Origin of the sequence: Comamonas trifloxystrobinivorans (assembly GCF_043359985.1) — a bacterium.
Classification (GTDB): Bacteria; Pseudomonadota; Gammaproteobacteria; order Burkholderiales; family Burkholderiaceae_C; genus Comamonas; species Comamonas trifloxystrobinivorans.
Genome location: NZ_JBHZGV010000002.1, coordinates 279,956 through 335,677, shown reverse-complemented (window position 1 = coordinate 335,677; position 55,722 = coordinate 279,956). Strand labels below are relative to the sequence as shown.

General features: G+C 62.6%; 51 protein-coding genes (2 of these 51 only partly in view). 28 read left to right on the top strand and 23 right to left on the bottom strand.

What is annotated here, in order from left to right; genetic code table 11:
• The 6 genes from ACFIQF_RS03220 to ACFIQF_RS03195 form a co-directional block, all read left to right on the top strand.
• Positions 1–236 carry the 3' end of a Bug family tripartite tricarboxylate transporter substrate binding protein gene (locus ACFIQF_RS03220; protein ID WP_393940024.1) on the top strand. The gene continues 745 nt to the left of window position 1, outside the view, so the window shows 236 of its 981 coding nt (coding positions 746–981); the start codon falls outside the window, past its left edge; it ends in the stop codon at positions 234–236.
• A gap of 487 nt (positions 237–723) precedes the next feature.
• Positions 724–1,443: a metallophosphoesterase family protein gene (locus ACFIQF_RS03215; protein WP_393939977.1), complete on the top strand. Its 720-nt coding sequence runs from the start codon at positions 724–726 to the stop codon at positions 1,441–1,443.
• A gap of 75 nt (positions 1,444–1,518) precedes the next feature.
• Entirely contained in the window at positions 1,519–2,319 is an 801-nt protein-coding gene (locus ACFIQF_RS03210) for a metallophosphoesterase (RefSeq protein WP_393939975.1), read from the top strand.
• Between the two features lie 83 nt (positions 2,320–2,402).
• Complete coding sequence (gene dusA / locus ACFIQF_RS03205) at positions 2,403–3,422, top strand: tRNA dihydrouridine(20/20a) synthase DusA (protein ID WP_393939974.1); 1,020 nt, start codon at positions 2,403–2,405, stop codon at positions 3,420–3,422.
• Positions 3,423–3,844: 422 nt separating this feature from the next.
• Positions 3,845–5,428 (top strand): NINE protein, encoded by a 1,584-nt coding sequence (locus ACFIQF_RS03200; RefSeq protein WP_393939972.1) that lies wholly within the window; start codon positions 3,845–3,847, stop codon positions 5,426–5,428.
• Positions 5,425–5,889 carry a hypothetical protein gene (locus ACFIQF_RS03195; protein ID WP_393939971.1) on the top strand — a complete coding sequence of 155 codons (465 nt, stop codon included), beginning with the start codon at positions 5,425–5,427 and terminating at the stop codon, positions 5,887–5,889. The genes ACFIQF_RS03200 and ACFIQF_RS03195 overlap by 4 nt, the downstream gene beginning before the upstream one ends.
• 31 nt (positions 5,890–5,920) lie before the next feature.
• Here the strand turns inward: ACFIQF_RS03195 and ACFIQF_RS03190 are convergent, their stop codons facing one another.
• From ACFIQF_RS03190 to ACFIQF_RS03175, 4 genes are all read right to left on the bottom strand, one after another.
• Positions 5,921–6,829 (bottom strand): thiamine phosphate synthase, encoded by a 909-nt coding sequence (locus ACFIQF_RS03190; protein ID WP_393939970.1) that lies wholly within the window; start codon positions 6,827–6,829, stop codon positions 5,921–5,923.
• Between the two features lie 58 nt (positions 6,830–6,887).
• On the bottom strand, positions 6,888–7,694 hold the full coding sequence (locus tag ACFIQF_RS03185; protein ID WP_393939968.1) for a thiazole synthase: 807 nt from the start codon (positions 7,692–7,694) through the stop codon (positions 6,888–6,890).
• A 71-nt stretch (positions 7,695–7,765) separates the two neighbouring features.
• Complete coding sequence (gene thiS / locus ACFIQF_RS03180) at positions 7,766–7,963, bottom strand: sulfur carrier protein ThiS (protein ID WP_393940022.1); 198 nt, start codon at positions 7,961–7,963, stop codon at positions 7,766–7,768.
• A 46-nt stretch (positions 7,964–8,009) separates the two neighbouring features.
• Positions 8,010–9,113, bottom strand: a complete 1,104-nt coding sequence (locus ACFIQF_RS03175; RefSeq protein WP_393939966.1) for an FAD-dependent oxidoreductase — start codon at positions 9,111–9,113, stop codon at positions 8,010–8,012.
• Between the two features lie 297 nt (positions 9,114–9,410).
• On the opposite strand from ACFIQF_RS03175, the gene thiD reads away from it, so the two are divergent.
• On the top strand, positions 9,411–10,271 hold the full coding sequence (gene thiD / locus ACFIQF_RS03170) for a bifunctional hydroxymethylpyrimidine kinase/phosphomethylpyrimidine kinase (protein WP_393939964.1): 861 nt from the start codon (positions 9,411–9,413) through the stop codon (positions 10,269–10,271).
• Between the two features lie 657 nt (positions 10,272–10,928).
• Here the strand turns inward: thiD and ACFIQF_RS03165 are convergent.
• Positions 10,929–11,471: a hypothetical protein gene (locus ACFIQF_RS03165; protein WP_393939962.1), complete on the bottom strand. Its 543-nt coding sequence runs from the start codon at positions 11,469–11,471 to the stop codon at positions 10,929–10,931.
• A 236-nt stretch (positions 11,472–11,707) separates the two neighbouring features.
• On the bottom strand, positions 11,708–12,307 hold the full coding sequence (locus ACFIQF_RS03160) for a gamma-glutamylcyclotransferase (protein ID WP_393939960.1): 600 nt from the start codon (positions 12,305–12,307) through the stop codon (positions 11,708–11,710).
• A 440-nt stretch (positions 12,308–12,747) separates the two neighbouring features.
• Here ACFIQF_RS03160 and ACFIQF_RS03155 point away from each other — a divergent pair, with 440 nt between their 5' ends.
• Together ACFIQF_RS03155 and ACFIQF_RS03150 are read left to right on the top strand one after the other, a co-directional pair.
• Positions 12,748–13,755 carry a D-2-hydroxyacid dehydrogenase family protein gene (locus tag ACFIQF_RS03155; RefSeq protein WP_393939958.1) on the top strand — a complete coding sequence of 336 codons (1,008 nt, stop codon included), beginning with the start codon at positions 12,748–12,750 and terminating at the stop codon, positions 13,753–13,755.
• 180 nt (positions 13,756–13,935) lie between these two features.
• Positions 13,936–15,009 (top strand): tyrosine-type recombinase/integrase, encoded by a 1,074-nt coding sequence (locus ACFIQF_RS03150; RefSeq protein ID WP_393939956.1) that lies wholly within the window; start codon positions 13,936–13,938, stop codon positions 15,007–15,009.
• A 50-nt stretch (positions 15,010–15,059) separates the two neighbouring features.
• Here ACFIQF_RS03150 and ACFIQF_RS03145 read toward each other — a convergent pair whose 3' ends face one another.
• Entirely contained in the window at positions 15,060–15,707 is a 648-nt protein-coding gene (locus tag ACFIQF_RS03145) for a DsbA family protein (protein WP_393939955.1), read from the bottom strand.
• A gap of 89 nt (positions 15,708–15,796) precedes the next feature.
• A complete protein-coding gene (locus ACFIQF_RS03140) occupies positions 15,797–16,786 on the bottom strand; it encodes a Bug family tripartite tricarboxylate transporter substrate binding protein (protein ID WP_393939953.1) in 990 nt (329 codons plus the stop codon).
• Between the two features lie 213 nt (positions 16,787–16,999).
• Here ACFIQF_RS03140 and ACFIQF_RS03135 point away from each other — a divergent pair, with 213 nt between their 5' ends.
• The gene (locus ACFIQF_RS03135; RefSeq protein ID WP_393939951.1) at positions 17,000–17,719 is read left to right on the top strand and encodes a retropepsin-like aspartic protease family protein; all 720 of its coding nucleotides are present in this window, start codon (positions 17,000–17,002) and stop codon (positions 17,717–17,719) included.
• Positions 17,720–17,842: 123 nt separating this feature from the next.
• Here the strand turns inward: ACFIQF_RS03135 and upp are convergent, their stop codons facing one another.
• The 3 genes from upp to ACFIQF_RS03120 all read right to left on the bottom strand — a co-directional run bounded on the left by upp (position 17,843) and on the right by ACFIQF_RS03120 (position 21,272).
• The gene (upp, locus tag ACFIQF_RS03130) at positions 17,843–18,475 is read right to left on the bottom strand and encodes a uracil phosphoribosyltransferase (RefSeq protein WP_393939950.1); all 633 of its coding nucleotides are present in this window, start codon (positions 18,473–18,475) and stop codon (positions 17,843–17,845) included.
• Between the two features lie 121 nt (positions 18,476–18,596).
• Positions 18,597–19,580, bottom strand: a complete 984-nt coding sequence (locus ACFIQF_RS03125) for a threo-3-hydroxy-L-aspartate ammonia-lyase (RefSeq protein ID WP_393939948.1) — start codon at positions 19,578–19,580, stop codon at positions 18,597–18,599.
• Between the two features lie 171 nt (positions 19,581–19,751).
• The gene (locus ACFIQF_RS03120; RefSeq protein ID WP_393939946.1) at positions 19,752–21,272 is read right to left on the bottom strand and encodes a helicase HerA-like C-terminal domain-containing protein; all 1,521 of its coding nucleotides are present in this window, start codon (positions 21,270–21,272) and stop codon (positions 19,752–19,754) included.
• A gap of 76 nt (positions 21,273–21,348) precedes the next feature.
• Between ACFIQF_RS03120 and ACFIQF_RS03115 the strand changes: the two genes are divergently transcribed.
• The 7 genes from ACFIQF_RS03115 to rng all read left to right on the top strand — a co-directional run bounded on the left by ACFIQF_RS03115 (position 21,349) and on the right by rng (position 28,158).
• On the top strand, positions 21,349–22,068 hold the full coding sequence (locus ACFIQF_RS03115) for a YebC/PmpR family DNA-binding transcriptional regulator (protein ID WP_393939944.1): 720 nt from the start codon (positions 21,349–21,351) through the stop codon (positions 22,066–22,068).
• The gene (gene purD, locus ACFIQF_RS03110) at positions 22,065–23,342 is read left to right on the top strand and encodes a phosphoribosylamine--glycine ligase (protein WP_393939942.1); all 1,278 of its coding nucleotides are present in this window, start codon (positions 22,065–22,067) and stop codon (positions 23,340–23,342) included. The genes ACFIQF_RS03115 and purD overlap by 4 nt, the downstream gene beginning before the upstream one ends.
• 139 nt (positions 23,343–23,481) lie before the next feature.
• Positions 23,482–24,429: an oxygen-dependent coproporphyrinogen oxidase gene (gene hemF, locus ACFIQF_RS03105; RefSeq protein WP_393939941.1), complete on the top strand. Its 948-nt coding sequence runs from the start codon at positions 23,482–23,484 to the stop codon at positions 24,427–24,429.
• A gap of 192 nt (positions 24,430–24,621) precedes the next feature.
• The gene (rsfS, locus tag ACFIQF_RS03100) at positions 24,622–25,359 is read left to right on the top strand and encodes a ribosome silencing factor (RefSeq protein ID WP_393939939.1); all 738 of its coding nucleotides are present in this window, start codon (positions 24,622–24,624) and stop codon (positions 25,357–25,359) included.
• A 71-nt stretch (positions 25,360–25,430) separates the two neighbouring features.
• On the top strand, positions 25,431–25,898 hold the full coding sequence (gene rlmH, locus ACFIQF_RS03095; RefSeq protein WP_393939937.1) for a 23S rRNA (pseudouridine(1915)-N(3))-methyltransferase RlmH: 468 nt from the start codon (positions 25,431–25,433) through the stop codon (positions 25,896–25,898).
• A gap of 138 nt (positions 25,899–26,036) precedes the next feature.
• The gene (locus ACFIQF_RS03090) at positions 26,037–26,651 is read left to right on the top strand and encodes a Maf family protein (RefSeq protein ID WP_393939936.1); all 615 of its coding nucleotides are present in this window, start codon (positions 26,037–26,039) and stop codon (positions 26,649–26,651) included.
• A 19-nt stretch (positions 26,652–26,670) separates the two neighbouring features.
• Entirely contained in the window at positions 26,671–28,158 is a 1,488-nt protein-coding gene (gene rng / locus ACFIQF_RS03085; protein ID WP_393939934.1) for a ribonuclease G, read from the top strand.
• Between the two features lie 35 nt (positions 28,159–28,193).
• Here rng and ACFIQF_RS03080 read toward each other — a convergent pair whose 3' ends face one another.
• Positions 28,194–28,985 carry an SIR2 family NAD-dependent protein deacylase gene (locus tag ACFIQF_RS03080; protein ID WP_393939932.1) on the bottom strand — a complete coding sequence of 264 codons (792 nt, stop codon included), beginning with the start codon at positions 28,983–28,985 and terminating at the stop codon, positions 28,194–28,196.
• Between the two features lie 279 nt (positions 28,986–29,264).
• On the opposite strand from ACFIQF_RS03080, the gene ACFIQF_RS03075 reads away from it, so the two are divergent.
• A complete protein-coding gene (locus ACFIQF_RS03075) occupies positions 29,265–30,356 on the top strand; it encodes a porin (RefSeq protein WP_393939930.1) in 1,092 nt (363 codons plus the stop codon).
• 157 nt (positions 30,357–30,513) lie between these two features.
• Here the strand turns inward: ACFIQF_RS03075 and ACFIQF_RS03070 are convergent, their stop codons facing one another.
• The 3 genes from ACFIQF_RS03070 to ACFIQF_RS03060 all read right to left on the bottom strand — a co-directional run bounded on the left by ACFIQF_RS03070 (position 30,514) and on the right by ACFIQF_RS03060 (position 33,719).
• Entirely contained in the window at positions 30,514–31,626 is a 1,113-nt protein-coding gene (locus tag ACFIQF_RS03070) for a porin (protein ID WP_393939929.1), read from the bottom strand.
• A gap of 200 nt (positions 31,627–31,826) precedes the next feature.
• Entirely contained in the window at positions 31,827–32,828 is a 1,002-nt protein-coding gene (locus ACFIQF_RS03065) for a Bug family tripartite tricarboxylate transporter substrate binding protein (RefSeq protein ID WP_393939927.1), read from the bottom strand.
• Positions 32,829–32,867: 39 nt separating this feature from the next.
• Complete coding sequence (locus ACFIQF_RS03060; protein ID WP_393940020.1) at positions 32,868–33,719, bottom strand: TauD/TfdA dioxygenase family protein; 852 nt, start codon at positions 33,717–33,719, stop codon at positions 32,868–32,870.
• A gap of 171 nt (positions 33,720–33,890) precedes the next feature.
• Between ACFIQF_RS03060 and ACFIQF_RS03055 the strand changes: the two genes are divergently transcribed.
• On the top strand, positions 33,891–34,907 hold the full coding sequence (locus ACFIQF_RS03055; RefSeq protein WP_393939925.1) for an AraC family transcriptional regulator: 1,017 nt from the start codon (positions 33,891–33,893) through the stop codon (positions 34,905–34,907).
• A gap of 162 nt (positions 34,908–35,069) precedes the next feature.
• Here ACFIQF_RS03055 and ACFIQF_RS03050 read toward each other — a convergent pair whose 3' ends face one another.
• Together ACFIQF_RS03050 and ACFIQF_RS03045 are read right to left on the bottom strand one after the other, a co-directional pair.
• Positions 35,070–36,074, bottom strand: coding sequence for a Bug family tripartite tricarboxylate transporter substrate binding protein (locus tag ACFIQF_RS03050; protein WP_393939924.1), 1,005 nt, complete (start codon positions 36,072–36,074; stop codon positions 35,070–35,072).
• A gap of 27 nt (positions 36,075–36,101) precedes the next feature.
• Positions 36,102–37,082 carry a quinone oxidoreductase family protein gene (locus ACFIQF_RS03045; protein WP_393939922.1) on the bottom strand — a complete coding sequence of 327 codons (981 nt, stop codon included), beginning with the start codon at positions 37,080–37,082 and terminating at the stop codon, positions 36,102–36,104.
• Between the two features lie 335 nt (positions 37,083–37,417).
• Between ACFIQF_RS03045 and ACFIQF_RS03040 the strand changes: the two genes are divergently transcribed.
• The gene (locus ACFIQF_RS03040; RefSeq protein ID WP_393939920.1) at positions 37,418–38,482 is read left to right on the top strand and encodes a beta-keto acid cleavage family enzyme; all 1,065 of its coding nucleotides are present in this window, start codon (positions 37,418–37,420) and stop codon (positions 38,480–38,482) included.
• Between the two features lie 158 nt (positions 38,483–38,640).
• Here ACFIQF_RS03040 and ACFIQF_RS03035 read toward each other — a convergent pair whose 3' ends face one another.
• From ACFIQF_RS03035 to ACFIQF_RS03025, 3 genes are all read right to left on the bottom strand, one after another.
• On the bottom strand, positions 38,641–39,804 hold the full coding sequence (locus ACFIQF_RS03035) for a pyridoxal phosphate-dependent aminotransferase (protein WP_393939918.1): 1,164 nt from the start codon (positions 39,802–39,804) through the stop codon (positions 38,641–38,643).
• A gap of 105 nt (positions 39,805–39,909) precedes the next feature.
• Positions 39,910–40,851, bottom strand: coding sequence for a CysB family HTH-type transcriptional regulator (locus tag ACFIQF_RS03030; protein ID WP_393939916.1), 942 nt, complete (start codon positions 40,849–40,851; stop codon positions 39,910–39,912).
• A 138-nt stretch (positions 40,852–40,989) separates the two neighbouring features.
• Complete coding sequence (locus ACFIQF_RS03025) at positions 40,990–41,382, bottom strand: sirohydrochlorin chelatase (protein WP_393939914.1); 393 nt, start codon at positions 41,380–41,382, stop codon at positions 40,990–40,992.
• A 378-nt stretch (positions 41,383–41,760) separates the two neighbouring features.
• On the opposite strand from ACFIQF_RS03025, the gene ACFIQF_RS03020 reads away from it, so the two are divergent.
• The 8 genes from ACFIQF_RS03020 (at position 41,761) to ACFIQF_RS02985 (ending at position 54,369) form a co-directional block, all read left to right on the top strand.
• Positions 41,761–43,011: an efflux RND transporter periplasmic adaptor subunit gene (locus ACFIQF_RS03020; RefSeq protein ID WP_393940019.1), complete on the top strand. Its 1,251-nt coding sequence runs from the start codon at positions 41,761–41,763 to the stop codon at positions 43,009–43,011.
• 30 nt (positions 43,012–43,041) lie between these two features.
• On the top strand, positions 43,042–46,215 hold the full coding sequence (locus ACFIQF_RS03015; RefSeq protein ID WP_393939912.1) for an efflux RND transporter permease subunit: 3,174 nt from the start codon (positions 43,042–43,044) through the stop codon (positions 46,213–46,215).
• Positions 46,212–47,786, top strand: coding sequence for an efflux transporter outer membrane subunit (locus tag ACFIQF_RS03010; protein ID WP_393939911.1), 1,575 nt, complete (start codon positions 46,212–46,214; stop codon positions 47,784–47,786). Before ACFIQF_RS03015 ends, ACFIQF_RS03010 begins: the two co-directional genes overlap by 4 nt.
• A 162-nt stretch (positions 47,787–47,948) precedes the next feature.
• Complete coding sequence (locus tag ACFIQF_RS03005; RefSeq protein ID WP_393939909.1) at positions 47,949–49,082, top strand: NAD(P)/FAD-dependent oxidoreductase; 1,134 nt, start codon at positions 47,949–47,951, stop codon at positions 49,080–49,082.
• A gap of 15 nt (positions 49,083–49,097) precedes the next feature.
• On the top strand, positions 49,098–49,535 hold the full coding sequence (locus ACFIQF_RS03000) for a hypothetical protein (RefSeq protein ID WP_393939907.1): 438 nt from the start codon (positions 49,098–49,100) through the stop codon (positions 49,533–49,535).
• 297 nt (positions 49,536–49,832) lie between these two features.
• A complete protein-coding gene (gene kaiC, locus ACFIQF_RS02995) occupies positions 49,833–51,557 on the top strand; it encodes a circadian clock protein KaiC (RefSeq protein ID WP_393939905.1) in 1,725 nt (574 codons plus the stop codon).
• A gap of 119 nt (positions 51,558–51,676) precedes the next feature.
• Positions 51,677–52,027, top strand: a complete 351-nt coding sequence (locus ACFIQF_RS02990; RefSeq protein ID WP_393939904.1) for a circadian clock KaiB family protein — start codon at positions 51,677–51,679, stop codon at positions 52,025–52,027.
• Positions 52,024–54,369 carry an ATP-binding protein gene (locus tag ACFIQF_RS02985; protein ID WP_393939902.1) on the top strand — a complete coding sequence of 782 codons (2,346 nt, stop codon included), beginning with the start codon at positions 52,024–52,026 and terminating at the stop codon, positions 54,367–54,369. Before ACFIQF_RS02990 ends, ACFIQF_RS02985 begins: the two co-directional genes overlap by 4 nt.
• 18 nt (positions 54,370–54,387) lie before the next feature.
• Here ACFIQF_RS02985 and ACFIQF_RS02980 read toward each other — a convergent pair whose 3' ends face one another.
• The 3 genes from ACFIQF_RS02980 to ACFIQF_RS02970 all read right to left on the bottom strand — a co-directional run.
• Positions 54,388–54,723, bottom strand: a complete 336-nt coding sequence (locus ACFIQF_RS02980; RefSeq protein ID WP_393939901.1) for an antibiotic biosynthesis monooxygenase family protein — start codon at positions 54,721–54,723, stop codon at positions 54,388–54,390.
• A gap of 123 nt (positions 54,724–54,846) precedes the next feature.
• Positions 54,847–55,179 (bottom strand): ferredoxin FdxA, encoded by a 333-nt coding sequence (gene fdxA / locus ACFIQF_RS02975; protein WP_393939899.1) that lies wholly within the window; start codon positions 55,177–55,179, stop codon positions 54,847–54,849.
• A gap of 113 nt (positions 55,180–55,292) precedes the next feature.
• On the bottom strand, positions 55,293–55,722 hold the end of the coding sequence (locus ACFIQF_RS02970) for a sulfate adenylyltransferase subunit 1 (protein WP_393939897.1). It continues 950 nt past the right edge of the window; only the last 430 of its 1,380 coding nucleotides appear in the window; the start codon falls outside the window, past its right edge — the gene reads right to left on this strand; it ends in the stop codon at positions 55,293–55,295.

Here is a 55,722-nt window from a genome sequence, read left to right as displayed (position 1 = left end):
GCGGCGAGCTCTGGTGGGGTGTTGTGGGGCCCGCCAAAATACCACCGGCTACCGTCAAAAAACTCAATACTGCGCTGCGCGAGGCTCTTGCCACTGAAGACGTTCAGGCGCAGCTGAAAAACCAGTACGTCGAGATTTGGGAAAGCACGCCTGAAGAGTTCGCTCAGGTGGTGCAAACCAGCTACCGGAAATGGAATCAGCTGGTGCGCGAGGCCCATATTGAAACCACGGAGTGATGCAGGGTGCCCGCTGGGACTGTAAGCAACGCATGAACTGCGGGCGCCACCTGTCTGGCAAATTTACTTCCATTGCGCTGGCTCGCTAAAAGACATAAACATCTGGAAGACCGGCACTACAGCCATGGCGGCCACGCCCGGCAAGCCACCGGCGAAGCTGGCGCCATTCCCAGCGGTCACCGGCTTGAAACGCTTTCTGGCCGGGGCGATCGGCACTTTGGGCCAGAGCCAGCGGAGGCAGGGCGCTGAGGGCCAGGATGATGGCGGCGGCTAGATGTCGCATGGTGCTTCCTGAAAGAGTGCTTGGGCAGTGGAAACCCATTGTGCTCAGCCGGCTTGGCGCTGCCTATCCCGCAAATGGGGGATGGCTGAGACTGGCGAGTTTGCGCCAAACTGGCCCTCGTTCCAATCGCAGGGCCCCAAACAGCTTTCTCCCTACTCGGCTGGCGCCCGCTTTGTGCTAGTGTCTGGCGAAAAAGGGTGGAAGATGATTTTGTTTCTGGGCGATACGCACGGCCGGTTTGCGCATGTGCTGGAGGTGGTGCAGCAAGCGCAGCCTGCAGCCATTGTGTTTTTGGGTGATCTGCAGGCGCAGCGGCCGCTGCACGAAGAGTTGGCGGGTATTGTGGGCAGCACGGCCATCTGGTTCATCCATGGCAACCACGACACCGATTCCAATGCCGATTACGACCATTTGTTCGGCTCCGAGCTGGCCGAGCGCAACCTGCATGGGCGTGTGGTAGAGATCGACGGCCAGCGCATTGCCGGGCTGGGCGGCGTGTTTCGCGGCCAGGTCTGGATGCCGCCTGGCCCTTGGGCTTATGAGAGCCCAAGCGATTTTGCCGAGCACTGCGGCAAGGGCAATCTGTGGCGCGGCGGTGTGCCGCGCCGGCACCGCAGCTCGATCTTCCCGTCGGATTTCCAGGCGTTTGCTGGCCTGCAAGCCGATATTCTGGTGAGCCACGAGGCGCCCAGCGCGCACCCCAACGGCTTTGCCGCTATTGACGAGCTGGCGCGCAGCCTGCGGGTGAGCAAGGCTTTCCACGGCCACCACCATGACCGGCTGGATTACAGCGACCATACAGATCGTCTTGGCTTCGCTGCCCATGGCGTAGGCTTTTGTGGTGTGAGCGATGCCGATGGCCGCGTGCTGCGCGCTGGCGATTTTGATTGGCGTGTGCCAGGCGATCCTTGGGAGCAGAAGTGAGGCAAGCCGCTGTTCAGCGTGGCAGCATGGCCGAGTGCGGTGCCACCATCAGCGCCGAGATATGAGGTTGAAAACATGGGGATGAAACTGCTGGTGCTGTCTGACCTGCATGTGGAGTTTGCGCCGTTCGTGCCCGCGCCCGAGGTGGTAGCGGCTGCCGATGTGGTGGTGCTGGCCGGGGACATCCATGCCGGTGCCCAAGTGGCAGCCTGGGCGCGCCAAAGTTTTGCTGACAAACCGGTGGTGCTGATCTCGGGCAACCATGAGCTGTACGACGGCCACTGGGTACGCACTTTGGACGAGATGCGCGAAGCCGCGCTGCGCCACGAAGTGCATTTTCTGGAGAACGACAGCCTGAACTTCGGCGGGCTGGAGTTTTTCGGCACCACCTTGTGGACGGATTTTGCCTACTTCGGCATTTACCAAATGCGTCAGGCCATGAATGAGGCGCGGCGCTATATGGCCGATTACCGGGCCATTCAGGGCTGCAACCCGGAGGAGACTTTTGACCGCCACCGCAAAAGCCTGGCCTGGCTGGAGCAGGCTTTGGCGCGCCCCGGCGCTGCCAGCCAGCGTGTGGTGGTGACGCACCATTACCCGCACAAGCTATCGACAGCCAAAGAATATTTGTCAGACCTGTGCACCGCCGCCTTTGGCTCGCAGTTGCCCGAGCCCCTGTTCGAGCAAATGGGCCTGTGGATTCATGGCCACACGCATAGCTCTTGCGCCTATACCGTGCGCCAGTGCCAGGTGGTTTGCAACCCGCGCGGCTACCCCATGGGCAAACTTCGCGACCGCTTCGAGAACCCGCAGTTCAACCCGCATCTGCTGCTGGAGCAGGGCGCCGATGGCAGCTGGCAGCCGCTGGTCTTGTGAGGGCTTGCGCAGCCGCCAAGGCCTGCGGAGCGCTTGCCCTTTAAAATAACGCCCCGTCGTATCCCCAGATTGCATTCCCACCCATGAAGGAAACCCTCCCGTTCAGTCCCTGGCGCATGAGCGTCGCGCCGATGATGGATTGGACTGATAAACATTGCCGCTACCTGCACCGCCTGCTCACGCGCCACACCTTGCTCTATACCGAGATGGTGACCACCGGCGCTTTGCTGCACGGCGATGTGGCGCGGCACCTGCGCTTCAATGCCGAAGAGCACCCGCTGGCTTTGCAGCTGGGCGGCAGCGAGCCGGCAGATTTGGCCGCTTGCGCCAAGCTGGCGCAGCAATGGGGTTACGACGAGGTCAACCTGAACTGCGGCTGCCCGAGCGAGCGCGTGCAGCGCGGTGCGTTTGGCGCATGCCTGATGAACGAGAAAGACCTGGTGGCCGATTGCGTGAAGGCGATGCGCGATGTGGTGGACATGCCCGTCACCGTCAAGCACCGCATCGGGATCGACAAGGTCGAGAGCTACGATTTTGTGCGTGATTTTGTCGGCACCGTGCACGAAGCGGGTTGTGATGTGTTCATCGTCCATGCGCGCAATGCCTGGCTCAAGGGCTTGTCTCCCAAGGAGAATCGCGAGATTCCGCCGCTGCGCTACGACGTGGTGGCCCAGCTCAAGCGCGATTTTCCGCAGCTCACCATTGCCATCAACGGTGGCATTGCCGACGACGCCACCGTGGCCGCGCAACTGGAGCAGGTGGACGGCGTGATGGTGGGGCGCGAGGCCTACCACAACCCTTGGTGGCTGGCCCGCTGGGACGAGCTGTACTACGGCGCCGAGCCCAGTACCAGCACCCGCGAATCGGTGGAAGAAGACATGGTGCGCTACATGGAGCGCGAGGCCGCCGAGCACGGCACGCACTGGTACAGCATTGCGCGCCACATGCTGGGCCTGCGCCAAGGCATGCCGGGCGCCCGCCGCTGGCGCCAGGTGTGGAGCGACCACCGCCTCAAAACGCTGCCGCCGCACGAGGTGATGCAGCTGGCCCGCACCAAGCCCAGCCGGCCTGCGCAAGAGATGGCGCTTGCCAGCGCCGAGTAGACCGTAGGCAATCTCCAGCAGGCAAAGGTCGGTTTTTCTCACAGGCACTGCGACGGTGCCTGTTTTTGTTGCTGCCTACACCAGCGCGGGCTGGTCGCTGCGGGCGTTCTTGCAACGCTTGGAAAGCAATTGTCAGCCACTGCGGCGTTTTCTGCTGCTCGCGCTGCGCTCAGACCCTGGGCGTGCGCCGGCCAAGGGCATCGCAAGCGCTGGCCTAGCGCGGCTTGGCGGGGTTTTCAAGCCGGAATGGTCGGTGTGGCAGGCGGTGCACAGTTGCGCTGGCGGCCAGCGTTGTGGCAGCCACAATCGCTATACTTCCTGCAGATTGGAGCGCCCGCCACAGGGCGCTGGCGGCAGGTGCCGGCCGCCACAGAACAACAAATACCAGCTGCGCCTGGCGCGGTGACGAGAGGACTTCCGGGATGGGGGAAAAGAATCCGCGTCTGGCTTATCGCTTGCTGATAGCGGCAGGCTGGCTGGGCGCGCACCGTTTTTATCTGCACCGTTACGCCAGCGCTGTGGCGCAGTTGTTGCTGACGGCGTTGATGGTGGCGCTGTGGATCTGGGGTGGCCCCTTTGCGCGCTGGGCGCCGTACCTGATCGGGCCGATCTTGCTGTGGCTGATTCGTGATGGCTTCTGGCTGTTCGACTACTTCCGCGTGGAAGAAGAGATGGACACCAGCCTGGCCGCGTTTGTTGATTCCGATTCACCCGCACCCAAATCTGCTGGCACGGCTGCAAGCAAGGCCGCAGATGCCCAGGCGCGCAGCCTGGTGGAGGAAGCCGCATCCGCCGATGATGCCGAAGCGCGCAAGAAAACCCGCGCCATCAAGCTTGCCAAGCAGCAAATTGCCTTGGGCCTGCAAGAGAACCACCCGCAAGCGGCGTTGACAGCGATTGAGCGCCTGGTCAAATACCTGCAGCAGCGCAGCCGCCGCCCGCAGCACGATGCCCATTTGGCCGAGGCCTATTTGCTGCACGGCATGGTGCTGTACCAAACGCAGTACCTCGACGCGGCGCGCAAAAAACTGCAAATGGGCGTGCACCTGGCGTCGTCGTTTGCGCACTTGTCGGTGCAAACCGAGCAGGCCAAAAACTGGCTGGAAAAACTGCGCAACCCGCAGCTCAAGGCCGCGCCTGGCAGCCCGGCTCCGCAGGTGCAGCCGGCGCAGTACGAAGCACTGATGAAAGCTGGTGAATGGGCGCAGGCCAGCACCTTGTGCGCTCAGACGATAGCGCTGCGCCAATCTGCCAAAACGGTGGATGTACCCGATTTGGCCGCGCACCTGCTTAACGCCATGGAGATTGCGCAGCGCCTGGGCCAGCCCGAGCAGGTGCACACGCATGGCATGCAGTTGCTGCAGTTGGCCCAGCAAGGCGCACCCGGCCAAAACGCCGTGCCCGGCCCGGTGCAGCGCCAAGCGCTGGAGCGCTTGGGCGACTGGGCCTACAGCGCTGGCGACCACCGCCAGGCCAACCAGTATTACCGCCAAGCACTGGCACTGGCTGCAGCCCAGCAAGCCAGCGCTGCGCAACTGTGCGGGCTGCTGCAGCGCCTGGCGCTGAACTACGAGCGCGCGGGCGACATTCCGCAAGCCTTGGAATGCTGGAACAGCGCGGCCGCGCACATTGCCAAGCTGGGCGAAGTGGTGGAAGACAGCGAAGCCGTCTCCGATGTGCTCACGCGCTATGCCTCATTCTCGGTGCGCCACCAGCCCGCGCAGGTGAAGCCGCTGATCGAGCAATCGCTGCGCATTCAGCAACGCGCCTACCGCGGTTACTCACTGGCGGCTGCGCGGGCTTACGAGGTGTTTGCTGGCTTCATGGTCGATGTGAACCAGCCTGCTGCCCGCGTGGCGCACCTGCAAAAAGCCTTGATGCTGTACCAGGTGTGCGACCCGGACAACCTGGCGCATATCGCCGAGCTGAAAAAATCCATCGCCGTGGCCCAGGCCATGGCCGAGCAACACGCGGCCAGCACGGCGCAAAACGGAGGCCCAGCATGACGACCGAAGGCCTGCTGTATGCGCTCAGCCGCTATGACTTGCGCGGATTTTTGATCGAGCCCGCGAGCGTCGACCCGTATTTGCAGCGCGAGGCCATCCGTGGCGGCCCGAACGCGGTGCAAAGCCTGGGCCCGCTGTGGCAGCAGCTGATGCAGGTGCTGCCCGAATGGGCGGATGGCATTGCGCTGGAAGGCACACCGGCTTTGCACTGCTGGCTGTGGCCGGCCGATCGCGTGGTTGATGGCGCAGCGCGGCTGGAGGCGATCAGCGCCAGTGCTTTCTCGCAGCGCGTACAAGCTTGTCAGCCGCAATGGGCGGAACAAGCGGTTGCAGAGGGCGGCGAGGCAGCTTTGGGCGCTTTGGAAACCCTGCGCCAGCTGGTGCGCTTGCAAGCCGAGCTGCGCAGTTTTTTACAAGCTGCAGCGGCGCGGCGCGATGCAGCACTGCTGTATGTGATTTGAAGGGCGTCGCTCGACTTGGCTTGTTTGGCTTTTACGCCAGCAAAGCCATCAGCTCGGCGGCTGCTTGCTCTGGGTTGGTGGCGTTAACGATGGCGCGCACTACGGCGATCGAGCCCACGCCGCTTTCCAGCACTTGCGCAAACTGCGGCGCACCAATGCCGCCAATGGCCACCTGCGGGTAGCTGCGCGTCAGCCCGGCATAGTGCATGAGGCGCGCCACGCCTTGTGGCACGGTGGCCATTTTCTTCAGAGTGGTGGGGAAAATGGCGCCCATGGCGATGTAGCTGGGCTGCGCCTGGCTGGCGCGTACCATTTCGGCGTAACCGTGGGTGCTGACGCCCAGGCGCACGCCGCTGGCGCGCAGCTCGGCCAGCTCGGCAGCGCTGAGCGCATCCAGATCTTCTTGCCCCAGGTGCACGCCGTAGCTGCCAGCTGCAATGGCTTGGCGCCAGTGGTCGTTGATGAAAAGCAGTGCCTGGGTACCTTGCACGGCAGCCACCGCCGCTTTTACCTCGCGCTCAATGGCGGCGGGGTCTTCAGATTTGAAGCGCAATTGCACCGTGGGCACGCCGGCGCGGGCCATGCGGCCCACCCATTCGGCCGTAGGCAGCACCGCGTACAGACCGAGCTTTTGCGGGCAAGCGGCAAAGGCGTTGGCACCACCGGCGGGCAGCAAGCCAAAATCTGCTGCCGCGCTCGGCCAAGCGCTAGCGTCAAACTGACCGGTGCGCTGGCTTTGTGCAGCCCAGGCATTGGCAATGCAATCCGCATCAATAGCGATAAAGCCAAGCTGGCTGCAAGCGGCCAGCGCACCCGCGTAAACCGGGTTTTGTTGTTGCTCGCTCGTCAATGCGGGCGCGGGCTGGGGCGGAAACTCAGCAAATGCTGCCTGGTGCGCGGCAATGATGGCTTGTTCGACGGTGGTGGCGCTGGTGCTCATAGGTTTTCCCGGCGCAGCGCTTGCGAGGCAGGCGCTGCTCTCTCTCGATACTCTGGGTTCAGGACTGGTGCCAGAAAGGCGTGCCCAACACCGGTGTGCTGGGCTGGGCCGTGTCTTGCGCTTGCATGGCGCCGGCGCGGAAGGCCGCATGGCCAGCGGCAGTAGCGTCGGCAAAGGCGCCGGCCATGGCCACCGGGTCTTGCGACAGTGCTACCGCGGTGTTCAAAAGCACGCCGTCAAAACCCCATTCCATCACCTGGCAGGCGTGGCTGGGCAGGCCCAGGCCGGCATCGCAGATCAGCGGCACATCGAGGCGCTCGCGCAAGGTTTGCATGGCGTAGGGGTTGACGGGGCCACGGCCGGTGCCAATGGGCGCAGCCCAGGGCATTACCGCCTGGCAACCCACATCCACCAGGCGCTGGCACAGCACCAGGTCTTCGGTGCAATAGGGCAGCACTTGGAAACCGTCTTTGATGAGGATGGACGCAGCCTCCACCAGGTTCAAGGTGTCGGGCTGCAAGGTGTAATCGTCCCCAATCAGCTCCAGCTTGATCCACGGTGTTTCAAACACCTCACGAGCCATTTGCGCGGTAGTGATGGCCTCTTGCACGCGCATGCAGCCAGCGGTGTTGGGCAACACGGGCACGTTCAGGCGCTTGAGCAAAGCCCAGAAATCGCTGCCGGTTTCGGCCGCGTTGCTGCCTTGGCGGCGCAGGGATGCGGTCACCATGGCCGGTTTGGCGCGGGCCACGGCCGCTTCAAGCACGGCGGGCGAAGGGTAGCGCGAAGTGCCCAGCAACAAGCGGCTTTGGAAACGTTCGCCGTACAGCACCAGGGCGTCGTCAGGGGTAGAGATGGCAGTCATGCGAATGGAATGTCTTGCTATGGGCTGCTTGGCCGGCAAAGAGAAAGGCACTGGCAGCCGTCAAAAATAAATCAGCCGCCGGTCACGGGCGAGATCACCTCAAGCTTGTCGCCAGCCTGCAGCACCTGGCTGTCGTAGCGCGACTTGGGCACGAACTCGGTGTTCAGCGCCACGGCAAAAGGCGGGCGCGGCTGCAACTGCGCCAGCGCCTGGGCCACGGTAGCGTTGGCGGGCAGCTCGGTGGTCTGGTTGTTCAAAAGGATTTGCATCGTCATATCAGGTGCCAATCATAGGGGCTGTGCGGGGGCGCGCAGGTCAGAGCAGGCTGACGGCCATGTCGAACTGCGCCGCCAAAGGTGCTGCACCGGTCTGGATGAGCTGCACCGTGCTGTCGAGCACGGCGGGCGAGATCATGAAACCGTGGCGGTACAGACCGTTCACCTCCAGCACGCGCGGCTGCGTTTGGCGGATGGCGGGCAGGTTGTCCGGCAAGGTGGGGCGGCACTGGGTGTTGATCTCCAGAATGCGCGCCTCGGCAAAGCCGCTGTGCACGGTGTAGGCGGCGCTCAGCAGCTCCATGGTGGAGCGCACGCTGGCGGGCGACATGTCGTCCGATTCGATCTCGGTGGCGCCAATCACAAAATAGTGGTTCTGCTTGGGCGCTATATAAATAGGGTAGCGCGGGTGCATCAGGCGGGTAGGGCGGCTCAAATCCACCTCGGGTGCATGCACGCGCACCACCTCGCCACGCACGCCGCGCAAGGCTGGCCATTGCGGCTTGGCGCCAAGGCCACGCGCGTCAATCAGCCAATCAGGCTGGCCTGGTTGGCCGAGGGCAAAATCGGCCACTTCACGCGCTTCGTGCCAGTGCAGCCGTACGCCACGCGCCGCCAATGTGGGCACCAGGGCGGCGAGCAGTTGGCGGTTGTCGAGCTGGCCTTCACCAGGTAGATACAGGCCTTGCTGAAAATGCGTAGCCAAACCGGGCTCCAGTGCGTTGATGGCGGCGCGGTCTACGCTTTGCAAGGGCGTCAGCTCGGGGATAGTGTTTTGCGTGCGCTCCAAAATGCCGCGAAAACGCTGGGCTTCGGCCGCGTCCTGGCGGTGCCACACCACCATGGTGCCCGCTTGCTGAATAAAAACCGGCTCGGCCAGCTGCGCAATCAGCTCGGGCCAGCGCGTCAGGCCATAGTGGCCCATGCGCACCACGCCAGGCTCGGTCACCGCCGATTCGGCCAGCGGGGCCAGCATGGCTGCAGCCACGCGGGCGGCGGCGTGCTCGGCCTCGGGGCCGCCACGGTCGTACAGATCAATCGAATAGCCCTGGGCAGAAAGCTCGAGCGCCAGCAGACGCCCCAGCAGGCCGCCACCAAGAATGGCGAGCCGGGCAGGGGCAGGAATCAAAGCTTGAGAAGTCATGGTTGCCTATCGGCGGCTGGCGCAAACGACGGCCAGCGCGCAACAGACAAAACAGCGGATGCGGTTTTCGAAAACTCCCCACGCCAGCATGGTCTGGATCGGGTGAAAGGGTTTGATCTCAGCCGCGCTGCGCTGGCCCGGCGGGCCAGACGCAGGGACACCCCTGTTTCGTCTCAACTCGGCATTAGAGCACAGCGCGGCGGGGGCTCCGCCTGTGCTGCGTCAAGCCGCAGCTGCAATCGTGGATAATTTTGCCGCGCCAGGCCTGTGTTGCCTGCTCATTTTTTGGATGCTTTCATGACCAGTTCGACCCCCACCCCTGCCGCCCAGCTGCCACGCTATGCTCGCGTGCTGTCGATTGCGGGCTCGGACAGCGGTGGTGGCGCCGGCATCCAAGCCGATTTGAAGACCATGAGCGCGCTCGGCTGCTATGGCATGACGGCCATCACCGCGCTCACCGCGCAAAACACCCAGGGCGTGCGCGGCATCCACGGCGTGCCTGCCCAGTTTCTGCAAGACCAGCTCGATGCCGTGCTGCAAGACATTGGCACCGATGCCGTCAAAATTGGCATGCTGCACGCGCCCGAAGTGGTGGCTGTGGTGGCCAGCACCATCGACCGCTACCAGCTCGGCAAAGTGGTGCTCGACCCGGTAATGGTGGCCACCAGTGGCGACCGCCTGATTGCCGAAGCCACCGTGGGCGAGCTGGTGCGCGAGCTCTTTCCTCGCTCGGCACTGATCACGCCCAACCTCGACGAAGCCAGTTTGCTGCTGGGCCGCCGCATTGGCGGTGCGCACGAGCTGGAGCAGGCCGCGCAAGATCTGCTGGCCATGGGCGCGCCAGCCGTGCTGGTAAAAGGCGGGCACTTGCCAGGCGACGAAGTGGTTGACCTGCTGGCCCTGGCCGACGGCACGCGCCTGCGCCTGGCATCGCCCCGCATCCGTACCCACAACGGCCACGGCACGGGCTGCACGCTCTCGTCAGCCATTGCCTGCCAGCTGGCGCTGGGCCATGCCTTGCCCGAAGCCGTACAGCTGGCGCGCCAATACATTCTGGGCGCCATCGCCTCGGGCGCCGACGTGCACACCGGCCAAGGCCAAGGGCCGCTCAACCATGGCTGGCAGGTGCAGCCGCAAGTGGTGATTCGTGCTTCATAAGTGCTACTGAATTTCGTCAAATTGACATCATGAATCACCATAAAAACCAAAATTAACCACATCTATCTATAAAAATGACAAAAAAATCGTCAATAAGCTGGCGAATTGTTGTAATTGACGCGGCTCAAACAGTGATTTCGATATATTAAGTTACTTTCTTTGATTGTTGTTCAATCTATTGATATATAAAGAAATTATTGAAAAATTGACCTGTTCATCTCGCGTTCAGAAGGCCTGTTTTCATTAATTAAATACTGGTAAAAGTGCTTTGTGTAAACATTTGGTAAACAGTTCATTTTTTTACAGGAGCTGTCAACGCGCTTTCGAGGCCGCTCGTTGTAGTCTCATCTTTAGGAGATTTTTCATGACTGCAAGCACTGTTTTCAGCATCTGGCCAGAAGACGAACGTGATCGCAAGCGCGCACCCGCAGCGCTGTAAACCGCACACCCCGGCAACGCCAGCCCGGCGGTGCCCCCAGCAAACGGCTCCTACAGGGAGCCGTTGCTCACGTCAGAGGCCATGCTTTAGCCTCTGCACCCGAGACACCTAACCCCGACCACCCTGTGGTCTGATGCCTTATTCAATGAGGTTTCAGACGCAGGGTGTTTGTATTTGCGTGGCGCAAGCAGGGTGCGGTGATGCTTCCTGCGACTTGCCTATTCGGCCTTGATAGCGCGCACCAAAAGCCAAGCAACAGCCAGCAAACAAACCGCGACACCCAGCAAACCAAAGAAGCCGCCAATTCGTACATCGCTGGCCAGCAGGTTCCAGCGGCTGAAAATCTCGGTCCAGTCGTGGTCGCCGCCTACCAGGGGCAGTTGCTGGGCGCGGGCGTCTTTCATGTAACGGGCTACATTCAGCAGGTTTTCGCCAAACCACAGCCAACTGGCAGCAAACCCCAGGCTTTGGCGTTGTCGCCAAAAGTGGTGCACAAACAGGAGCGGAAACAGCAATTGGAAGAGGGTGCCGCCATAGACCGACAGGTGCTGCGAGAAGATTCCGACGAGTGGGTGGCCGGCTTCGTGGATGGCCAGGTTGGCATGGTCCAGCAAAAATACCCAGTGCTCTTCGGTGCCCAGGTGTTGCCACAACACGTAGGCCGCCACCGCAGCCAGCACCCAGGCCGCTGTTTTGTTGGCGGGCTCCCAGTCTTGCTCAGTGGTTTGCTCCCAATAGTCGCGCAAGGCCTGCAGTGCCATGGCTTCCCCCTCTGTTTTTTGCGAATACTCCGGCCCAAGCGGTGTAGCACTGGGCTGTTTGCTGCATGGTAGCCAATGGCTTGGGGCTGGGTTTGCGATGTTGCCGTAGCTTGTTACAGCGCAATCTCAGGGCTCGGCAACTGTGTTGCATCCGCAAAGGCGTGCAGTCAGTACTGGAGCCGGGCACAAAAAAGCCCGCCAAGCAGGCGGGCAGCGGCGCAAGGCGTGTGTGGCCCTCAGGCGCTGTGTGCAGACAGGCGCAGCAGGCGCTCCAGGGCGTGGTCCTGAATGCCTTGTTGTTGCAGCGCGGTGTAGGTGGATTGGGCGTAATCCAGCGTGGTGCCGTAGATGCCGCAAGATTGGGCGAAGATGCGGCGGTAGTCTTCTTCGCTCAGCGTGCCGGTGCAGCGTGGGCTGCTTTTGGACAGGGTAAAGGCCAGGGCTTTGACGTTGCCGTCTTCGGTCTGGCAGTCGAGCCACTTGGGGTCGTAGGCGTCGGTGGCCATTTCGCGTTTCCACAGGCGGGGCATCATCTCGGGCACATGCTGGCGGGCAATGCGGAAAGCCATGCCGCGGCAGCTGCCGCCGGAGAACATGCCAAACACCAAGCCGGGGCATTCGGGGGTGCCGCGGTTCACATGGCTCCACATTTTGAGCGCGCGGTGCCAGCCAAAGACGCGAGCGTGGCGGCATTCCAGAAACTCGAACTCCGGGCGCCAGATGAGCGAGCCATAGGCAAACACCCACAGATCCTGCTCGCCGCCCCATTCGTCCATGGTTCTTTCGAGCATGTGCTTGGAGCAGCAGTTGCGGGAGCGGGCGGCCGTTTTCGTCATGGGTTTGTCAACCAGCAAAACAAGGTGGAATGAGCAATAGTTATAGCAATCAGCGTTGATCTGCGCTAGGTTTGTGCCTGTCAAACTGCGCAGTTTTGCTGCGAAAGCAACAGCGCTCGCTGGCTATAGCCACCCTGATCAACGCAGATTTGCTGCGCCGCGATGACGAAATGGGCTGCAGTTGCGCTTGCTTACAATTGCCGTGCGCGCTGGGCTGGCGGCCTGCTTGTTGGTAAATCGCATGTGCTGGCGTAGGCGTTGGCAGCTTTTGACTATTCGATGCTATGATGTTCATAGCTTATGCGGTTGCCCATGCTGCTCCGAAACGGGTTTCTACGATCAAATCCCAGCGAGTTTTGTGTGTTGACGATAGCCCGCATGGCCAGGGGCGCGCACGGTGCGCTGCCACGACGGTCTGGCCCATAAGGATTGGTCATCGTATGAATATTGTGATCTTGGACGATTATCAGGATGCGGTACGCAAGCTGCAGTGCGCGGCGCGTTTGGACGCTTATTCGGCCAAGGTCTATACCAATACCGTCAAAGGGCTGGGCCAGCTGTCGGTGCGTTTGCGCGATGCCGACATCATCGTGCTGATCCGCGAGCGCACCCATATCAATCGCCTTTTGCTCGAGAAGCTGCCGCGCCTGAAGATGATTGCCCAGACCGGGCGCGTGGGCGGCCATATCGATTTGACAGCCTGCACCGAGCGCGGTGTGGCGGTGGCAGAGGGCGTGGGTTCGCCCATTGCGCCGGCCGAGCTCACCTGGGCGCTCATCATGGCCGCGGCGCGCCGCCTGCCGCAGTACATTGCCAATCTCAAACATGGTGCCTGGCAGCAGTCGGGCTTCAAGGCGGCCAATATGCCGCCCAATTTTGGCTTGGGTACGGTGCTGCGCGGCCGTACTTTAGGCATTTGGGGCTACGGCAAGATCGGCCAATTGGTGGCCGGTTATGGCAAGGCCTTTGGCATGGAAGTGCTGGTGTGGGGCTCAGACAATTCACGCGCCAAGGCGCTGTCGGACGGGCACAAAGTGGCTCCCAGCAAGCAGGCATTTTTTGAGAGTAGCGATGTGCTGTCGGTGCATTTGCGTCTGAGCGACGAAACCCGGGGCTGCATCAGCTTTGACGATTTGTCGCTGATGAAGCCGACCGCCACCTTCGTCAACACCTCGCGTGCCGAGCTGGTGCAGACCGATGCCCTGATTGCTGGCCTCAACCGCGGCCGCCCCGGTATTGCGGCGGTAGATGTGTTTGAGAGCGAACCCATTTTGCAAGGCCACGCTTTGCTGCGCTTGGAAAACTGCATTTGCACGCCCCACATCGGCTATGTGGAGCTGGACAGCTACGAGCTGTACTTTGGCGCCGCTTTTGACAACGTGATCAACTTCATCAAAGGCCGGCCAACGAATATCGTCAACCCTGGTGCTTTGCAGGTGCGGCGCTGAGCTGCTGGTTGAGCGCAGCGATGGCTGCTCGACGCGATTTGGCAAGTGGGACTGCACAAGCAGCTTGCACGAGTATGGCGCCCAACCCCATCAACGCTTCGCGGCTCATTGAGCGGCCGTGCTGGCAACGGCAAGACGGAGGCGAAAGCCTCTTTTTAAAGAGGTATAAATTCGGATTACATGACCTGCAGAAACACCGAAAAAAGTATCGCGCTAACCAAGAAGCAGCGAACCCAAGAGCTTGCGTGCGGGGAATTGGAGATTCCAAGCGTCGCTATGCCAGAGGCTCCGCCTTCCTCGGTATTAATAGACCTGTGGCTGGATTCCAGTACGGCGGCAAGCCGCTCCAGCATAGGCATATCGAACGAAGATTCGTACCGCTATTTTTGGAATACCTGGATCAAATTTCTGGCGTCGCTCCAGCCAGGTACGATCGATGAAAAGCTGCTGTGGCAAACGGCCACGCCAGAGCTTGTGCTGTGGTTCCTCCAATCTGGAACCAAGCCCAGAAAGAAGGAAGAGGGTGTGAGCGCCATTACCCGAAGGCGGTATTGGCGGCTGCTGGAGCGAATCTACGATTTTGCGCTGGGCAAGCACTGGATAGCGTCCAACCCCGCATTGGGTCTGCGCCACTGGGAAAAGCCCGCACAAGAAAAGCCCAAGGGTGCGATCCTGAGCGCCAAACAATGGCAAAGCGGCTTGGCTTTGCTCGGCGCAGCTTCGGGCAGTGAGCCCATCCCGGTTCGCAACCGGGCCATCTTGTTGTGCTTGTACGAAACCGGAATCACCCCCGAAGAAATTCGCGCGCTGACACTGGAATCATGCAAGGCGGATACCAGCAACGGCAAACTATTTGTGCTGCAAATCGACGGCTCTGGCGTCAACCAGCGTCGTCAGTTCCATCTCAGTGAAGCATTGTCGATGGCCATGGGCGATTGGCTGGCATGCCGGGAGCAACTGCCGAACGCTCACAAAACGCAGCATTTGTTCTGTTCCACGCATGGGCGGATGATGGGCGCGGACAATCTGCACCTGCTCGTGCGTGAACATCTGCTGCAGGCGAATTCAGCAACCGATACAGCTCCTGCCAAGCGCCTGGGCCCCCAGGTGATTCGAAACACCTGCATTGTGAACTGGGTGAACCAGGGGACGCCCAAGGCGCAGGTGGTGGTTTGGGCAGGGCTGAAGAATGAGAAGGGATTGCTGCACCTGGCCGATCATTTCAACCCGCAGATTGAGACGCAAGTCCGCTAGGATTCGGCCGGCCGCCGCAGTTGTAGAAGGGCTCAGTTTTGAATCTGGCTTCAGCCCTGCAAATACGCTTGCAGCGCCTCGGCAAACGGCCCGGGCTGACCCAGCCAATCAGACAGATCAATGCGCTCTAGCGCCGCATCAGCGTTGCGCTGCACCAGCACGGTAGGGAAGCCATGGCCGCCAGCGGCTTGCAGCATGCGGCGGCTTTGGTCAATGTGCTGCTGGGTGGCAAAGCCCAGCAAAGAGGTGTAGGCCGCCTCAAACGCTGCGGCGTCCAAGTTCAGCGCGCTGGCCAATTGGCTGAGCACGGGCAGCTCGGCAATGTGCAGGCCGCGCACATAGTGGGCTTTCTGAATTTGCTCCAGCATGGCCAAGCCATCCGCGCCCAATTGCTGGGCCGCCAAAATGGCCGTGGTTGGTGGCGCAGAGTCAAGCCAGACGCCGGTTTCGTTGAGCAAACCATCGCGGTAGCCGGCGCCAAATTCCTGGCCGGTCATTTGCTCGATGCGGCTGTCATGAGGCAGCACATAGCTGCGCCATTCGGGCGTGATCTGGCGGCGGCGTGCATCGGTCATCATGCCGCCTCCATGCAGCGCCACTTGCAAGCCGGGCAGCTGTGCGGCCGCATGGAGCAAGGGCGCAGCGGCATAGCACCAGCCACACAGCGGGTCAAAAATATAGTGCAGGGTGGCAGACATGGGCGTGCTTTCTCTGGAATGAATCTGGGCGCCAGATGCTAACGCATGGGCGCCCGGGCAGGTTTGATCTTGCTTGCTTCAGCGTGTGTTTATTCGAGCTGCAGCTTTTTGCGTGCAATCAGCTCGTTGTACATCTTGCGGTCGGCGGCAATGCGTTGTTGCAGCTTGGCGGGCGACGGGTCGTCCAGCGTCCAGGCCTGGCGCAGCAATTGCTCTTTGATGTCAGCACCCGACAAGATTTTGACCAGCGCTTCGCTCAGTTGCTTTTGCACTTGAGCGTGCATTCCGGCTGGGGCCATGAGCGCGTTCCAAACTTCGATGTTCACGTCTTTGGCGCCGATTTCGCGCATGGAAGGCGTGTCGGGCATCAGGCTGGTGCGCTGTGCCGAGGTCACGGCCACCGCCGCCAGTTTGCCGCTTTGCACCAAGGGTAAGACGGAGGAGATGGGCAGCAGCGCGCAATCGAGCTGGCCGCCCAGCAGTGCTGTGGTTACGCCTGGTGCGCCGGTAAAGGGCACATGCAGCGCTTCAAAATGCAGTGCGTCTTTGAGCAGTTCCATGCCCAGGTGGCCGCCCGAGCCCAGGCCGGTAGAGCCATAGCTGGCCGCCTTGCCTTTTTTGCGCAGCTCGGCCAAAGCCTTGTCGGCGCTGGCTCCCGTGCTGGCAGGCACGACCCAGGCCAGCGGGGAGACGCCTACCAGGGCCAGCGGCGCAAAATCCTTGCTCGGGTCGTAAGGCAGTTTGGAATACAGCGCTTGCGACGAGGTGAGCGGCCCGTTGCCGATGATGCCAAAACTGTGGTCGTCGGTTGCGCGTGCCACCTGGTCGGCGCCAATATTGCCGCTGGCACCGGGCTTGTTGTCTACCACCACCGGCTGGCCCTGCAGTTGCGAGAGTGGCGTGGCGATCATGCGCGCCTGCATGTCGGGCGACGAGCCGGCCGGGTAGCCCACTACAAAGCGCAGCGGCTTGCTGGGCCAGGCGGCATCGGCAGCGCGGGCAGTCAAAGAAAAGGGCAGGGCAGCGGCGGCGCTGCAGCCAGCAAGGGCTTGCAGCAGGTGGCGGCGGGACAGAGACATGGTGTCAGGTTAGCGCATAGTTGTAATTGGCGGCCATCCTACCGCAGCCCGCCGTGCTTGCGCAGCAAGCGTTTGCGCGTAGAAACGGCGCAGATGCTGCGCGTTGTCGTGTTGCGCACACATGGACGGCGCAATTTTGGGGTTAACCAGTATGATTTGTGCTTTGCCACCCGCTGGCGCACAGTTTGCTTGCGTGCCCTTAAAACCAGATTCATGAGCCGTTTACGCACCCAAAACCCGGATTCGCCTGAGCAGGCAGCGCCAGCGCCTGTCGCAGCGCCAACGCCAGCCCCCGTTTCTGCACAAGCGCCTGCTCCCGAGTCCGCGCCTGCTCCAGCGCCCTGGCAAGCACCGGCACCGCAGTTTCCGCCAAGCCCACCGCCTGCCTGGCCGCCAGCCTCAGCGCGCAAATCAGCGCCACGTTCTGGCCCAGATACGGGCAGCAAGCGCACCACCTGGATCTTGCTGGCCAGCTGGATCGCGGTGATGGTGGTGATTTACCTGGCGACCGAGGTTTACCGCAAGCCGCCCGAGGGCAAGGTGATGGCCCATGGCGTGCTGGAGATCCCGCGCGACCGCGACGGCCACTTTCGCGTGAATGGTGCCGTCAATGGCGTGCCGGTGCAGTTTATGGTGGACACCGGGGCCAGCATCATCAGCATCACCGACAAGGTGGCCGAGCGCGCCCAGTTGCCCGAAGGCGTGCCCATGCAGTTCCAAACTGCCAACGGCGTGCGCGAAGGCACAATGCGCCGCGCTGAGCGGATTGAAGTGGGGCCGCTCACCGTCAACAATCTGCGCGTAGGCACCGGCTACACGGCCGAGAGCGAGAAAGATGCGCTGCTGGGCCAGAACTTTTTGCGCTACTTTGATGTGAGCATGGCAGGCAATACCATGCGCCTCAAAGCCCGCGAAAGCAACGAGAACGATTGAGCGCTGCGCACGAGCGACGCCGCCTTGCGCCCACAAAAAAACGCCTGGTTAGATACCAGGCGTTTTTACTCGAGTGCCAAGCCCGAGCGTTTGTTGCCCGGCGCTTGGAGGGCTCGGCGCTGTTTATTTGGTGCCGAAAATACGGTCGCCCGCATCGCCCAGGCCAGGCAGGATGTAGCCGTGCTCGTTGAGCTGGCGGTCTACGGCTGCCGTGTAGATGTCCACGTCGGGGTGGGCGGCTTGCATGGTTTTCACGCCTTCGGGCGCGGCCAGCAGGCACATGAACTTGATCGACTTGGGCTGGCACTTGTCCTTGAGCTGTTGCACCGCGGCCGAGGCCGAGTTGCCGGTGGCCAGCATCGGATCGACCACGATCACGTCGCGCTCGCCCATGTTGTCGGGCATCTTGAAGTAGTACTCAACAGGCTTGAGCGTCTCGGGGTCGCGGTACAGGCCGATGTGGCCAATGCGAGCGCCGGGCACCACGTTGAGCATGCCGTCCAGAAAGCCGTTGCCGGCGCGCAGGATCGAGACCAGGGCGAGCTTTTTGCCATCGATGACCTTGCCGACCATCTTTTCCATCGGGGTTTCGATTTCCAGGTCTTGCAGCGGGAAGTCGCGGGTGATCTCGTAAGCCATCAGGGTGGACAGCTCGCCGAGCATGCGGCGGAAGCTGTTGGTCGACGCCTCTTTGCGGCGCATCAGCGTCAGCTTGTGTTGAATCAGCGGGTGGTCGATCAGGTGCAGGGTGCTCATGGTAATTGCGGGTGTAACTTTTGCTTGCAATGGTAGCGAGCTGGCCCGCAGTGCGTGCGAAGCGCTCGCTAATTTTTACCGAACGGTGAGGTTTTTATGACCAGCAGGCTGGCAGTTGTCCTCAGGCCTGTGCTAGCAACTGCGCGTAGCGGCCCAAGTCTACATTGCCGCCGCTGATCAGCACACCCACGCGGGCGCCGCGAATGTCCACGCCGCCAAAGCGTGCGCCTGCCAGGCTGAGCGCACCGGTGGGCTCCACCACCATCTTCATGCGTTCGGCATAAAAGCGCATGCAATCCACCAGCTGCGCATCGCTCGCGGTGACGATGTCGGTCACATCGCGGCGGATGATGGCAAAGGTCAGATCGCCAATAGCCTGGGTTTGTGCGCCGTCGGCCAGGGTTTGCGGCGTGGGGATTTTCACGATCTCGCCTTTGCGCAGTGATTGCTGGGCATCGTTGCCAGCTTCAGGTTCTACGCCGTACACCTTGCATTGCGGCGCCATGGCCTTGGCCGCCAGCAGGCAACCCGAGAGCAGGCCGCCGCCGCCGAGGCAGACGAACAGGTAGTCGAGATTGGGCACGTCGCTGAGCAGCTCCATCGCGCTGGTGCCTTGGCCGGCGATCACGTCGCGGTGGTTGTAGGGCGGCACCAGGGTCATGCCGCGCTCTTGCGCAATGCGCTGGCTGATGGCTTCGCGGTCTTCGGTGAAGCGGTTGAAGGTGATCACTTCGGCGCCATAGCCGCGCGTCGCATCCAGCTTGGCGGCGGGTGCGTCTTCGGGCATCACGATGACGGCCGGCATGCCCAGAATGCGCGCCGACAAAGCCACCGCCTGCGCGTGGTTGCCCGAAGAGAAAGCCAGCGCGCCGCGCTTGGCCTGCTCGGGCGTGAACTGGGCCAGCGCGTTATAGCCGCCACGGAACTTGAAGGCGCCCATGCGCTGGAAGTTCTCGCACTTGAAGAAAACCTCTGCTCCCAGTTGCTTGTTCAAGGTGCTGGAATGCAACACCGGCGTGCGGTGCGCCACGCCTTGCAGGCGTTGGGCGGCGGCTTGCACATCGGCAAAAGTGGGCAGCGAAGCGGGTGTCGTGGGTTCAGTCATGGTGGGCAATACAGGCGGCATTTATAGGCTTGCCATATTAGTGGCAAATGCTGGCTGGACCGCAATAAATGGCGACTCGGTTGGGTGTTGCAGGCCCGCAAAAAAGGCCGGCGCTGGGCCGGCCTGGTGGTTGCAGTTGCTCAGCTTTGTGCCAAGCATTGCCTGAGCACCTTACTTTTTGCCGCCCATGATGGAGCCGAGCACGCCGCGCAGAATCTGGTTGCCCAGCTTGGTGCCAAAGGAGCGGGCGGTAGATTTGGCCATGGCTTGCACGATGCCGTCTTTTTTGCCGCCACGCGGGCCGGTGGTGCCAAACAGAATGTCGTTCAAACTGCCCATCAGGCCGCCGTCATTGCTGGCAGCGGCGGCGCCACCCGATCCAGCTGTGGACTTGCCGCCTTCGGCAGCCGTCGTCTCACCGGCACGGGCCTTCAAAATTTCGTAGGCCGATTCGCGGTCCACGGCGGTGTCGTAAACGCCGGCCACCAGCGAGCCTTGCAGCAAGGCCTTGCGCTGCTCGGGCGTGATGGGGCCGAGCTGGCTGCCGGGCGGCACGATGTAGGCGCGCTCGGTGATGCTGGGGCGGCCTTTTTCGTCGAGCATGCTGACCAGCGCTTCACCCACGGCCAGTTCGGTGATGGCGGCTTCGATGTCGAGCTGGGGGTTGGCGCGCATGGTGGTGGCCGTGGCCTTGACGGCCTTCTGGTCGCGCGGCGTGAAGGCGCGCAGCGCGTGCTGCACACGGTTGCCGAGCTGGGCGAGCACGCTGTCGGGCACGTCTAGCGGGTTTTGCGTGGCAAAGTACACGCCCACGCCTTTGGAGCGCACCAGGCGCACGATCAGCTCAATGCGCTCAAGCAGCACCTTGGGCGCGTCGTTAAACAGCAAGTGCGCCTCGTCGAAGAAAAACACCAGCTTGGGTTTTTCCGGGTCGCCGATTTCGGGCAGCTTCTCGTACAGATCGCTCAGCATCCACAGCAAAAAGGTGGAGTACAGGCGTGGCGACTGCATCAGCTTGTCAGCCGCCAGAATGTTGACCACGCCCTTGTTGCCCACGGTCTGCATCATGTCGTCGATGTTGAGCATGGGCTCGCCAAAGAACTGGTCGCCGCCTTGCTGCTCGATCTGCAGCAGCCCGCGCTGGATGGCGCCCACGCTGGCCGAGCTGATATTGCCGTACTCGGTGGTGAACTGCTTGGCGTTGTCGCCCACATAGGTGAGCATGGTGCGCAGGTCTTTCAGGTCGAGCAATAGCAAACCATTGTCATCGGCGATTTTGAAGACCAGGTTGAGCACGCCCATTTGCGTGTCGTTGAGGTCGAGCATGCGGCCAAGCAGCAGCGGGCCCATGTCCGAGACGGTGGCGCGCACCGGGTGGCCTTGCTCGCCAAACACGTCCCACAAGGTGGTGGGGCAGGCGGTGGGCGCGGGTGCGTCAATGCCGCGCTCTTTGAGCGAGGCGGCCATTTTGTCGCTGAGCTTGCCCGCCTGGCTGATGCCGGTCAGGTCGCCCTTGATGTCGGCCATGAAGACCGGCACGCCAATGCCAGAGAAACCCTCAGCCAATGTCTGAAGGGTTACAGTCTTGCCTGTGCCGGTTGCGCCGGTAATCAAACCGTGCCGGTTGGCCAGCGCCGGCAGCAAAAAGCACTCTGTAGATCCATGTTTGGCAACCAGTAGGGGTTCAGCCATAGGTTTTCCTCGAAAGCGTCAAAGTCAAAAGTAAAATCGCAGTCTAGCTAGATTAAACGATAGCAAAGGAAATTCTGTGGCAGGACACAGCAAATGGGCCAATATTCAACACCGCAAAGGTCGTCAGGACGAAAAACGCGGCAAGATCTGGACCCGTATCATTCGTGAAATCATGGTCGCGGCGCGCCAAGGCGGCGGCGATCTCAACGCCAACCCACGCCTGCGTCTGGCCGTGGACAAGGCCAAGGCCGCCAACATGCCGGCCGACAACATCAAGCGCAATATCGACAAGGCCACCGGCAACCTCGAAGGCGTGACCTACGAGGAAATTCGCTACGAGGGCTACGGCATCGGTGGCGCGGCCATCATCGTCGACACCATGACGGACAACCGCGTCCGCACGGTGGCTGAAGTGCGCCACGCCTTCAGCAAGCACGGTGGCAACATGGGCACCGAAGGTTCGGTGGCCTTCCAGTTCAAAAACCTGGGCCAGCTGATTTTTGCGCCTGGGGCCGATGAAGAAAAGATCATGGAACTGGCGCTGGAAGCGGGCGCCGAAGACGTGATCACCGACGAAGAGGGCGCAGTCGAAGTGTTGACCGCGCCCGCTGATTTTGAAGCGGTGCGCAACGCCCTCGAAGCCGCAGGCCTTAAGCCTGAAGTGGCCGAGGTGACGATGCGCCCGGAAAACACCATCGATCTCGATGAAGAAAGCGCCGCCAAGATGCAAAAGCTGCTGGATGTGCTGGAAGATCTGGACGATGTACAAGAGGTTTACCACAACGCTGCGCTATGAAGGTTCTTGTGATTGGTGGCGGCGGCCGTGAACACGCAATGGCTTGGAAGTTGGCGCAGTCGCCCAAGGTCTCCAAAGTCTATGTAGCCCCCGGTAACGCCGGCACCGCGCGCGACAAGCGCCTGGAAAACGTGCCCGTGACCGATGTGGTGAAGCTGCGCGAATGGGCGCAGCAAAACGGTGTGCAACTGACGGTGGTGGGCCCCGAGGCACCGCTGGCCGCTGGTGTGGTGGACGAGTTCCGCGCCCACGGCATGAAGATTTTCGGCCCCACCAAGGCCGCTGCGCAGCTCGAAAGCTCCAAGGCTTTCTCCAAGGATTTCATGGCCCGCCATGGCATCCCGACGGCGCAGTACGAAACCTTCAGCGATCCGGTCAAGGCGCATGCCTATATCGACAAGCTGGGCGCGCCCATCGTCGTCAAAGCGGACGGCCTGGCCGCCGGCAAGGGCGTGGTGGTAGCGACCACGGCGCAGGAAGCGCACGATGCGGTCGACTTCATGCTGGTCGACAACAAATACGGTGTCTCGCACAACGACGGCGGCGCGCGCGTGGTGATCGAGGAATTCCTCGACGGCGAAGAAGCCAGCTTCATCGTGCTGTGCGATGGCAAAAACGTGGCCGCCATGGCCACCAGCCAAGACCACAAGCGCCTCAAAGACGGCGACCAGGGCCCGAACACTGGCGGCATGGGCGCATACTCGCCCGCACCCGTGGTGACGGCCGATGTGCACGCCCGTGCCATGCGCGAGATCATTCTGCCCACCATTCGTGGCATGGAAAAAGACGGTATTCCTTACACCGGCTTTCTGTATGCAGGCCTGATGATCGACAAGGCTGGCCACCCCAAGACGCTGGAGTTCAACTGCCGCATGGGCGACCCGGAAACCCAGCCGATCCTGATGCGCCTGAAGACTGACCTGGTCGATGTGATGCAAGCGGCCACCGAAGGCAAGCTCGACCAAATCGATCTGCAGTGGGACCGCCGCACCGCTTTGGGCGTGGTGATGGCCGCTGCCGGCTATCCGGAAGATCCGCGCAAGGGCGACGTGATCACCGGCCTGCCCGAGGATGCGGAAGACGCCATGGTTTTCCACGCTGGTACCGCCATGAAGGACGGCCAGCCTGTTACCAGCGGCGGCCGCGTGCTGTGCGTTACCGCCTTGGCGGACAACGTCAAGCAAGCGCAAACCCGGGTGTACGCTGTGGCGAGCCAAGTGCATTTCGATGGCGCGCAATACCGCCGCGATATTGGCTACCGCGCAGTGAAATAAGCGCACGAAGCGGTTTGGCCGCCTCCCCCTCTCAAGCTGCGCAAGAGGGGAAGCGGGCAAGCCGAAAGCGATCAGCAAGCAAAGGCGCGCCCAGAGCGCGCTTTTTTATCGCGCAGCGCCTTTGAATGGGATAACACCTATGGCTGAAATGAATCTGGCTGACGAGCACGTACAGCTCGTGTCGACCTACCTGCAAGGCTTGCAAGCCTCGATCACGCAGGCGCTGGAAAACATTGAAGCGCAGGCTGGCAGCAGCGTGCGTTTTCTGGCCGACCCCTGGCAAAAAGCGCCGGGCGAAAAGCTGCAAGGCCACGGCATCACCAAAATCATGGAAGGCGGCGCTGTGTTCGAGCGCGCTGGCGTGGGCTTCTCGCAAGTCAGCGGGCCGCAACTGCCGCCATCGGCCACGCAGCACCGGCCCGAGCTGGCGGGCGCGCCTTTTGCGGCCATGGGCGTTTCGCTGGTTTTCCACCCGCGCAACCCTTATGTGCCCACGGTGCACATGAACGTGCGCATGATCGCTGCCGGTCACCCAGGCCAGCCCAGCACTTGCTGGTTTGGCGGCGGCATGGATTTGACGCCTTTCTACCCGTTCGACGAAGACGCGGTGCACTTTCACCAAAGCTGCCGCGACGCGCTGGCGCCTTATGGCGAACAGCTCTACCCGCGCTTCAAGAAGTGGTGCGACGAGTACTTCTACCTCAAGCACCGCGACGAGCAGCGCGGCATTGGCGGCGTGTTTTTTGACGACTTTTCCGAGCTCGGTTTTGACGGCAGTTTTGCCATGCTGCAATCGGTGGGCAACGCATTTTTGCCGGCCTACCTGCCCATCGTGGAGCGCCGCCAGAACATGGAATATGGCGAGCGCGAGCGCAATTTTCAGCTCTACCGCCGGGGCCGTTATGTGGAGTTCAACCTGGTCTGGGACCGGGGCACGCACTTTGGCTTGCAATCGGGCGGGCGCACCGAATCCATTCTGCTGTCGATGCCGCCGCTGGCGAGCTGGAGCTACCAGCGCCAAGACCCGGAAGGCTCGCCCGAAGCGGCCTTGCTGCGCCAGTTTCTGGTGCGGCGCGATTGGCTCTGAAGCCGCTGCCAAGCCAAACTCGTATAATCGGCCGCTTCGCTTGTCGTTTTGTGCACCCAACGCACAGCCGCCGGCAAGCTGATCCAGACAGGCCAGGCCACGCGCCCGGCCCTTTTGTTACTGCGTGTTGACGCGATCAACAATAACTGCAACACGCGCTATAGTAGACCCACCTTCATCCATCAACGACTGATGACCACCGCCAAAAAATCCGAATCCACCGCCAAGAAGTCTGTGCAATTGCTGCAGCGCGCCGTCGTTGATGGCCTGGAAGATGTGAAAGCACAAGACATCCAGGTGTTCGACACCGAAGCCCAGTCGCAGCTGTTCGAGCGCGTGATCGTGGCCTCGGGCACCTCCAACCGCCAAACCAAGGCGCTGGCGGCCAGCGTGAAAGACGCCGTGCGCGAAGCCGGTTTCCCCAAGCCCCGCACCGAAGGCGAAGACAACGGCGAATGGATCATTGTCGACTGCGGCCCCGTGGTGGCGCACATCATGCAACCCATGATCCGCCAGTACTACCGCCTGGAAGAGCTCTGGGGTGAAACGCCTGTGCGCGTAAAGCTTGGCGCTGCCAAGCCCGCTGCCAAAAAGGCCAAGCCCGCTGCCGAAGAAGGCGCCGAGCCCAAGAAAAAGCCTGCCGCTCGCAAGACCGCAGCCGCTGCTGCTGACGAAGGCGAAGCACCTGCCAAGAAGGCCGTGAAAAAGCCTGCCGTCAAAAAAATCAGCGGCACCGTGGCCGCCAAGCCTGCCGCCAAGCGCGCTGCTACCAAAACGGCTGCCAAGCCCGCAGCGGCCAAGCCAGCTGCAGTCAAGAAGGTGGTGGTGGGCAAGCCCGCCGCCAAGAAGCCAGCTGCCAAGTCTGCCGCCAAAACCACGGCCAAGCCTGCTGCCAAAAAGCCTGCAGCCAAGCGCGCACCCAAGGCCTGATCCAACCGCCTAGCGCCACAAAGAGCTGAACTGCTACAGAGCAGGGCAGCTCTTTTGCTTTGGAGCCCTTTATGAAAATCACCATTGTCGCCGTAGGCCAGCATGTGCCCGACTGGGCACAAACCGCGTATGACGACTACGCCAAGCGCTTTCCGCCCGAGCTGAAAGTGGAGCTCAAAACCGTCAAGACCGAGCCGCGCGGCTCCAAAACCGTGGAGACGCTGTACGCCGCCGAGCGCAAGCGCATCGAAGCGGTGATTCCGCGTGGCACGCGTATTGTGGTGCTGGACGAGCGCGGCACCAATCTCACCACCAAGGCCTTGGCGGCCCGCCTCAAACACTGGCAGCTGGAAAGCGACGACGTGGCGCTGATCATCGGCGGCCCCGATGGGCTGGATCCCGAGTTCAAAGCCGCCGCGCACGAGCGTATTCGCTTGTCCGATCTCACTTTGCCGCACGCCATGGTGCGCGTGCTGCTCATCGAGCAGCTCTACCGCGCCTGGTCGGTCAACGCCGGCCACCCTTACCACCGCGAATAAGGGAAGCTGCCAGGGTCGTTGACGGTGGCTTTCTTGCCAGCGCCCCTGTGGATGCGGTATGCTGCAAAAACAATAGCTGCTTGCGCCCAATGAATGGGTGTTAGCGCTTGTTTTTATTCAAGCATCGCATCTGGCACCATGGAACCCTTTGTTTATCTGGCCTCGCAGTCGCCCCGCCGCCGTCAATTGCTTGAGCAAATAGGCGTGCGCTACACCTTGCTGCTGGCCAACAGCGAAGACACCGAACCCGAAGACCCCGAGGCGCTGGAGGCCGTGCTGCCGCGAGAGTCGGCCACCGATTATGTACAGCGCGTCACCGGCCTCAAGCTCGACGCCGCCATGGCCCGCATGCAGCGCCGTGGCCTGGAAGGCGCGCCCGTGCTGTGCTCCGACACCACGGTGTCATTGGGCCGGCGTATTCTGGGCAAGCCCGAATCGCCCGAGGAAGCGGCCGAGATGCTGCGCTCGCTCAGCGGCAAAACCCACCGAGTGCTCACCGCCGTGGCCTTGCATACCGGCCGCAAACGGCTCACCACGCTGTCGGTATCGCAAGTGCAGTTTGCCGAAATGACGCCGGCGCAAATTGCCGCCTATGTGGCCAGCGGCGAGCCCATGGGCAAGGCCGGCGCTTATGGCGTGCAGGGCCGGGCGGCGGCTTATATCGCCAAGATCAGTGGCAGCTACTCGGGAATCATGGGGCTGCCCGTGTACGAAACCGCCAATCTGCTGCGCGCCGCCGGCTTTGATCTCTGAAAACCAAGAAGAACATTCCATGCAAAACGACATTCTCATTAACTGGTCGCCGCAAGAGACGCGCGTGGCCATCATCGAAGCCGGCGCCGTGCAAGAGCTGCACCACGAGCGCACGCTGGAGCGCGGCCTGGTCGGCAACGTCTACCTGGGCAAAGTCTCGCGCGTGCTGCCCGGCATGCAATCGGCGTTTATCGACATTGGCCTGGAGCGCGCTGCATTCTTGCATGTGGCCGACGTTTGGCAGCGCCAGGAAGGCGGCGAGGCGCCCATGTTTGCGCGCAAGGGCGAGCCGCAGGTGCCGATAGAGAAACAGGTGTTCGAAGGCCAGTCGATCATGGTGCAGGTCATCAAAGATCCGATTGGCACCAAAGGCGCACGCCTGTCCACGCAAATCAGCGTGGCCGGCCGCCTGCTGGTTTTTCTGCCGCAGGACGACCATATTGGCGTCTCGCAAAAAATTCCGCAGAACGAGCGCGATGCCTTGCGCGCCCGCCTGCAAGCCCTGGTGGGCACGGCCGAAACGGGAGGTGGCGGCGGCTTTATCCTGCGCACCAATGGCGAAGATTCGACCGACGCTGAGCTGACCGAAGACATTGCCTACCTGCGCAAGGTGTGGAAGCGCATCAAGGAATCGGCCACCAAGCTGCCGCCCAAAACCTTGCTGCACCAAGACCTGAACCTGATGCAGCGCGTGCTGCGCGACATGGTGACGGAAAACACCGCATCCATCCGCATCGATTCGCGCGAGCAATTTGCCTTGCTGCAGCAGTTTGGCCAGGAGTTCATGCCCGCAGCCGTGCCCAAGCTGCAGCTATACAAAGGCGAGCGGCCCATTTTCGATCTGTACTCGGTGGACGAGGAAATAGCCCGTGCGCTGGGCCGGCGCGTCGATCTCAAATCCGGCGGCTACCTGATCGTGGACCAGACCGAAGCGCTGACCACGGTGGACGTGAACACCGGCGGTTACGTGGGTGCGCGCAATTTTGACGACACCATCTTCAAAACCAATCTGGAAGCCGCGCACGCCATTGCGCGCCAACTGCGGCTGCGCAATCTGGGCGGCATCATCATCGTCGACTTCATCGACATGGTGCACGAAGACCACCAAAAGCAAGTACTGCAAGAGCTGCGCAAACAGCTGCAGCGCGACCGCGTCAAAACCATGTGCGGCGAGTTCTCGCAACTTGGCCTGGTAGAGATGACGCGAAAGCGCACCCGCGAATCGCTGGCCCACATGTTGTGCATGCCTTGCCCGGTATGCAACGGCGTAGGTGAGGTGAAAACCGTGCGCACGGTCTGCTACGACATCCTGCGCGAAATTCTGCGCGAAGCCCGCCAGTTCAACCCCAAGGAATTCCGCGTGCTGGCCGCGCCACCAGTGATCGAGATGCTGCTGGACGAAGAAAGCCAGCACCTGGCCGGCCTGTCCGATTTCATCGGCAAACCCATCTCACTGCAAGCCGAAGGCCGCGACGGCTCGGACCAGTACGACATTATTTTGTTATGACGGGGCGGGGCGCTCGGCCCTTCAACGCTTGCAGCTCAGCCCGCAACTGCGGGTTCGTCAACTCCGAGAATCACTGGCAAAGCTGTTGAGGCAGCACTGCGTACCAGCAGATCGGCGCTGTCGTCGAGCGCGCTGGGCTCAGGGTTGACGATGATCACCTTGGCACCTGCGCGTGCCGCGTGGTGTACCAATCCCGCTGCAGGGTGCACTACGCCAGAAGTGCCAACCACCAGCATCAGGTTGCAGGCCTGCGCGGCCCGTTGTGCTTGCTCCAGCGCAGCAAAGGGCACAGGCTCGTCAAACCACACCACCTCGGGCCGCACCAGATTGCCGCATTGGTGGCAACGGGGCGGATCGCCGGCCTCCGCCCAATCCAGATAGCAGCAATCGCGTGGCGTGTCGAGCCAGGTCTGCGCGTTCAAATCGCCGTGCAGGCTGACCACTTGCGCGCTGCCCGCGCGCTGGTGCAGTCCATCCACGTTTTGCGTGAGCAAGAGAAAGCCGTCGCCGCGTCGCAACTGCTCGAAAGCCGCAAGCGCCCGGTGTGCCGCATTGGGCTGTGCGCGGCTGGCCAATTCGCGGCGCTGCTCGTACCAGCGCCACACCATGGCCGGGTTGGCGCGGTAGCCTTGCTGCGTAGCCAGCTCTTGCGCGCTGAAGGCAGACCAATAACCCGTCTGCGCGTCGCGAAACGTGGGAATACCCGATTCTGCGCTGATGCCCGCGCCGGTCAGCACGACGATACGGTTGGCCGCAGCCACCCAGCCTGCCGCTTGGTGGATGGATGGCGCTTGCTCTGCAGCGGTTGCAGGTGTTTCTTGGCTCATGGAATGCACTCCGGCCTTCGTTGTCGGATTATTCATTTGGGTTCAGGCTCGCTGGCATTGTAGAGAGCGGCTCCAGGAGGCCACCGGTGCGTCGCGGCAGCTGGAAGCGAAAGGTATGACGGCGGTGCTTTTCCCTGTGAAAGAGCCTTCGAATGATAGTGACTACTTCGCGTTTTCCCTGTGTTGCAAGCCAGCACATGGGCTTCGATGACAGCTGAATGACAGCTTCGCTTTGGATGATGGCTTTGCTTTTTAGCAATCAACCAAGGAGACGACATAGTGCAATTCCATCCCTCTTTCCCTCAGCGAGTGCTGCCGGCAGCGGCGGCCGCCTTGCTGCTGGCCCTGGCGGGCACGGCGGCGCAAGCGCAATCGAGCGTGACGCTGTTTGGCGTTATCGACACCGGCTACACGCACTTGTCGAGTAGCGGTAGCGGCTCCAACAACCTGGTGGCGGCGGACGGCAACACCTCCAGCCGCATCGGCTTTCGTGGCAGCGAAGATCTGGGCGGTGGCCTCAAGGCCAGCTTCTGGCTGGAAGCGGCTTATGAATCGGATACCGGTGCCGGTGGCTCCACCAGCACCGACAACGTCAAAAACGTCAGCGGTGGCCTGACTTTCGGCCGCCGCTCCACGGTCAGCCTGTCGGGCAACTGGGGCGAGCTGCGCTTGGGCCGCGACTTTGTGCCCGGCTTCAGCAACCTGGCAGTCTCGGGCGGAGGTTACCACGCCTTCGGCACCAATGGTGTGGGCTCGTCCTCTGCCTTGTTTTACCCACCGGCGGGCGCTCGCGGTGTGACGCATATCCGCGCCTCCAACTCGCTGGCCTACCATCTGCCTAATCTGGGTGGCTTCTTTGGTACGGTGATGTACGGCTTTGACGAAAAGACCAGTGGCCACGACGGCCGCGTGGTGGGTGGGCGCATCGGCTATGCGAATGGCCCGATCAGCGTAGCCGCAGCGATCACCAAAACCACGCGCAGCGATCTAGGCGATCTGCGCCAAGCCAATATTGGCGCGAGCTACGATTTTGGCGTGGTCAAACCCATGCTGCTGCTGGGCGAAAACAAGGCCGGCGACGACAAGAAAACCCGCGTCTGGGCGCTGGGGGCGCATGTGCCCATCGGCTCGGCCGGCCAGCTGCGTGCCAGCTACGGCGCGGTCAAGGCTACCAATGTGGCCAACGATGCCAACCACATCGCGCTGGGCTACGTGCACAACCTGTCCAAGCGCACCGCGCTGTACGCCAATGCCGCCCGCGTCAAGAACAAAGAGGGCGGCAATGCCTACACCGTGGGCGACGGCCTGGCCGTCACCAACGCCAATGGCTCGGGCACCGGCTACCAGGTGGGTATCCGCCATTCTTTCTGATGGACTGATGGTTTGACAGGCCCCGGCGCAAGCAGAGCCAAGGCTGCAAGCGCCGGGCCGGCCCGCCGAAGCGGAGGTGGGCCTCTCGGGTTTTTTTGTGATGAGATGGGTGCCATGTTGGCAGCTTTTTTTTCAGATTTTGCAGGTCACTCCAGCCTCAGAAGGCGTGCCGCACCCCAATATCAAACCCTGAGGCATTACCGCCCGCCACGGGGACAGGGCCGTTGAGGCCGCCGGAGGCGACGGGGAGGTTGATGCTGCCGCGGTTGTCGACGTAGGCGTAGGTGCCGTAGATGGCGGTGCGCTTGGAGAGGTTGTGGACGTAGCCGACGGCGTATTTGTACGAGCGGCTGCCTGCGCCGTCGTTGCGGCTCAGGCGCATCACGCTCATGGGGATGTTGTCGCTGCCCAGCTTCCAGGTAGCGCCCAGTTGCTGGTAGTTCACGCGGTTGGCTTGGCCCAGGCTTGCCAGGCGGTTGCCGGTGCGATGGTGTGCGGCCAGGGCCATGAACTTGTGGCCGTTCCAGGTGTAGGCGGCGGCCAGGTTGATTTGCGTGTAGTCGTCAGCGCTGCGGTTGCGCGTGGTGGTGGCGGCGACAGCGCCTTCCCAGGCTTCGCCGCCGTAGCCGAGGCGGGCGCCATAGACGCGGCCGTCCTGGCGCTCGGGGCCGGCGCCGTTTTCGCCCAGGGCCAGCATGGCCTGGTAGAACAGGCCTTTGCAGGCCGGGGTGGAGCAGCCGGGCGAGAAGTAGCCCACGCTGTTCGAGGCGCGAAAGCCGGTGACCGTGGTGCCGTGCAGCACGTGGGCGCTCATGCCGACGCCGACGCGGAAGGGGTCGAACAGAAACATGTTCCAGAACGAGGGCGTGTAGTCGCGCCCCAGGCGCAGCTCGCCCCAGTCCTTGCTTTGCAGGTACAGGTAGGCTTTGCGGTTGAACATCAGGCCGCTGCCGGCCTGCGCGCCCGAAGGCTGGTTGTTGCTGTTGCTGCCTTGGCCGCCGCCGCTGTCGGCGTTCAGGCCGGCTTCCAGGTCAAAGCCCGCTGCCATGCCGCCGGCCAGGGCTTCGCGGCCGCGGAAGCCGATGCGGCTCGATTGGTTGCCGCTGGAGGTGAGCATCTGCGTGGAGCCCGTGCCTTCGGCGCGGTACGACGAGGCGGCCAGATCGACCACGCCGTAGACCTGCAATGAAGACTGGGCGAACACGATCGAGCTGCCGAGGAGGCAAGTGCCGGAGGCCAAAATACGGACGAATGGGATGTGAGAAGCCATGAAAAACTCCTGAATCGCATGCACTAGGGCATGCTGCGAGCGCGTTGTCGGTGCTGCGCGGGTGGGGTGAGCAGACAGCAAGGCCCCTGCACGGAGGGCGTGCATCGCTGGGGCGGCTTGCGGTACGTTGTTAGGGTTCAGGCTGCGCTCGTAAAGCACAGCCCGAAATACGGAAGCAGAAAAGCCGGGTGCGGCGCTGCTCAGTGTTCGGGCTGGTAGCCGATGGCTTTGAGCAAGGCGACCTGCTTTTGGCTGGCGTCCTGGAGGTCGGCGACCATCTCTTGCTGGGTGCTGGCCTGGCCCGGCTCCATGCCCAGCACTGCCAGTTGCTCGTGCACGGCGGGCGTGGCGAAATGGGCCAACGTCACTTCGCGCAGTTTCTGCTGGATGGCGGCAGGCGTCTGCGGATGGGCCCAGACCGCGAACCAGCCGGGTTTGGCCAGTTGCGGATAACCGAGTTCCTTGAAGGTGGGCACATCGGGCAGGGCTTTGAGGCGCGTGGGGTAGACGGCCGCGAGCGCCCGGATTTTGCCGCTGCGGATCAGCGGCAGCGAGGTGGCAGTGCCGTCGAACATGACGGGCACATGGCCACCCATCAGATCGACCAGCGCAGGCGGCGAGCCTTTGTAGCCGATATGGCGCAGGTTCGTCTGCGACAGCTGGCCCAGCAGCATGCCCGAGGTATGGCCTTTGAAGCCGGTGGCGTACGAGGCGAAGTCCACGCCATTGGGCTGTTTGCGGGCGTGGCTGATGAAATCGGGCAGGTTCTGGTAGGGCTGGCTGGTGTTGGCCACCATCACCAGGCCCGTGCGCGTGAGCTGCGCCACGGGCGTTACGTCCTTGAACGGGTCGTAGCTCACCTTCTGTGCCACGGGCGCTTCGCTCATGGCGCCGTCTTGGATCACCAAAAAGCTGTAGCCGTTTTTGCCGCTGGCCTTGAGCTCGTGGATGCCGATGGCGCCCGAGGCCCCGGTTTTCGATTCCACGTATACGGGTTGTTTCAGCGCACGCTGCATGCCGTCGGCCAGCAGACGGGCCAGGGCATCGGCGGTGCCGCCGGCCGGGCCGGTGACGATGAGGCGGATCGGTTTGCTCGGCCAGTCGCTTTGCGCCTGAACGTTGCTGGCAGCGCCCAAGCCCAGTGCCAGCGCGGTGGCAACAAGCGGCAGGCGGCGGCGTGAGAGAAGAGAAAGTGTTGGCATGGTGGTCTGTCTCCTGTGCGTTATTTCTGCTTTGGCGCCTTACTCGGTGGGGCCGCCGATGATGGCGGTGCGCTCCATCTTGCGGTGGCAGGCGGGGTAGTCCATGACGGCGTAGTGCTGGGTCGAGCGGTTGTCCCAGAAGGCGACGCTGTTCTTCTTCCAGCGAAAGCGCACTTGGTATTCGGGGATCATGGCCTGGCTGGTGAGGTAGTTCAGCAGTTGCGCCGCGCCGGGCGATTTGTCCAGGCCAAAGCGCACGTTGGCCGGCGTGTTGTAGTTGGTGAAATGCGTGGTGAAGCTGCTGTTGACGAACAGCACTTTCTCGCCCGTTTCCGGGTGGATGCGCACCACCGGGTGCTCGGCGTCCGGGTACTGGGCCTTGAGCGCCAGGCGCTTTTCTATCGGCATGGGCGCGCCAAAGCTCGACTCGATGCTGTGGCGGGCGCGCAGCGGCGCGATCTTGGCCTTGATGTCCTCGGGCAGCTGCTCGTAGGCCATCACCATGTTCACCCACATGGTGTCGCCGCCCACTGGCGGGCATTCCACGCAGCGCAGCACACAGCCCATGGGCGGTTGCTCGCGCCAGGTGGCGTCGGTGTGCCAGGAGTTTTCGTGCCGGTCCGGCGGGTGCTGCGGGGTTTTGTAGATTTGCACCAGACCGGGGTGGTCGGGGTGGCTGCCCACTACCGGGTGGTCTTCCAGCTCGCCAAAGCGGCGGGCAAAAGCTACGTGCTCGGCACGCGTGATGTCCTGGTCGCGGAAGAAAATCACCCGGTGCTGCAGCAGCGCCTGGCGGATCTGGGCGAGCAGGTCTTCGTCCTGCGCAGCAGCGCCGAGGTGCACGTTGCTGAGCTCGGCACCGATCGAGCAGGTCAGCGGCTCCACCTGCAAAGAGCGGCTCAGCGAGCTGGCGCGGATCACCGCCGGGGCGGCTTGGGGTTCGGTCTTCATGCGGCTTGTCTCCTTATAGAATCCATGCCAGCAGTGTGAAAAACCCGCCCCGTCCGCGCTTGTCATTAGGTGACTGGCGCTTTGCATTAAGTGTCAGCTAAGTGAAACCCCATGGCGTCTTTAGTTCGTGCAGCCTGTTTGACCAACTACGACGAAGTCGCCCGCGCGGCGGGCCTGAACAGCGCCCGAATGCTGCTCGACGCGGGCCTCAGCCCCAGCGTGCTGGCCGAGCCGGATGTGATGATTCCGGTCGACAAGGTCGGGCGCTTGCTGCAGGCCTCGGCCCAGCAGTCGGGCAATGAGAGCTTTGCGCTGTGCATGGCGCGCTCGCGTCTGCTCTCGAACATGGGGCCGGTGGGCTTGCTCATCCGTGACCAGGAGACGCTGCGCGATTCGCTGCAGCTGCTGATTCGCCACTTGGCACTGCTCAACGGCGCCATGACGATGGAGCTGGAAGAACAGGACGACACGGTTGTGATCCGCGAGCTGTTGCTGGCCGGGCGAGCGCATGAACCCACCCGCCAGCGCGTGGAACTGGCGCTGGGCGTGATGGTACGCGCCATCCGCCAGCTCATCGGCCGCGACTGGCAGCCGCGCCTGGTGTGTTTTGAGCACGCGCCGCCCAAAGACTTGGCGGTGCACCTGCAGCTGTTCGGCCCACGCGTGGCCTTCAACCAGGATTTCAACTGCGTGGTCTGCGCCAAGGCCGATCTGGACCGCCGCAACGAATTCGCCGACCCGGCCATGGTGCGCTACGCCCAAAAGCTGCTCGACGCCAGCGGCCCCCCCAGCGACGACGCGGTGCTGGACGACGTGCGCCGCAGCATCTTGCTCTTGTTGCCCACCGGCCGCTGCTCGATTGAGCGGGTGAGCGAACACCTGGGCGTGGTGCCGCGCACCGTACAGCGCCGCCTGACGGAAAAAGGCCAGAGCTTCTCCGCGCTGATGAACGACATCCGCCTGGAGTTGGCGAGCCGCTACGTGCTGGAGAGCAAACGCTCCTTGACCGAAGTGGCCGAGCTGCTGGGCTTTTCTGCCGCCAGCAGTTTTTCACGCTGGTACCAGAGTCAGTACGGTTGCAGCGCCAAAGATAGCCGCGCCAAGGCGCAAAGCGGTGCGGCTGAATAACGCAAACAACGGCTAAGCCGCTACCAAGAAAAAAGCGGGCCACAATAGGGCCCGTAAAAACCGCTTGGGCCGCAATGGCGCAGCGGTTTCGACTCGCAGGGAGCAGCCGGTTGGCCCGCACAAGGCACCCGGCTCAAAGTTGACGCTGGGCGCGCAATACGCTCAGCGTGCAGCCTGCACCGTTGCGCGCAGCTTGGCCTGGATGGCCTGGTTCTGCGCCACGGTGGCTTGCATTTTTTGCTGCAGCTCTTGCAGGCTGCTGGGGCTGGGCGATTCCAGGCCCTGGGCTTTGAGCTGGGCCTGGAAATGCGCGGTGGCGGTGATCTTTTCCATCTCCTGGCGCAGGCGTTTTTGCAGTGCAGCTGGCGTGCTGCTGAGCACGAACAGGCCTACGCTGGCGTCGGGCAGCACAAAGTCGGGCATGTTCTGCTCGGCGAAGCTCGGCACGTCGGGCAGCAGCGGCGAGCGCTTGGCCGAGACCACGCCCAGCGCCTTGATCTTGCCGGCCTTGATCTGGGGCGCAGCGTTGCTGATGACTTCAAACGTCAACTGCACCTGGTTGCCCAGCAAATCGACCATCGCCGGCGCCGAGCCCTTGTAGGGTACGGTGCTGATCTTGCCGCCGCTCTTGGCGCTGAGCAGTTCGCCCAGCAGATCGGAGCGCGTGCCGGGGCTCAGGTTGGCAATGTTGACCGGCGTTTTGCTTTGCTGCGCGTGGTCCAGCACGCCCTGCAAGCTGGTGGCGGGCACGCTGCTGTTGGCCACCAGCAGGTGCACCATGCTGGCGACGTCGGCGACGTAGCTGAAGGTTTTCTGCACGTCGAAAGGCGTTTTCACGGTGAGCGGAAAATCCGTCCAGATGCTCGACGGCGCAATCATCATCGTGTGCCAGTCGGCGGGCGCGTTCATCACCGCACGCTCGGCGATGACGGCCGAGCCGCCAGGCTTGTTGTCCACTATCACCGGCTGGCCCAGATTGGCCTGCAGGTGCTCGGCCACAAGGCGGGCCACGTTGTCGGAAATGCCGCCGGGCGGTGCGGGTACGACCAGGCGGATGGGCTTGGTCGGCCAGTCCTGGGGTTGGGCCAGGGCGGGACTGCTCGCGGCCAGTAAGGCCAGGCAGACGGCGCTCGCGGAGGTGCGCAGTTGGCGCAAGATTTTTTGCATGCTGGGTTCTCCTTGGCTGCGCCGGGGTCAGATCACAAAGATCGAGGAGCCGGTGGTCTTGCGGCCTTCCAGATCGCGGTGGGCCTGCACGGCATCGGGCAGCTCATAGCGCTGGTTGATCTCGATGCGGATGCGGCCGGCCGCCACATGGCCGAACAGCTCGTCGACGAGTTGCTGCTTTTCCACCGTGTCGGCAATATAGTCAGCCAAGCCGGGGCGGGTGACATAGGCCGAGCCCTTGCGCGCCAGAATCGCCGGATCGAAAGGCGGAATCTTGCCCGAGGCCGTGCCCACGCACACCAGCAAACCGCGGCGCTTGAGCGAATCGAGCGAGCCCATGAAGGTGTCTTTGCCCACGCTGTCAAACACCACCGAAACGCCTTGGCCGTTGGTGAGCTCGCGCACGCGGCTGGGCACGTCTTCGTGCGTGTAGTAGATGATCTCGTCGCAACCGTGGGCGCGGGCGATCTCGGCCTTGGCTTCGCTGGAGACGGTGCCAATCACGCGCAGGCCCAGCAATTTGGCCCATTGCGAAACGATCAGCCCCACACCGCCGGCAGCAGCGTGCAGCAACACGGTTTCGCCTTTTTGGAAAGGATAGATCTTGCGGCACAGATAGGCTGCTGAGAGGCCGCGCATGGTCATGGCGGCGGCTTGCTCGCAGCTGATGGCGTCGGGCAGCTTGATCAGCGGAGCGGCATCGATCAGGCGCTCGGTGCTGTAGGCACCCAGCGTGTTCGTGAAGCCGGTGTAGGTGACGCGGTCGCCCACAGCGAAGCCGGTCACGCCCGCGCCCACGGCTTCGACGACGCCCGAGGCCTCGTTGCCCAGGCCGCTGGGCAGGGGCACCGGGTAAATGCCGCTGCGGAAATAGGTGTCGGCAAAGTTCAGGCCCACGGCCACATGGCGCAGGCGCACCTGGCCGGGGCCGGGATCGCCCACTTCGCTGCGCTCAAAACGCAGCACTTGCGGGCCGCCGACTTCATGGAATTTCACTACGCTAGTCATCGTTTGTCTCCTGGGTTTCTTGGGGGGGAGGCCGCAGCCGCTGGGGCTGGGCGCTGCGAGATCAGAGGCTTGATCCTGCGGTCCATGATGCAGGGCGGTGCCTGCCTGCACTTGACGTTTGGTGCCGGAAACTTGGCATTTGATGACTGTCAATCCTTGGCGAAAACCCGAGGTGCAGCGCGGCGCGGCGGCCTTGTCGCGAAACAAAAAGACGCTGTCAGCAAATGCAAAGTGCAGCGCCGGTGGCCGTTTGATACTGGGTTGGCGCAAGAGGGCGGGGCGCATGCAGCCACCTGCTCGTTGCCTGTTTTTTCTGATAACCCGGAGACACCACTATGAACTTTCTCGACGGCCACCTCTACCCCGAAAACCAGCAGCCACTGATCATCACCGCCGCGCCTTATGCGCCGGGCTGGATTCCTTCCGATTTCCCCGAAGACATTCCGGTGAGCATGGAAGACCAGATCCAGAAGGCCGTAGATTGCTACGAAGCCGGCGCCACCGTGCTGCACCTGCATGTTCGCGAAGAAGATGGCAAGGGCAGCAAGCGCTTGTCCAAATTCAATGAGCTGATTGCCGGTGTGCGCGCCCGCGTGCCCGAGATGGTGATCCAGGTGGGCGGCTCGATCAGCTTTGCCCCAGAAGGCGAAGACGGCCAGGCAAAGTGGCTCTCCGACGATACGCGCCACATGCTGGCCGAGCTCACGCCCCGGCCCGACCAGGTGACCGTCACCGTCAACACCACGCAGATGAACGTGACCGAGCACGCGGGCGAGGACGATTTCCGCGGCGTCTCGCGCGGCTTCCCGCACCTGTACAAAACCTACCGCGACATGATCGTGCCGTCGAACCCCAGCTTTGTCGAAGAGCACATTCGGCGCCTCACCGAAGCGGGCATCCAAAGCGAGTTCCAGGTCTACAACATCAACAGCTTCGAGACCATCGAGCGCATGATCCGCCGTGGCGTCTACAAAGGCCCGCTGGTGATGAACTGGGTGGCGATCAGCGGCGGCATGGACCAGGCCAACATCTACAACCTGGCCAATATTCTGCGTGCCGTGCCTGATGGCGCGGTGGTGACGGTGGAAAGCTCGGTGCTGAACGTGCTGCCCATCAACATGATCGGCATTGCCTTGGGCTTGCACGTGCGCTGCGGCACCGAAGACGTGCTGTGGAACCAGCAACGCACCGGCAAGATGAGCACGGTCGAGCAGATCAAGCAGCTGGTGCGCATCTCCGGCGAGTTCGGCCGCCCCATCGCCACTGCGCAACAGGCCCGCGAGATCATGCAGATCGTCGTGTTCTACGACAGTGCCGACGAAACCCTGGCCAAGAACGGCTTTGCCCCCAACCGCAACGGCGCCAACCAAGGTTTCCTGCGCAAGCCTGCCATCGCCTGAAGCCTGAAATAGCCAAACCGGCCGCACCTCGCTGGCCGCACAAAGCACAAAGCCTGCAAATTGCAGGCTTTGTTGTTACCGATGCTGGATTGGCAACAGCTTAGAACGTGCTTTCGATCTCTACGCTGTCGTGGCGCGAGGAGATCGTCAACACGCTCTTACAGCTTGCGCAAACGCTCCAGTGCGGCCAGCAGGGTTTCGTCTTTTTTGGCGAAGCAAAAGCGCACCACTTGCTGGTCGAAGCCGTCGCCGTAGAAGGCCGACAGTGGGATGGCGGCGACGCCCAGGTCTTTGACCATTTGCTGGCAGAACTCGGCCTCGGTGGCGTCGGTGATGGCCGAGATGTCGACGCACTGGAAGTAGGTGCCCGAGCAGGGAAGCAGTTGCAGGCGCGAGCCTTCCAGGCCGGCGCGGAACAGATCACGCTTTTTTTGGTAGAAAGCGGGCAGATCCAGATAGGGCGCAGGGTTCTTCAGGTAATCGGCCAGGCCCACTTGCATGGGCGTGTTGACGGTGAAGACGTTGAACTGGTGCACCTTGCGGAACTCGGCCGTCAGCGCAGCGGGCGCGGCCACGGTGGCCACTTTCCAGCCGGTGACGTGGAAGGTTTTGCCAAAGCTGCTCACCACGTAGGCGCGGGCGGCCAAGCCGGGGTAGCGCGATGCGCTCTCGTGGCGCTCGCCGTCGAACACCATGTGCTCGTACACCTCGTCGGCCAGCAGCAGCACATTGGTCGGGGCCAGCAGGTCTTGCAGTTGCTGCATTTCTTGCGCCGTCCAGGTGGTGCCGCTGGGGTTGTGCGGCGTGTTGATCAGCAGCAGGCGCGTTTTGGGCGTGATGGCCGCGGCGATCTTGGCGAAATCGGGGCGGAAGGTTTTGGGCGTGAGCGGCACGCGCACCGGCACGCCGCCGGCCAGTTCGATATTGGGCACGTAGCTGTCGTAGCAGGGATCGAGCACGATGACTTCGTCGCCAGGGCTCACGCAGCTGAGGATGATGGTGAGAATGGCCTGCGTGGCACCGGCGGTAACGGTGATCTCGCTGGCCGCGTCGTAACGGTGGCCGTACAGCGCCTCAATTTTTTGCGCTACCACTTCGCGCAGCGCGGGCACGCCCGTCATGGGCGGGTATTGGTTGTGGCCGGCCTGCATGGCGCGGGTCACGCCGTCGAGCAGGGCCGGGTCGCAGCCAAAATCCGGAAAGCCCTGGCCCAGGTTGACGGCTTTGTGCTCTTGGGCCAGTGCCGACATGACGGTGAAGATGGTGGTGCCCACGTTGGGCAGGCGGCTCGGAAAGCTCGGGGTGGTGAGGGTGGCAGACATGGTTGGCGCTATCTATACACAAGACAAGCGCCCGCTGAACGGGCGCTGGCAGCTCTGGGGCAGAGCCTGGTTGCATGGAATTGGGGGCAATTTTAGCCCCGGCTCTCACAGTTCGTAGTCGGCTACGTGTCCCACCATGGCGCGGTCGATGAGATCGTGGCTCAGGCGGTCGCTCAGGAGTTCGGCAAACTTGTAGACGAAGTTGCGCATGTAGGCGCCGCGTTTGAAAGCCACGCGCGCCACGCTCTGGCCAAACAAATGGCCCATGGGGCGCACGGCCAGGTCTTTGAGCGGGTCGTCGCGCATGGCCATTTCGGCCACGATGCCAATGCCCAGGCCCAGGCGCACATAGGTTTTGATGACGTCTGAGTCAATCGCCTCCAGCACGATGCGCGGCGTGAGCTGGCGAGCGGCCATGGCTGCGTCGATCTTGCCCCGGCCGGTGAAGCTCGGGTGGTAGGTGATCAGCGGCTCGGCGGCAATGTCTTCGAGCGTGATGCGCTCTTTTTGCGCCAGCGGGTGCTGGTGCGGCATGACCAGCACGTGCTGCCATTCGTAGCAGGGCAGGGTGACGAGCTCGGGGTAATCAGCCAGCGATTCGGTGGCCATGCCCAGGTCGGCCTGTTCGTCGATCACCATGCGCGCCACTTCGGCCGGCGTGGCCTGGTGCAGGCTGACGGTGACCTTGGGGTAATGCTCGCGCAGCTTGGCCACGGGCGTGGGCAGCACGTAACGCGCCTGCGTGTGCGTGGTGGCGATGGAGAGCGTGCCGCTGTCTTGCGCGCTGAACTGGTCGCCAATGCGCTTGAGGTTGCCCACTTCGCGCATGATGATTTCAATGCTTTTGAGCACTTGCTGGCCCGGCTCCGTGATGCGCTTGAGGCGCTTGCCGTGGCGGGCGAAGATGTCGATGCCCAGCTCTTCCTCCAGCTCGATGATGGCTTTGGATACCCCGGGCTGCGAGGTGTGCAGCGCCTTGGCGGCCTCGGTCAGGTTGAGGTTGCGGCGTGCGGCTTCTTGCACAAAGCGGAACTGATGCAGGTTCATACAAGTTTATGGAATATGAATTTGCATCATTATGCTTGAAAGGAATATAAAGCCAAGGCTGCAAGCCCAAAAAACCTGCGCTAATCGCAGGGATGCGTGGCGCCAATGCTGCAGTTCACCGCCAACACAGCGGTGCAATCAGGCTTGCAAGTAGGCGCCGGCCAGGCTGGCGAGCAGCTGCATCACGCGCTCGTCCTCGCCCATGGCGGGGGCAATGTGTAGCTGCAGCGGCGCAAACTGCGGAGCCAGTTGCTGTACCAGGGCAGGAATGTCTTCGCGTGCATGTTTGCCCACGCCAAACAACAGCGGCCAGATGGTCACTTGGGTGAGCTGTGGCTGGTTTTGCAGCAGCGCTTGCAAGGCTTGCTGCAGCGTGGGTTCGCACCAATCGAGGTAAGCGCAGGCCACGGCGGCCTCGGGGTGCTGCGCTTGCACCAAGGTCAGCAGGCGCTCGGCATTGCCGCGCCAGACCGGGTCTTTGGAGCCGTGGGAAAGCAGAATCAAGCCGCTGCGGGAAGTGGAGGAGGACATACAAGAACGCTTGGCAAATCGCCCGGGGCCGCGGGCCGGATAAGTGGAGGGGGCCTGGGCGCATTATCGCTTTCCCATAGAACACCATTCAGCAGCTCAATAAGGCCAGTGGTTTGTTGCAGAATGTGCAGCTTGGCCTGGCCATGGCGGCTGGCCCTGGCATGGAGAAAGTACCTCCTCGGGTGCTGCGGTTTACATTCCCTTCATGTGCAGCTGTAAAAATACCGGTTTGCTCTAAATCAAAGCCCTCGAACGATGATGCTGGATGCCTTCTCTCCCTCGTGCCACGCCGTGGCTTCTTCCCACCCAGCGCATCCTCATCCCCAGTCTCCCGGTTCCAGCCGGCGCGCTTCGCTGACCACACTGGCGCGCGGCACCATGGCCATGGCGGCCTTGGCACTGCTGGCGGCCTGCTCGGAGAAAAAAGCCGAGCCCGCGCCTGCGCCCAAAGCGGCCGAGGTGGGCATCATCACCGTGCAGCCCAGCGCCCAGAACCTGATGGCCGAGCTGCCCGGCCGCACCAGCGCTTTCATGATGGCCGACATCCGCCCGCAGGCCAACGGCATTGTCGAAAAGCGCCTGTTCACCGAAGGCGCCCAGGTCAAGGCCGGCCAGGTGCTCTACCAGCTGGACGACCGCTCGGCCAACGCTGCCGTCAACAGCGCGCAGGCGGCGCTCAACAAAGCCAAGGCCACGGCGCAAACTGCACGCAGCAATGCCGCCCGCAATGCCGAGCTGGTAAAGATCGACGCCATCAGCCGCCAGGTGTATGACGACAGCCAGGCGGCAGTGGCCCAAACCGCCTCCGACGTGGGCGTGGCCCAGGCCGCGCTGGACAATGCCAAGATCAACCTGCAGTACACCCGCATCAGCTCGCCCATAAGTGGCCGCGTCAGCACTTCGGCTGTTACGCCAGGTGCTTTGGTCACTGCCAACCAGACCACGCCGCTGACCAATGTGGTGCAGCTCGATCCCATGTATGTGGACTTCACCCAGTCCAGCACCGAGCTGCTGCAGCTGCAGCGCGATCTGGCCGCTGGCCGCTTCAAAAAGCTCGAAGGCGACCAGATCGCCGTGCGCATTCGCCTGGACGACGGCACCGATTACCCGCACGAGGCCAAGCTGAAATTTGCCGGCGTCATTGTCAACGCTACCACCGGCACTGTTACCTTGCGTGCGCAAGTGCCCAACCCGCAAGGCATGCTGATGCCCAATATGTATGTGCAGGCTTTGCTGCCAACCGCCGTGGCGCCCGATGCGCTGCTGGTGCCGCAGCAATCGGTGACCCGCGATTTGACGGGCAAGCCCAGCGTGATGGTGGTGGGCGCTGAGGACAAGATCGAGAAGCGCCCGCTGGAGCTCGACCGCGCCGTGGGCAACCAGTGGCTGGTGGGCAGCGGCCTCAAGGCTGGTGAGCGCGTGGTGGTGGAAGGTTTTCAGCGCGTGAAGGTGGGCGACAAGGTGAAACCCGCCGAGGTGGACCTGAAAGCCAAGGCCGCCCGCACCCGCGCCCCAGGCCGCATGCCGGGTGAAGCGCCCGCAGCAGGAGCGCCTGCCGCGGGAGGGCCCGCCCCAGGAGCGCCTGCCGGAGCGCCCGCAGCCGCCGGTTCTGCAGCCGCCAGCAAATAAGAAGAAGCACCAGAAACAGAGGCTGCATCCATGGCACAGTTTTTTATCCAGCGACCGATTTTTGCGTGGGTGATTGCGATCATCATCATGCTCGGCGGTGCGCTGTCCATCTCCAAGCTCCCGCTGGAGCAATACCCCGACATCGCGCCGCCGCGTGTGACCATTGGCGCCCAGTACACCGGCGCTTCAGCCGAGACGGTGGAGAACTCGGTCACCCAGATCATCGAGCAACAGCTCAAGGGCATCGACAACATGCTCTATATGAGCTCCACCAGCAATGCCTCGGGCCAGGCGCGCATCACGCTCACCTTTGCGCCCGGCACCAATGTCGACGTGGCGCAGGTGCAGGTGCAAAACAAGATTCAGGGCGCGGTGAACCGGCTGCCCGATTCGGTCAAATCGCGCGGCGTCTTCATCAACAAGGGTGGCCAGGATTTTCTGGTCACCTACAGCTTTTACTCCAAAGACCCGTCGATGACGGAAGTGGATATTGGCGACTACATCAATGCCAACCTGGTCGACGTGATCGGCCGTATCGAAGGCGTGGGCGACATCAACGTTTTCGGCACCTCGTATGCCATGCGCATCTGGATGGACCCGGCCAAGATGGAGAAATACAGCCTGATGCCCTCCGACCTGGCCAATGCGCTCAATGCACAGAATGCCCAGGTTTCGGCCGGTCAGCTGGGCGCGCTGCCGGCCATCAAAGACCAGCAGCTCAACGCCACCATCACCGCTCGCACCAAGCTCAAAACCGTGGACCAGTTTGAGGACATCGTGCTCAAGGCGGCCACGGACGGCTCGGTCGTCACCATCAAAGACGTGGCGCGCGTAGAGCTGGGCGCAGAAAACCTGTCCATCCAGTCCAAGCTCAACGGCATGCGCGGCGCGGGCATGGGCATTATCTTGGCCGACGGCGCCAACGCCATGGCCGTGTCTGACGCGGTGGCCGCCAAGCTGGCCGAGATGAAGCAGTATTTCCCCAACCAGATCGAGTACTTCGTCAGCTCCGACTCCACACCTTTTGTGCGCGCCTCGATCCACGAAGTGGTCATGGCGCTGGCCGAGGCCATGGTGCTGGTGGTGATCGTGATGTTCATCTTCCTGCAGAACCTGCGCGCTACGCTGATCCCGGCGATCTCGGTGCCCGTGGTGCTGCTGGGCACCTTTGGCGTGCTGTCGGTAGCGGGTTACTCCATCAACACGCTCACCATGTTTGCCATGGTGCTGGCCATCGGCTTGCTGGTGGACGATGCGATTGTGGTGGTCGAAAACGTCGAGCGGGTGATGCACGACACCGGTAAATCGCCCAAAGAGGCTACCAAGGAGTCGATGCGTGAGATCACGCCGGCGCTGGTCGGCATTGGCGTTACGCTGTCGGCCGTGTTTGTGCCCATGGCGTTTTTTGGCGGCTCTACCGGTGTGATTTACCGCCAGTTCTCCGTCACCCTGGTGGCGGCCATGGCGCTGTCGGTGTTTGTGGCGCTTACGCTGACGCCCGCTTTGTGCGCCACGCTGCTCAAGGCGCCCAAGCACGAAGGCGGGCACGAGCGCGCTGTGCGCAAAGGCGTGTTTGGCCTGAGCGACCGCTTTTTCCGCTGGTTCAACCGCAATTTTGAAGCCACCACCAACGGCTACCAAGGCACGGTGGCCTACATGCTGCGCCGCGCCAAGCGCATGATGCTCATCTTCATCGCCGTGCTGGTGGGCGTGTGGTTGCTGATGGCCAAGCTGCCCACCTCGTTCCTGCCGGACGAAGACCAGGGCTTCCTCTACGTCAACGTCAACCTGCCTTCGGGCGCGGCCGATGCGCGTTTGCAAGACGTGCTCGACGAGGTGCGCGAATACCTGCTCGCGCAGCCCGACATCATCAGCTTCAACCAGGTCTCGGGCCTGAGCGGCGACCAGAGCTCGGGCCGGGGCTTTATCCGCCTCAAGCCCTGGGACCAGCGCCTGCTGCCTTCGCAAAGTGCAGCCGCCATTGCGCACAAGGCCAGCCGTGATCTGGCGCGCATCCGCGACGCCCGCGTGATGGTGGTCATGCCGCCGGCCGTGCGCGGCCTGGGTGCCAGCTCGGGCTTCAACTTCATGGTCAAGGACATCAACAGCGTCGGCCACGACCGGCTGCTGGCGGCCAGCAACCAGGTGCTGAGCGCCATGCGCTCCAGCCCGATTCTGGCCTCGGTGCGCACCACCAATCTGGAAGACGCCTCCGAGCTGCGCGTGGACGTGGACGACCGCAAGGCCGCCGCGCTGGGCCTGGCTTACAGCGACATCAACGGCGTGCTCTCCAGCGCCATGGGCGGCACCTATGTGAACGACTTTTTGAACAACGGCCGCGTCAAGCGCGTCTACATCATGGGTGACGCACCGCACCGCATGCTGCCGCAAGACATTGCCAAATGGACGGTGCGCAACAAGAACGGCGAGATGGTGCCTTTTGGCGCCTTCTCCGATACCTACTGGGCTTACGGCTCGCCCCAGCTCTTGCGCTACAACGGCAGCCCGGCTTACGAGTTTGAAGGCCGTGCCGCACCCGGCATCAGCTCGGGCGCCGCCATGCAAGAGGTGGAGGCCATTCTGGCCAAACTGCCCGCTGGCGTGGGCTACGAGTGGACGGGCGCTTCGCTGCAAGAGCGGCAATCGGGTGCGCAAGCGCCAATGCTGTATGCCATCTCGATTCTGTTCGTTTTCCTGTGCCTGGCGGCACTGTACGAAAGCTGGACGGTGCCGCTGTCGGTGATGCTGGCCGTGCCGCTGGGCGTGATCGGTGCGCTGGCCGCCACCTACACGCGCGGGCTGACGAACGACGTGTACTTCCAGGTCGGTCTGCTCACCACGGTGGGCTTGGCGGCCAAGAATGCCATCTTGATTGTTGAATTTGCGGTGCAGCTGCAAGAGCAGGGCAAAAAAGTGTTTGATGCCACGGTCGAAGCCGTGCGCCTGCGCTTGCGCCCGATCTTGATGACCTCGCTCGCCTTTGGCGTGGGCGTGGTGCCGCTTGCCATTGGCACCGGCGCGGGCGCGGGTGGCCGTAACGCCATCGGCACTGCGGTGCTGGGCGGCATGGTGGCTTCCACGGTGCTGGGCATCTTCATGGTGCCGGTGTTCTTCTTGCTGATCCGCAGCTGGTTCCGCTCGCGCAGCCGTAACGACGACAGCCCCACCACGCCGGCCCAGCCGGTGCAGGAGGGCGCCCAATGACCCGATTTGCCATGAGCTCGATCCTGCGTGTGAGCCGTTTGCCGCTGGCCCTGGTGGCCGCCGGCCTGTTGTCTGCCTGTAATTTTGCGCCGCTTTATGAGCGCCCCGATGCGCCGGTGCCCGCTACCTTGGACGGCGCTTTGTCGGCTGTGCCTGATGAGTTCCAGGTGGAACCCGTCTCTGCCGAAGAATGGCGCATGCTGCCTTGGCAGCAGTGGGTAGAAAACGAGCGCCTGCGCCAGGTGCTGGAAGTGGCGCTGCAGAACAACCGCGATCTGCGCGTAGCCATTGCCAACATCGAAAAAGCACGCGCCCAGTACGGCGTGCAGCGTGCCGACCAACTGCCCACGCTCAACGCCAGTGGCCAAGGCAGCCGCACGCGCACGGCGGACGATCTGCGCTCGGCCAGCGCTGCTTCCACCACGGTCAACCAGTTCAGCGTGCAGCTGGGCATGGCCAGCTACGAGCTCGATTTTTGGGGCCGCGTGCAAAACCTGAGCGAGGCCGCGCTGCAGCAATACCTGCAGGTCGAGGCCAACCGCCGCAACGTGCAGCTGGGCTTGCTTAGCGACATCAGCAACGCCTGGGTGGCTTTGGCGAGCGACCAGCAACGCCTGCAACTGGCCCGCGACACGCTGGCCACGCGCGAGCACGGCTATGGCCTGGTCCAACGCATGCACCAGCTGGGCGCCACCAACGGCCTGGTGTTGGCGCAAAACCAGACGGTGGTAGAGACAGCGCGCAACGATGTCGCCACCTACGAAGCCACGGTACAGCGTGACCGCAATGCGCTGCAACTGCTGGTAGGCAGCTCGCTGCCCGCCGATTTGTTGCCGCCAGCGCCGCCGCCTTCGCTCTCCGCGCTAGCCCTGAAACAAGCAGGCTCAGGCCAGCTCAATGCCGACACCGCACCCAAGGTGGAAGCGCAGATTGCAGTGACGGGCATGACGCAAGTGCCGGCGCGGCTCTCGTCCAAAGTCTTGCTGGCGCGGCCCGACATTGCCGCAGCCGAGCGCAGCCTGCAAGCGCAATACGCCAGCATTGGCGCGGCGCGTGCGGCTTTCTTCCCCACCATCAGCCTGACGGCCAGCGTGGGCACGGGCAGCAACGAGCTGTCTGGCCTGTTCGAAGGCGGTAACCGCGCCTGGAGCTTTGTGCCGCAGATCCGCTTGCCCATCTTTGACAGCGGCCGCAACCAGGCCAACCTCGACATCGCCAAAGCCAACCGCGAAGTGGCGCTGGCGCAGTACGAGAAAACCATCCAGGTGGCTTTCCGCGAAGTGAACGATGCGCTGGCCGACCGCGCCACCATGCAGCGCCGCCTCGATTCGCAAGCCGCCTTGGTGGCCGCCGCGCAGCGCGTGCTGAACCTCTCGCAAGCGCGCTTCAAAGCAGGCGCCGACGACTTTTTGACCGTGCTTGACGCACAGCGCAGCCTCTACAGCGCCCAGCAAACGCAGATCAGCCTGCTGCAGGCCGAACAGGTCAACCGCATCGCCTTGTACAAGGCTTTGGGTGGCGGCGCCGATGCGCCCGAGCCGGCTGCCAGCGCACCGCTTGCGCAGAAATAGCCAAACCAACCGCAAAACGGCGAGGGACAAGCGGGAATCGGGAAACGGCTTGCAGACGCTTCGGCGCTTGCTGCCGTTTTTCCGTTTTCTGCAGCGCTCTTTCGCCTTGTCCCCATTTGCGCAAAGCCTTTAGGGCGATGAGCGCTGCACTACCATTGCTCCATGACCGATTCCACGCTTGTTCCCACGCCTGTTTCCGACTTTGATGCCGCCCACGCCACGGCGCTGGATGCACTGGTTATCGGCGCCGGGCCGGTGGGCTTGTTCACGGTTTTTCAGCTCGGCTTGCAAGGCGTGCAAGCGCATCTGTGCGACACCTTGGCCGAGATGGGCGGCCAGTGCATCGAGCTTTATGCCGACAAGCCGATCTACGACATTCCTGGCATTCCGCTGTGCACCGGGCGCGAGTTGGCTGCGCAGTTGCAGCGCCAGATTGCGCCGTTTGCACCGGCCTTCCACCCGCGCACCCAGGTAGCGCAATTGCAGGCGCATGGCGATGGGCGATGGCGCGTACAACTGCAAGCGCTCGATGGCCAGCCAGCCCGCTGGTTGTTGGTTCGCACCGTGTTTGTGACCGCTGGCGTGGGTGCTTTCGTGCCCAAGCAACTGCGCCTGGACGGCGCCGATGCATTGCTGGGCAGCCAGCTTTTCTACCACCCGAATCTGAGCGACGCCTGGCTGACCCAAGTACTCGCGCAGCAGCCAACGCCGCAAATTGTTGTGCATGGTGGCGATGAGGCGGCTGTGCAAGCAGCCGTACTTGCTACTCAACACCCGCATCTGCAATCCGCGACCGTAGCGCTCTTGCACCGGCGCGACCAGTTCAGCGCTGCGCCCGAGTTGTTGGATGCTTTGGCCGCGCTGCGTGCCAACGGGCGAGTGCAGGTGGTAATCGGCATGCCGCAAACGCTGGAAACCGCAGCCAGCGGCGCCCTGCAGGCCATCGCCTATATCGACGCCGAAGGCCAGGACCAGCGCCTGCCTTGCAACCAGCTCTGGGTTTACCAAGGCATCTCGCCAAAGCTCGGGCCGCTGCTGGAATGGGGCTTGGCCATCGAGAAAAAACAGCTGCAAGTGGCTACCGACACCTTCGCCACCAGCGCCACCGGCATCTACGCGGCGGGCGATATCGTCAACTACCCCGGCAAGCGCAAGCTCATTCTGAGCGGCTTCTACGAAGCCACCATGGCCGCCATGGCCGCCATCGAATACCTGCGCGGCGAAAAACTGCTGCTCGAATACACGACCACCAGCAAGCGCCTGCATGAGCGGCTGGGAGTGAGTCACCCAGACTGACAGGAGCAGAGGCCCATGAGCTGTGTTATTCACTTCGTCGGCGATGACGCTCGGATAGAGGAATTGGCTACATTGGTGCCTGTTGCCGACTTCGAGGTTTTTCGCAAAGGGGAGGCCAGAAGTAATCGCCCCAGTGCCATCAAACACCGCACATCGGGCATACGCTTTCGTGCCAGCGACGCTGACTTTGACGACCTGGAGCTGCAACAGGCGCAGACATTGGCGTTTTTGCAGTCTCATAGCCAGGCTTTGGCAGCCATGCGTCAAGTCACAGGCGTAGAACGAGCAGGCGCCGATTTCGGTATTTCCATGCTCAACGTCATCGTGCAAAGCGACACTTTCCGCGTCGATCTGTTGCTGCAGCTTGCCCGCTTGGGACTGACTTTGACATTGAGCCAATACCCCACGGAAGGGCGAAACAAAAAGTTGAAGCAATACCGGCGAGAACTCTGACGCGGGTTTTAGCGCTTTTGATTGATTGCCGATGGAGCATGCTGCATGCGGGCGTGCAGCACGCCATGTTGGCATTATTGAGTTCAGTTTCCCCATACCAGCCATCACCCACAACTCGCCACAGCATTTTTGCCATATGCGTTGTATGAAACGCTACAGCATATTGCAGCCACTGTAGTGTGGCTGGTATCGTTTTTTTCTTACAAAGACGCTATGGCGATGACTTGAAAATACGCTTTAGCTATGGCTGCGGGTTGGGCCCGTGCCTCTTTCTGTTGTCCAAAGTAGCACCTGGGTATGAAAAAAAGCAAGAAAACCGTAGCGCTTGTAGCCGGTATTGATAAAACGCCGACTGGCATTGTGGGGCTGGATGAAATCACTTTTGGCGGCTTGCCGGCCGGGCGTACCACCTTGGTCAGTGGTGCGGCGGGCTGCGGAAAAACCATGCTGGCGGCCGAGTTTGTGCTGCGCGGCGCGGTGGATTTTGGCGAGCCGGGCGTTTTCATGATGTTCGAGGAGACGGCCGAGGAGCTGTCGGTCAATATGCGCTCGCTGGGTTTTGACCTGGCCGCGCTGCAGCGCCAGAAGAAGCTGGTGCTCGATTACGTGCATATCGAGCGCGGCGATCTGGAAGAGACTGGGCCGTTTGACCTGGACGGGCTCTTCATCCGCCTGGGCCATGCGATCGACAGCATCGGCGCCAAGCGCGTGGTGCTCGATACGGCCGAGGCCTTGTTCAACGGCGTCAGCGACCATGCCATTTTGCGCGCTGAGTTGCGGCGGCTGTTCCGCTGGCTCAAGGACAAGGGAGTGACGGCGGTGGTGACCGGCGAGCGCGGTGTGCATAGCCTGACGCGTTTCGGGCTGGAAGAGTATGTGGCCGATTGTGTGATCTTGCTCGACCAGCGCATCGTCGACCAGGTCTCGACCCGGCGCTTGCGCGTGGTGAAGTACCGCGGCTCGGTTCATGGCACCAACGAGTACCCGTTTCTCATCGGCGGCCAGGGAATTTCAGTGCTGCCGATCACCTCGATGGCGGTGGACTACCCCGCATCCAACGAGCGGGTGTCTACCGGCATTTCCGGGCTCGACGCCATGCTCGGCGGCGAAGGCTTTTTCCGGGGCAGCAGCTTGTTGGTGTCGGGCGCGCCGGGCACGGGCAAGAGCAGCATTGCCGCCTCTTTTGTGGATGCGGCCTGCGCGCGTGGCGAGCGGGCGGTGCTGTTTGCCTACGAGGAATCGCAAAGCCAGGTGCTGCGCAATATGACCTCGATCGGCCTGAATCTGCAGCGCTGGGTGAACAAGGGCTTGCTGCGCATTGAATCGACCCGGCCCGCCTTGCACGGGCTGGAACAGCACCTGGTGAACATCCACCAGCTGGTGCAGGAGTTCAGGCCCAGCGTGGTGGCGATCGACCCGATCAGCAACCTGGCCGCCGACGCCTGGGGCGTGGGCCTGCGGCTGACGCTGATGCGCCTGGTCGATTTTCTCAAGACCGATGGCATTACAGCGCTTTACAGCAGCCTGACCTCGGATGATGCCACCGCGGCCAGCTCCGAGGTGGGCGTGTCGTCGCTGATGGACAGTTGGCTGTGGCTGAACAATGTGGCCTCGAATGGCGAGCGCACGCGCACCTTGCAGGTGCTCAAATCGCGCGGCATGGCGCACTCCAACCAGGTGCGCGAGTTTGTGTTCTCCAACAACGGCGTGGACCTGATCGATGTGTACATGGATGGCGATCAGGTGCTGACCGGCACCGCCCGCATGGCCCATGAGGAGCAGGTGCTGGCTACCAATGAGCTGCGCGAGCGCGACCACGAGCGCCGGCTGCGCGATCTGGACAAGTGGCGCAAGGTGCTGGATGCACAGATCGAGGCGCTGAACGTAGAGGCGCAAGAGCGCGAAGGCCAGGTCAAACTCGATATCGATCGCGAAAACGTGTTGGCCGAAGGTGCGCAAAGCCGGGCCAGTTCCATGTCGGCGGCGCGCACGGCTGCCTCCAGCAAACGTCGAAAAGGCTAGTATGCGCAGCTTGCCAGCCCCAGCAGCTTTTTGGCTCGACAGCCTGCCCGCATGGGCGCTGCGCCGTTGCTGCATGGCCAAGCTGGTAACGCAGCCCAGATACAGCGGAGCGGCAGGCCATGGCCAGCGCACTTAAACAGGCGCGCTCTCCTGCCCAGGGGCAGGCAACGGGGGCCGCGCCACCGGGCAGCCAAGCCTTTCGGCTGTACGTGAGCGTGGCTTCGCCCTTGGCTGCGCGGGCCATTGTCAATACGCGGCGTTTTTTGGATCGCCATTTGCCAGGCCAATACCGTTTGGAGGTGTTGGACATTGCCCTGCACCTGGCGCAGGCCATGCAGGACCAGGTGATTGCCTCGCCCACCTTGGTACGCATCGAGCCTTTGCCTTTGCGGCGCTTTATTGGCGACATGTCGGACACCCGGCGCTTGGGCGACAGCCTGGGTTTGCCGGCTGCCGGGGACGAGTCATGAGCAACCGCAGCCATGGCGCTGCCGCAGTGCAGCCGCAACCACCCGCGTATGCGCCAGACCGCATGGACCCGGCTACGCTGGCCGCAGAGAATGCTGAGCTGCGCATCCGCCTGCAGGAGATGGAGGAAACGCTGCTGGCCATCCACAGCGGCAAAGTCGACTCGCTGGTGCTGAACAACGGCATTTTTTTGCTGGAAAGCGTGGGCCTGAGCAGCCAGCGCATTCGGCAAGACGTGCTGGGCCAGATGGCCGATGCAGTGTTTGCGTTTGACAACGAGGAGCACCTGATCTTCATCAACGCTGCGGCCGAACAACGCTACGGGCTGCGCGCCGGCGAAGCGCTGGGGCGCAAAAAGCCCCATCTGTTCACCGAGGTGGCCGTTGACGGCGCAGCGCCCGGAGGCGGCGCGCCACCAGCCCAGCGCAGCCATGTGCCGGCGGTGCATGTGTTGCGCAATGGCCAGCGGCTGCATGTGGAAAGCAGCCAGGTGCTTTTGGTGGATGACGGCGGCCACGGCTTTGGCGTGCTCGAGGTGGTGCGCGATGTAACGCAAAACCACCGCGCTCAGGTGCGCAAGGACGCGCTGGCCCAGCTGACCGAGGCTTTGCGTGATGTCGACCAGGAAGCCGATGTGGGCTATGTGGCGGCGCAGATCATTGGCCTCACGCTGGATGCGGGCCGAGCCGGCTATGGCCAGGTGGATCTGGGCAGCGAAACCATGGCGCTCTCGCGCGATTGGGTGGGGCCCAGCATGCATTCGCTGGCCGGTACCTTGCACCTGCGCGATTACGGCACTTGCCTCGACGATCTCAAGCGCAACAGTGTGGTGAACATCTCTGACGTCTACACCGACCACCGCACCGCCTATGCGCCCGAAGGCTTTGTGCGTGCCGGCGTGCGGGCCGTGCTGGCTGTGCCGGTGTTTGAAGGCGGCCAACTGGTAGCCTTCGTATTTGTGAACGATGCCAAGCTGCGCCACTCCAAGCTGCGCCACTGGATGGATGATGATGTGCAGCTGGTGCAAGAGATTGCCGAACGTGCCCGCGTGGCCGCAGAGCGCATACGCAATGCCGTGGCCCTGCGCGCGAGCGAAGCGCGGCTGCGCGAAGTGAACGAAGGCCTGGAAGCCGCGGTTTTGCAGCGCACCACCGAGCTGCTCAAAGCCCAGGAGGCGCTGCGCCAGGCGCAGAAAATGGAAGCCGTGGGCCAGCTCACCGGCGGTATTGCGCACGATTTCAACAACCTGCTGGCCGGCACCAGCGTGAGCCTGGAAGTGCTGCAGCGGCGTCTGGCCCAAGGGCAGGTGAACGAGGTAGAGCGCTATTTGCAGATGAGCAAAGAGGGCATCAAACGGGCGGCCGCGCTTACCCAGCGCCTGCTTGCCTTTGCCCGGCGCCAGACCTTGGACCCCAAGCCCACGAGCCTGAACTGTCTGGTGAGCGGCCTGCAAGAGCTGGTGCGGCGCACCATGGGCCCGCAGGTGGAGCTGAACGTGGAGGTTGGCGAGGGCTTGTGGCAAACGCTGATCGATGTGTCGCAGCTGGAGAACTCGCTGCTGAACCTGTGTATCAACGCGCGCGATGCCATGGTGCCCAGCGGTGGTCATCTGACCATCGCTACCGCCAATATCACGCTGGATGCGCACGATGCGGTAGTGCACGACCTGCTGCCCGGGCAGTACGTCACGCTCAGCGTGACAGATACCGGCACGGGCATTCCCGCCGAGCTGCTGGACCGCATCTTTGACCCGTTTTTCACCACCAAACCCACGGGCCAGGGCACCGGCCTGGGTTTGTCCATGGTGTATGGCTTTGTACGCCAGTCCGGGGGCCAGGTGCGGGTGGCCTCCGTGCTTGGCCGTGGTACCACCATGTGCCTGTATTTCCCCCGTTATTTTGGTGAAGGTGAAGCGATGGAGCCGAACGAACGTACCGCCGTGGCGCACCAAGGCCACGGCAAACATATTGTGTTGATCGAGGACGAGGCCACAATCCGCGCGGTGTTGGCCGAGGTGCTGCAGGAAGCGGGCTACCAGGTCAGCACTGCGGAAGACGGCCCGTCCGGCTTGCAGATCTTGCAGCGCGGTGGCTCGGTCGACATGCTGGTGACCGATGTGGGCCTGCCCGGCGGTTTGAACGGCCGCCAGGTGGCCGATGCTGCCCGGGTGACGCGGCCCTTGCTCAAGGTGCTGTTCATCACCGGTTATGCCGACAAGGCGGCCGTGGGCAACGGCCTGTTGGAGCCGGGCATGGAAGTGCTGACCAAGCCTTTTGAGTTGAGCGATCTGACCGACAAGCTCGAAGCCATGTTCGCCCCGCCCAGCCAGCAGCCCGGCCGCTGAGCCGGCGGTGGCAATAGCTCAGCGCTTACCGTAAGCCCGCTCCACCTTCGCTACCCGCACCTCGTAGTGCTCGTACCAGCGCTCGGCACCTGTGCGCTGGGCCACCAGGTGCTCGGTGTGCGCTTTCCAGGCTGCAATGTCGGCCTCGGTTTGCCAGTACGAGATGGTGATGCCCAGGCCGTCGGTGCCGCGTGTGCTTTCGGCGCCCAGAAAACCCGGTTGTTGCTCGGCCAGGCGCACCATGGCGTCGGCCATGTCGGCGTAAGCCTGGTTCTCCGTAGCCGTGCGTTGTGAGGTGAAGATGACGGCGTAGTAGGGCGGTTGCGGTGTTGTGGCAAAAGCGGCATTGCTCATGGGGCAATCTCCATCAAAGGTTTCCGAATAGGTAACGGTTCCGGTATCGGCGGGCATGAAAAAAGCCAGCAGAGCTGCTGGCTTGGTTCTGGGGCGCTATCGCAGGGCAAAGCGCCAGTCGCTCTATCTGCGGATCAGGTCTTTGAGCTTGCCGGGTTGGCCGTTGGCCTCGTCGGCGCCTTCCATCGGCGTCTTGCGCTTGGTGATGCTCTTCCAGCCGTCGGCCAGGGCCAGCTCGGCGTTGAGCTTGATGAAGGCGAGCTGGTCTGCGGGCACATCTTCTTCGGCGTAGATGGCGTTGGCCGGGCACTCAGGGATGCAGACGGCGCAGTCGATGCACTCGTCCGGGTCGATCGTGAGGAAGTTGGGGCCTTCGCGGAAGCAGTCGACGGGGCAGACGTCCACACAATCGGTGTATTTGCACTTGATGCAGTTTTCGGTGACGACGTGGGTCATGGAATTATTTTCGACAGTGGTTCAGACAAACAGCGGTGGATTTTACGATTTTTGTGCAAGAGCACATAGCCCGCCGCCAAATACCGTGGTTTTCGGGTGCGGGACGCTCCGTTTTACTCCACCAACACCGCAGCGGCGGTGCTGTTGGAGGCGGTGTCCACCAGGATCAGCGAGCCGAGCTCACGCGATTGCGCAAACGCAGCAGCGGGAATGGCCTCTTGCAGCGCAATTTCTACGCGGCCAATGGCGTTGGGCTCCAGCTGGTCGGCGGGCAGGCGTTCCAAGGTGTTGATTTCCAAGCGGTTCAGCACCTTTTTGACCTTGGCCTTGATCCAGCGGCGGCCATGCAGCGCCTGGTAAACGCGGCCGGGCACCAGGGGCTCGTTGTCCATCCAGGCAATGGTGGCGGTGATCTCGCGGCGCAGCGGCCAGGCGGCTTGCTCGGCCGGCGTGTCAAAGTCGTCGTCTGCGGCTGCAGCAGCCACTGGCGCGGCTACCAGCCAATCGCCACGCGAAACGTCTACCTCGTGGTCGAGCACAATG

Bases quoted from the DNA above. Each gene is read 5' to 3' on its own strand.
- ACFIQF_RS03215 (WP_393939977.1), top strand. From the start codon at position 724: ATGATTTTGTTTCTGGGCGATACGCACGGCCGGTTTGCGCATGTGCTG.
- ACFIQF_RS03210 (WP_393939975.1), top strand. From the start codon at position 1,519: ATGGGGATGAAACTGCTGGTGCTGTCTGACCTGCATGTGGAGTTTGCG.
- dusA (WP_393939974.1), top strand. From the start codon at position 2,403: ATGAAGGAAACCCTCCCGTTCAGTCCCTGGCGCATGAGCGTCGCGCCG.
- ACFIQF_RS03200 (WP_393939972.1), top strand. From the start codon at position 3,845: ATGGGGGAAAAGAATCCGCGTCTGGCTTATCGCTTGCTGATAGCGGCA.
- ACFIQF_RS03195 (WP_393939971.1), top strand. From the start codon at position 5,425: ATGACGACCGAAGGCCTGCTGTATGCGCTCAGCCGCTATGACTTGCGC.
- ACFIQF_RS03190 (WP_393939970.1), bottom strand. From the start codon at position 6,829: ATGAGCACCAGCGCCACCACCGTCGAACAAGCCATCATTGCCGCGCAC.
- ACFIQF_RS03185 (WP_393939968.1), bottom strand. From the start codon at position 7,694: ATGACTGCCATCTCTACCCCTGACGACGCCCTGGTGCTGTACGGCGAA.
- thiS (WP_393940022.1), bottom strand. From the start codon at position 7,963: ATGCAAATCCTTTTGAACAACCAGACCACCGAGCTGCCCGCCAACGCT.
- ACFIQF_RS03175 (WP_393939966.1), bottom strand. From the start codon at position 9,113: ATGACTTCTCAAGCTTTGATTCCTGCCCCTGCCCGGCTCGCCATTCTT.
- thiD (WP_393939964.1), top strand. From the start codon at position 9,411: ATGACCAGTTCGACCCCCACCCCTGCCGCCCAGCTGCCACGCTATGCT.
- ACFIQF_RS03165 (WP_393939962.1), bottom strand. From the start codon at position 11,471: ATGGCACTGCAGGCCTTGCGCGACTATTGGGAGCAAACCACTGAGCAA.
- ACFIQF_RS03160 (WP_393939960.1), bottom strand. From the start codon at position 12,307: ATGACGAAAACGGCCGCCCGCTCCCGCAACTGCTGCTCCAAGCACATG.
- ACFIQF_RS03155 (WP_393939958.1), top strand. From the start codon at position 12,748: ATGAATATTGTGATCTTGGACGATTATCAGGATGCGGTACGCAAGCTG.
- ACFIQF_RS03150 (WP_393939956.1), top strand. From the start codon at position 13,936: ATGACCTGCAGAAACACCGAAAAAAGTATCGCGCTAACCAAGAAGCAG.
- ACFIQF_RS03145 (WP_393939955.1), bottom strand. From the start codon at position 15,707: ATGTCTGCCACCCTGCACTATATTTTTGACCCGCTGTGTGGCTGGTGC.
- ACFIQF_RS03140 (WP_393939953.1), bottom strand. From the start codon at position 16,786: ATGTCTCTGTCCCGCCGCCACCTGCTGCAAGCCCTTGCTGGCTGCAGC.
- ACFIQF_RS03135 (WP_393939951.1), top strand. From the start codon at position 17,000: ATGAGCCGTTTACGCACCCAAAACCCGGATTCGCCTGAGCAGGCAGCG.
- upp (WP_393939950.1), bottom strand. From the start codon at position 18,475: ATGAGCACCCTGCACCTGATCGACCACCCGCTGATTCAACACAAGCTG.
- ACFIQF_RS03125 (WP_393939948.1), bottom strand. From the start codon at position 19,580: ATGACTGAACCCACGACACCCGCTTCGCTGCCCACTTTTGCCGATGTG.
- ACFIQF_RS03120 (WP_393939946.1), bottom strand. From the start codon at position 21,272: ATGGCTGAACCCCTACTGGTTGCCAAACATGGATCTACAGAGTGCTTT.
- purD (WP_393939942.1), top strand. From the start codon at position 22,065: ATGAAGGTTCTTGTGATTGGTGGCGGCGGCCGTGAACACGCAATGGCT.
- hemF (WP_393939941.1), top strand. From the start codon at position 23,482: ATGGCTGAAATGAATCTGGCTGACGAGCACGTACAGCTCGTGTCGACC.
- rsfS (WP_393939939.1), top strand. From the start codon at position 24,622: ATGACCACCGCCAAAAAATCCGAATCCACCGCCAAGAAGTCTGTGCAA.
- rlmH (WP_393939937.1), top strand. From the start codon at position 25,431: ATGAAAATCACCATTGTCGCCGTAGGCCAGCATGTGCCCGACTGGGCA.
- ACFIQF_RS03090 (WP_393939936.1), top strand. From the start codon at position 26,037: ATGGAACCCTTTGTTTATCTGGCCTCGCAGTCGCCCCGCCGCCGTCAA.
- rng (WP_393939934.1), top strand. From the start codon at position 26,671: ATGCAAAACGACATTCTCATTAACTGGTCGCCGCAAGAGACGCGCGTG.
- ACFIQF_RS03080 (WP_393939932.1), bottom strand. From the start codon at position 28,985: ATGAGCCAAGAAACACCTGCAACCGCTGCAGAGCAAGCGCCATCCATC.
- ACFIQF_RS03070 (WP_393939929.1), bottom strand. From the start codon at position 31,626: ATGGCTTCTCACATCCCATTCGTCCGTATTTTGGCCTCCGGCACTTGC.
- ACFIQF_RS03065 (WP_393939927.1), bottom strand. From the start codon at position 32,828: ATGCCAACACTTTCTCTTCTCTCACGCCGCCGCCTGCCGCTTGTTGCC.
- ACFIQF_RS03055 (WP_393939925.1), top strand. From the start codon at position 33,891: ATGGCGTCTTTAGTTCGTGCAGCCTGTTTGACCAACTACGACGAAGTC.
- ACFIQF_RS03050 (WP_393939924.1), bottom strand. From the start codon at position 36,074: ATGCAAAAAATCTTGCGCCAACTGCGCACCTCCGCGAGCGCCGTCTGC.
- ACFIQF_RS03045 (WP_393939922.1), bottom strand. From the start codon at position 37,082: ATGACTAGCGTAGTGAAATTCCATGAAGTCGGCGGCCCGCAAGTGCTG.
- ACFIQF_RS03040 (WP_393939920.1), top strand. From the start codon at position 37,418: ATGAACTTTCTCGACGGCCACCTCTACCCCGAAAACCAGCAGCCACTG.
- ACFIQF_RS03035 (WP_393939918.1), bottom strand. From the start codon at position 39,804: ATGTCTGCCACCCTCACCACCCCGAGCTTTCCGAGCCGCCTGCCCAAC.
- ACFIQF_RS03030 (WP_393939916.1), bottom strand. From the start codon at position 40,851: ATGAACCTGCATCAGTTCCGCTTTGTGCAAGAAGCCGCACGCCGCAAC.
- ACFIQF_RS03025 (WP_393939914.1), bottom strand. From the start codon at position 41,382: ATGTCCTCCTCCACTTCCCGCAGCGGCTTGATTCTGCTTTCCCACGGC.
- ACFIQF_RS03020 (WP_393940019.1), top strand. From the start codon at position 41,761: ATGGCCATGGCGGCCTTGGCACTGCTGGCGGCCTGCTCGGAGAAAAAA.
- ACFIQF_RS03015 (WP_393939912.1), top strand. From the start codon at position 43,042: ATGGCACAGTTTTTTATCCAGCGACCGATTTTTGCGTGGGTGATTGCG.
- ACFIQF_RS03010 (WP_393939911.1), top strand. From the start codon at position 46,212: ATGACCCGATTTGCCATGAGCTCGATCCTGCGTGTGAGCCGTTTGCCG.
- ACFIQF_RS03005 (WP_393939909.1), top strand. From the start codon at position 47,949: ATGACCGATTCCACGCTTGTTCCCACGCCTGTTTCCGACTTTGATGCC.
- ACFIQF_RS03000 (WP_393939907.1), top strand. From the start codon at position 49,098: ATGAGCTGTGTTATTCACTTCGTCGGCGATGACGCTCGGATAGAGGAA.
- kaiC (WP_393939905.1), top strand. From the start codon at position 49,833: ATGAAAAAAAGCAAGAAAACCGTAGCGCTTGTAGCCGGTATTGATAAA.
- ACFIQF_RS02990 (WP_393939904.1), top strand. From the start codon at position 51,677: ATGGCCAGCGCACTTAAACAGGCGCGCTCTCCTGCCCAGGGGCAGGCA.
- ACFIQF_RS02985 (WP_393939902.1), top strand. From the start codon at position 52,024: ATGAGCAACCGCAGCCATGGCGCTGCCGCAGTGCAGCCGCAACCACCC.
- ACFIQF_RS02980 (WP_393939901.1), bottom strand. From the start codon at position 54,723: ATGAGCAATGCCGCTTTTGCCACAACACCGCAACCGCCCTACTACGCC.
- fdxA (WP_393939899.1), bottom strand. From the start codon at position 55,179: ATGACCCACGTCGTCACCGAAAACTGCATCAAGTGCAAATACACCGAT.